The sequence below is a fragment of the Sphingomonas immobilis genome (assembly GCF_030580995.1).
Lineage (GTDB): Bacteria > Pseudomonadota > Alphaproteobacteria > Sphingomonadales > Sphingomonadaceae > Sphingomonas > Sphingomonas immobilis.
This window is the reverse complement of sequence record NZ_JAUQSZ010000011.1, coordinates 111,294-168,964: the sequence shown is the minus strand read 5'-3', so window position 1 is coordinate 168,964 and position 57,671 is coordinate 111,294. Positions and strand designations below refer to the sequence as shown.

General features: G+C 65.2%; 41 protein-coding genes, 1 pseudogene and 1 riboswitch (2 of these 43 cut by a window edge). Of the genes and pseudogenes, 13 read left to right on the top strand and 29 right to left on the bottom strand.

From position 1 onward, the window contains the following. From Q5H94_RS15870 to Q5H94_RS15835, 8 genes are all read right to left on the bottom strand, one after another. Window positions 1-254 carry the 5' end (the start) of an alpha/beta hydrolase family protein gene (locus Q5H94_RS15870; RefSeq protein WP_304562273.1) on the bottom strand. 1,744 nt of this gene lie to the left of the window's left edge, so the window shows 254 of its 1,998 coding nt (coding positions 1-254); the start codon lies at window positions 252-254; the stop codon falls past the left edge of the window. 396 nt (window positions 255-650) lie between these two features. Further along, window positions 651-1,547 carry a CPBP family intramembrane glutamic endopeptidase gene (locus Q5H94_RS15865; RefSeq protein WP_304562272.1) on the bottom strand — a complete coding sequence of 299 codons (897 nt, stop codon included), beginning with the start codon at window positions 1,545-1,547 and terminating at the stop codon, window positions 651-653. Beyond that, window positions 1,544-2,023: a DUF4123 domain-containing protein gene (locus tag Q5H94_RS15860; protein WP_304562271.1), complete on the bottom strand. Its 480-nt coding sequence runs from the start codon at window positions 2,021-2,023 to the stop codon at window positions 1,544-1,546. Before Q5H94_RS15860 ends, Q5H94_RS15865 begins: the two co-directional genes overlap by 4 nt. Then, window positions 2,020-2,451 carry a PAAR domain-containing protein gene (locus tag Q5H94_RS15855; protein WP_304562270.1) on the bottom strand — a complete coding sequence of 144 codons (432 nt, stop codon included), beginning with the start codon at window positions 2,449-2,451 and terminating at the stop codon, window positions 2,020-2,022. The genes Q5H94_RS15860 and Q5H94_RS15855 overlap by 4 nt, the downstream gene beginning before the upstream one ends. Before the next feature lie 69 nt (window positions 2,452-2,520). Next, complete coding sequence (locus Q5H94_RS15850; RefSeq protein ID WP_304562269.1) at window positions 2,521-5,646, bottom strand: CHAT domain-containing protein; 3,126 nt, start codon at window positions 5,644-5,646, stop codon at window positions 2,521-2,523. Continuing rightward, a complete protein-coding gene (locus Q5H94_RS15845) occupies window positions 5,643-16,778 on the bottom strand; it encodes a beta strand repeat-containing protein (RefSeq protein ID WP_304562268.1) in 11,136 nt (3,711 codons plus the stop codon). Before Q5H94_RS15845 ends, Q5H94_RS15850 begins: the two co-directional genes overlap by 4 nt. Before the next feature lie 31 nt (window positions 16,779-16,809). After that, window positions 16,810-18,576, bottom strand: a complete 1,767-nt coding sequence (locus Q5H94_RS15840) for a ShlB/FhaC/HecB family hemolysin secretion/activation protein (RefSeq protein WP_304562267.1) — start codon at window positions 18,574-18,576, stop codon at window positions 16,810-16,812. Window positions 18,577-18,859: 283 nt separating this feature from the next. Continuing rightward, the gene (locus Q5H94_RS15835) at window positions 18,860-19,798 is read right to left on the bottom strand and encodes a glutaminase (protein ID WP_304562266.1); all 939 of its coding nucleotides are present in this window, start codon (window positions 19,796-19,798) and stop codon (window positions 18,860-18,862) included. A 91-nt stretch (window positions 19,799-19,889) separates the two neighbouring features. Here Q5H94_RS15835 and Q5H94_RS15830 point away from each other — a divergent pair, with 91 nt between their 5' ends. Together Q5H94_RS15830 and Q5H94_RS15825 are read left to right on the top strand one after the other, a co-directional pair. Beyond that, on the top strand, window positions 19,890-22,208 hold the full coding sequence (locus tag Q5H94_RS15830; RefSeq protein WP_304562265.1) for a GH92 family glycosyl hydrolase: 2,319 nt from the start codon (window positions 19,890-19,892) through the stop codon (window positions 22,206-22,208). Beyond that, on the top strand, window positions 22,090-23,406 hold the full coding sequence (locus Q5H94_RS15825; RefSeq protein WP_341850116.1) for a DUF2252 family protein: 1,317 nt from the start codon (window positions 22,090-22,092) through the stop codon (window positions 23,404-23,406). The genes Q5H94_RS15830 and Q5H94_RS15825 overlap by 119 nt, the downstream gene beginning before the upstream one ends. On the opposite strand, the gene Q5H94_RS15820 is transcribed toward Q5H94_RS15825, so the two are convergent. The 3 genes from Q5H94_RS15820 to Q5H94_RS15810 are packed head-to-tail and all read right to left on the bottom strand — an operon-like array spanning window position 23,407 to window position 27,116. Beyond that, window positions 23,407-25,779 carry a TonB-dependent receptor gene (locus Q5H94_RS15820; RefSeq protein ID WP_304562263.1) on the bottom strand — a complete coding sequence of 791 codons (2,373 nt, stop codon included), beginning with the start codon at window positions 25,777-25,779 and terminating at the stop codon, window positions 23,407-23,409. Further along, the gene (locus Q5H94_RS15815; RefSeq protein ID WP_304562262.1) at window positions 25,733-26,665 is read right to left on the bottom strand and encodes a FecR family protein; all 933 of its coding nucleotides are present in this window, start codon (window positions 26,663-26,665) and stop codon (window positions 25,733-25,735) included. Before Q5H94_RS15815 ends, Q5H94_RS15820 begins: the two co-directional genes overlap by 47 nt. Further along, window positions 26,652-27,116, bottom strand: coding sequence for an RNA polymerase sigma factor (locus tag Q5H94_RS15810; RefSeq protein WP_304562261.1), 465 nt, complete (start codon window positions 27,114-27,116; stop codon window positions 26,652-26,654). Before Q5H94_RS15810 ends, Q5H94_RS15815 begins: the two co-directional genes overlap by 14 nt. A gap of 408 nt (window positions 27,117-27,524) precedes the next feature. Between Q5H94_RS15810 and Q5H94_RS15805 the strand changes: the two genes are divergently transcribed. Then, a complete protein-coding gene (locus Q5H94_RS15805; protein ID WP_304562260.1) occupies window positions 27,525-27,962 on the top strand; it encodes a YbaN family protein in 438 nt (145 codons plus the stop codon). Here Q5H94_RS15805 and Q5H94_RS15800 read toward each other — a convergent pair. From Q5H94_RS15800 to Q5H94_RS15785, 4 genes are read right to left on the bottom strand one after another with little or no spacing between them, the layout of a single operon-like run. Beyond that, window positions 27,959-28,387 carry a PaaI family thioesterase gene (locus tag Q5H94_RS15800; protein WP_304562259.1) on the bottom strand — a complete coding sequence of 143 codons (429 nt, stop codon included), beginning with the start codon at window positions 28,385-28,387 and terminating at the stop codon, window positions 27,959-27,961. The two genes, Q5H94_RS15805 and Q5H94_RS15800, sit on opposite strands and share 4 nt — an antisense overlap. A 10-nt stretch (window positions 28,388-28,397) precedes the next feature. Beyond that, window positions 28,398-30,188 carry an acyl-CoA dehydrogenase C-terminal domain-containing protein gene (locus Q5H94_RS15795; RefSeq protein ID WP_304562258.1) on the bottom strand — a complete coding sequence of 597 codons (1,791 nt, stop codon included), beginning with the start codon at window positions 30,186-30,188 and terminating at the stop codon, window positions 28,398-28,400. Between the two features lie 13 nt (window positions 30,189-30,201). Continuing rightward, window positions 30,202-32,511, bottom strand: a complete 2,310-nt coding sequence (locus tag Q5H94_RS15790) for a 3-hydroxyacyl-CoA dehydrogenase/enoyl-CoA hydratase family protein (RefSeq protein WP_304562257.1) — start codon at window positions 32,509-32,511, stop codon at window positions 30,202-30,204. Next, window positions 32,508-33,644, bottom strand: a complete 1,137-nt coding sequence (locus Q5H94_RS15785) for a thiolase family protein (protein WP_304562256.1) — start codon at window positions 33,642-33,644, stop codon at window positions 32,508-32,510. The genes Q5H94_RS15790 and Q5H94_RS15785 overlap by 4 nt, the downstream gene beginning before the upstream one ends. Before the next feature lie 189 nt (window positions 33,645-33,833). On the opposite strand from Q5H94_RS15785, the gene Q5H94_RS15780 reads away from it, so the two are divergent. The 4 genes from Q5H94_RS15780 (at window position 33,834) to Q5H94_RS15765 (ending at window position 37,692) form a co-directional block, all read left to right on the top strand. Further along, window positions 33,834-34,235 (top strand): DUF2147 domain-containing protein, encoded by a 402-nt coding sequence (locus Q5H94_RS15780; protein WP_304562255.1) that lies wholly within the window; start codon window positions 33,834-33,836, stop codon window positions 34,233-34,235. 39 nt (window positions 34,236-34,274) lie between these two features. Then, window positions 34,275-35,567 carry an OmpP1/FadL family transporter gene (locus Q5H94_RS15775; RefSeq protein WP_304562254.1) on the top strand — a complete coding sequence of 431 codons (1,293 nt, stop codon included), beginning with the start codon at window positions 34,275-34,277 and terminating at the stop codon, window positions 35,565-35,567. Between the two features lie 14 nt (window positions 35,568-35,581). Then, window positions 35,582-37,246 carry a long-chain-fatty-acid--CoA ligase gene (locus Q5H94_RS15770; protein ID WP_304562253.1) on the top strand — a complete coding sequence of 555 codons (1,665 nt, stop codon included), beginning with the start codon at window positions 35,582-35,584 and terminating at the stop codon, window positions 37,244-37,246. Window positions 37,247-37,326: 80 nt separating this feature from the next. Continuing rightward, window positions 37,327-37,692: a MerR family transcriptional regulator gene (locus Q5H94_RS15765; RefSeq protein WP_304562284.1), complete on the top strand. Its 366-nt coding sequence runs from the start codon at window positions 37,327-37,329 to the stop codon at window positions 37,690-37,692. On the opposite strand, the gene Q5H94_RS15760 is transcribed toward Q5H94_RS15765, so the two are convergent. From Q5H94_RS15760 to Q5H94_RS15745, 4 genes are read right to left on the bottom strand one after another with little or no spacing between them, the layout of a single operon-like run. Continuing rightward, on the bottom strand, window positions 37,689-38,456 hold the full coding sequence (locus Q5H94_RS15760) for an ABC transporter ATP-binding protein (RefSeq protein ID WP_304562252.1): 768 nt from the start codon (window positions 38,454-38,456) through the stop codon (window positions 37,689-37,691). The two genes, Q5H94_RS15765 and Q5H94_RS15760, sit on opposite strands and share 4 nt — an antisense overlap. Continuing rightward, window positions 38,453-39,436, bottom strand: coding sequence for a FecCD family ABC transporter permease (locus Q5H94_RS15755; protein WP_304562251.1), 984 nt, complete (start codon window positions 39,434-39,436; stop codon window positions 38,453-38,455). Before Q5H94_RS15755 ends, Q5H94_RS15760 begins: the two co-directional genes overlap by 4 nt. Beyond that, entirely contained in the window at window positions 39,433-40,260 is an 828-nt protein-coding gene (locus Q5H94_RS15750; RefSeq protein ID WP_304562250.1) for an ABC transporter substrate-binding protein, read from the bottom strand. The genes Q5H94_RS15755 and Q5H94_RS15750 overlap by 4 nt, the downstream gene beginning before the upstream one ends. 2 nt (window positions 40,261-40,262) lie before the next feature. Next, on the bottom strand, window positions 40,263-42,269 hold the full coding sequence (locus tag Q5H94_RS15745; protein ID WP_304562249.1) for a TonB-dependent receptor plug domain-containing protein: 2,007 nt from the start codon (window positions 42,267-42,269) through the stop codon (window positions 40,263-40,265). A gap of 220 nt (window positions 42,270-42,489) precedes the next feature. Further along, a riboswitch (cobalamin riboswitch) is annotated at window positions 42,490-42,719 on the bottom strand. A 297-nt stretch (window positions 42,720-43,016) separates the two neighbouring features. On the opposite strand from Q5H94_RS15745, the gene Q5H94_RS15740 reads away from it, so the two are divergent. After that, window positions 43,017-43,721 carry a spermidine synthase family protein gene (locus Q5H94_RS15740; protein ID WP_304562248.1) on the top strand — a complete coding sequence of 235 codons (705 nt, stop codon included), beginning with the start codon at window positions 43,017-43,019 and terminating at the stop codon, window positions 43,719-43,721. A gap of 158 nt (window positions 43,722-43,879) precedes the next feature. Here the strand turns inward: Q5H94_RS15740 and Q5H94_RS15735 are convergent, their stop codons facing one another. From Q5H94_RS15735 to Q5H94_RS15720, 5 genes and pseudogenes are all read right to left on the bottom strand, one after another. Next, on the bottom strand, window positions 43,880-44,089 hold the full coding sequence (locus Q5H94_RS15735) for a hypothetical protein (protein ID WP_304562247.1): 210 nt from the start codon (window positions 44,087-44,089) through the stop codon (window positions 43,880-43,882). A 1,291-nt stretch (window positions 44,090-45,380) separates the two neighbouring features. Continuing rightward, complete coding sequence (locus Q5H94_RS15730) at window positions 45,381-45,698, bottom strand: tyrosine-type recombinase/integrase (RefSeq protein WP_304562246.1); 318 nt, start codon at window positions 45,696-45,698, stop codon at window positions 45,381-45,383. Next, a pseudogene (locus Q5H94_RS20535) lies at window positions 45,685-45,936 on the bottom strand (site-specific integrase); the annotation flags it as partial. The pseudogene Q5H94_RS20535 and the gene Q5H94_RS15730, both read right to left, overlap by 14 nt. Window positions 45,937-46,391: 455 nt before the next feature. Beyond that, window positions 46,392-48,020 carry a recombinase family protein gene (locus Q5H94_RS15725; protein ID WP_304562245.1) on the bottom strand — a complete coding sequence of 543 codons (1,629 nt, stop codon included), beginning with the start codon at window positions 48,018-48,020 and terminating at the stop codon, window positions 46,392-46,394. A 504-nt stretch (window positions 48,021-48,524) separates the two neighbouring features. After that, a complete protein-coding gene (locus Q5H94_RS15720; RefSeq protein WP_304562244.1) occupies window positions 48,525-49,121 on the bottom strand; it encodes a TetR/AcrR family transcriptional regulator in 597 nt (198 codons plus the stop codon). A gap of 61 nt (window positions 49,122-49,182) precedes the next feature. Here Q5H94_RS15720 and Q5H94_RS15715 point away from each other — a divergent pair, with 61 nt between their 5' ends. The 4 genes from Q5H94_RS15715 (at window position 49,183) to Q5H94_RS15700 (ending at window position 51,814) form a co-directional block, all read left to right on the top strand. After that, entirely contained in the window at window positions 49,183-49,614 is a 432-nt protein-coding gene (locus tag Q5H94_RS15715) for a VOC family protein (RefSeq protein ID WP_304562243.1), read from the top strand. After that, window positions 49,611-49,961, top strand: coding sequence for a hypothetical protein (locus tag Q5H94_RS15710; protein ID WP_304562242.1), 351 nt, complete (start codon window positions 49,611-49,613; stop codon window positions 49,959-49,961). The genes Q5H94_RS15715 and Q5H94_RS15710 overlap by 4 nt, the downstream gene beginning before the upstream one ends. Before the next feature lie 41 nt (window positions 49,962-50,002). After that, window positions 50,003-50,515 carry a nuclear transport factor 2 family protein gene (locus tag Q5H94_RS15705; protein ID WP_304562241.1) on the top strand — a complete coding sequence of 171 codons (513 nt, stop codon included), beginning with the start codon at window positions 50,003-50,005 and terminating at the stop codon, window positions 50,513-50,515. Between the two features lie 87 nt (window positions 50,516-50,602). After that, window positions 50,603-51,814 (top strand): cytochrome P450, encoded by a 1,212-nt coding sequence (locus Q5H94_RS15700; protein WP_304562240.1) that lies wholly within the window; start codon window positions 50,603-50,605, stop codon window positions 51,812-51,814. Between the two features lie 129 nt (window positions 51,815-51,943). On the opposite strand, the gene Q5H94_RS15695 is transcribed toward Q5H94_RS15700, so the two are convergent. Next, the gene (locus tag Q5H94_RS15695; RefSeq protein WP_304562239.1) at window positions 51,944-52,408 is read right to left on the bottom strand and encodes a hypothetical protein; all 465 of its coding nucleotides are present in this window, start codon (window positions 52,406-52,408) and stop codon (window positions 51,944-51,946) included. Window positions 52,409-52,748: 340 nt separating this feature from the next. Between Q5H94_RS15695 and Q5H94_RS15690 the strand changes: the two genes are divergently transcribed. Continuing rightward, window positions 52,749-53,324 (top strand): recombinase family protein, encoded by a 576-nt coding sequence (locus tag Q5H94_RS15690; protein WP_304562238.1) that lies wholly within the window; start codon window positions 52,749-52,751, stop codon window positions 53,322-53,324. A gap of 175 nt (window positions 53,325-53,499) precedes the next feature. On the opposite strand, the gene Q5H94_RS15685 is transcribed toward Q5H94_RS15690, so the two are convergent. The 4 genes from Q5H94_RS15685 to Q5H94_RS15670 form a co-directional block, all read right to left on the bottom strand. Continuing rightward, entirely contained in the window at window positions 53,500-54,054 is a 555-nt protein-coding gene (locus tag Q5H94_RS15685; protein WP_304562237.1) for a hypothetical protein, read from the bottom strand. A 560-nt stretch (window positions 54,055-54,614) separates the two neighbouring features. Beyond that, the gene (locus Q5H94_RS15680) at window positions 54,615-55,451 is read right to left on the bottom strand and encodes a hypothetical protein (protein ID WP_304562236.1); all 837 of its coding nucleotides are present in this window, start codon (window positions 55,449-55,451) and stop codon (window positions 54,615-54,617) included. A gap of 154 nt (window positions 55,452-55,605) precedes the next feature. Next, entirely contained in the window at window positions 55,606-56,472 is an 867-nt protein-coding gene (locus Q5H94_RS15675) for a site-specific DNA-methyltransferase (RefSeq protein ID WP_304562235.1), read from the bottom strand. Further along, a protein-coding gene (locus Q5H94_RS15670) for an N-6 DNA methylase (RefSeq protein WP_304562234.1) crosses the window boundary here: on the bottom strand, window positions 56,469-57,671 show its 3' portion. The gene runs 309 nt beyond the window's last position; the window shows 1,203 of its 1,512 coding nt (coding positions 310-1,512); the start codon falls outside the window, past its right edge — the gene reads right to left on this strand; the stop codon is at window positions 56,469-56,471. The genes Q5H94_RS15675 and Q5H94_RS15670 overlap by 4 nt, the downstream gene beginning before the upstream one ends.

The following is a 57,671-nucleotide window of genomic DNA, read 5'->3' as shown; positions in this document are numbered from 1 at the left end:
TCTCGGATCTTCACTTGCCCCAGAGGAAGCGTAAAGATCGCCTCGGCGTTTTTGCCAGTCACCACCAGACGGCGCTGATCTCCAATCGTTCCGATGATCGCGACCAGATCGCCGGATGGAGAGATCGCTGCCCGTTCGAAGCCCGGCATTTGGCCATACACCGAAAGAGGCGTGACTGCCGCACTTGCTTGCGCAGCAGCAAGGTCGAACAGGCAGAGTAGCGCAAACGATAGTATCGCCAGAAAACGCTTCACGGCATCTCCCCCTCTTTTTCGCGCAGCTTAAGATCGCTTCAGGGCGCTTACAATTTATTTGCTGCGGCTTTTCCGTCGAAGGCAGCAGGTCGCCGCCCCATCAGCCCTGTTCCCGGCGCGGGCTCCAAAGTCCGCTTTCCATCCAAAGCAGACTCCGCTGTCCTACAGGCACCCGCCCGCGCTATCGTCGCCATCGCTCTTTCTCACCGTCGACTCGCCCGTCCCGCCTACCGCTCCCGAACGTGTCGAAGGGGTGCGGATCGGTGTCACCTTCGTGTGACTTCCTGCGCTCGATTGGTGCAAAATCGGAAACGATCGCGCCTTACAGTTTCGATTCAGGCGTCAATCTGTCAAGCGAGCTATCGCTCTGGGCGTCGTTGCCGCCTCGTTGCCGCGCTACTCGGCGCGCTCCAGCCGGTTCCGCACCAGCAGCACCAGCGGCACGACCAGCGCCACCAGCGTCAGCGTCATCGCGATGCTGGCATTGAGGCCTTCGGTCGATCCGCCCCAGCTTTTCGGGCCGAACAGCTCGAAGTTGAAAAGCGATCCGAACGTGCCGACGCCGGGGTTCGGGTCGAGCCCGAGGATCATCTGCTCCGCGCCGTTCCACGCGAAATGCGCCGCCACTGCGCCGAGGATGCCGCGCCCGTACGCCGCGAGGATGCCGAACAGCAGCCCGCCGAGGAACAGGTTGGCGAAGGTGATGATCGCGCGCTCCTCGCCCAGACTGTGCAGCACGGAGAAAGCGAGCGCCGCCACGAAGATCGCGACCGGCGGCCCCCACGCCTTCGCAAACGTGCGCTGCAGCCAGCCGCGGAAATAGACTTCCTCCGCCGCGCTCTGCAACAGGATCAGCGCCGCGCCCCAGGCCAGCATCGCCGCCGAATTGGCATGTGGCGGGCCGAGCTTCAGCGATCCGACGATGCCGGCATAGCCCGCCGTCACCGTCACGCCGAACAGGCCGACGAACAGGCCGAGGCCGAGCATCGCCAGCGGCCGCCGCCCCGGCTTCAGCGCGTTGACGCCGCACAGCGCACCGCCGATCACGCCGACGATCAGCAGCGCGCCGTAGATCGCGGCGGTGAACACCGTCTCGACGATCGCCGGCGTCGCCGCACTGTCGAGCTTGACCAGCACCGGCTCGATCGCGGTCGGCCCGTAGAGGATCACCCCCGATGCGATCGCCAGCCCCGCGATCAGCGCAACGCCCGCGCGGACGTGCTTCGCCACCCCGGTCGTCGCTGCGGCCTTGTCGGCCGTGACCGGCGGCACCGCCGCCGCAGTCGCGTTCATTCGAATTCCCCTATCGGCGTATCGCCGTCGAACAGATGCCCGCCGCGCAGCCGGAACACATGGTCCTTGCCCTCGACCTCGATCGCATATTGCCGCACGCCGTCGAACCATTCCTCGATCTGCTCGGGCGGCGCGCTCGTCAGATAGGTCTTGAACACGCGCGGATCGTAGAAGCGGAACATCACCGTGGACGCATCGGGCATCCGCACCTGCATGAACTTGCGGAAGTGGCGGCGCAGATCGGCAAGTTGCAGGTCCGATTCGACCAGGATGCCCCAATTCTTGCCGGCGCCGTGGTGCCGCCAGATATTCAGCAGCGGCTCCTGCTCGTCGATGCGCACGATATGCGGCGACGCCACCACCAGCGCGGGGTCGACATTGCCCGCGAACAGGCACTCGCGGTCGCGGCATTGCAGGATCAGGCCGTAGAGGCGCGAATCCTGGGCCGTGTCGATCAGCGCAAACCAGTCGCTCAATTGCAGATCTCGTTGAAGGGCTTGCCGTCCTTGGCCGATGCGACCAGCGCCTTGGCCTGCGCTTGCGGGTTGGTCGGCGTCGCCATGCCGTCCGCGCTCATGCCCGCGCCGCCGCCGCCGCCTGCGCCCCCGTTGCCGCTCTCGCCGATCAGCACCGTGAAGAAGCCGAGGATGATCTTGCCACCATGCACGGTCGGGTCGCCCATCCGCGCGGCCATCTTGAAATTGGCGAGCACCGTCGGCGATCCCATCGCGATCGCATCGGGCGGGCCGACGCAGGTACACATATCGAACTGCCCGGCCTGCGGCAGGAAGCCGGTGAGGATCGTCGGCGCGCATGGCGGCAGGATCGGGCCGCCGACATGCGGCACCACGCCCGTCACCATCGGGCAGACATGCATGTCGGTAACGCGGGCTGCGGGCGGCATCAGATCACTCCCGAAAAGCGTTGGGTGTGGGCCAAGTCTACGCCTCCGCCATCTTCGAGCGCAACCGACTCAGCGCGCCGCCACCGCGGGCGCCTTGCCCGGCGGGGAGAGCATCGCCTTGGTGCTGTCGCCGACCACGAAATACGGCGCCCAGTAGAAGGGGTGCGAATACGCCGGCTTGTGCATCAGGTCGCGCTGCGCGGCCTGCAGCGCGGTGCCGATCGAGGTGGTGCGTGCCGAGGTGTAGAAGATCTTGATGAAATCGAGCGACTCCTGCTCGGCCGACACCTGCCAGTAGGTGGCGAGCACGGCGCGGGCGTTGGCGGTCAGGAAGGCACGAACGAGGCCTTCCAGCGTCGAACCCGATTCCTCCTGGCCCGACGCGCGCGCCAGCGATTCGTCCTTCACGCCGCTGGCCGTGTCGCATGCCGACAGCACGACGAGGTTGGCGTCGAGCCGCAGGCGCGCAATTTCGGAGAAGCTCAGCAGCCCGTCCGAATCCGCATCGCCGAACGACGTGACGAGCGCGGGCGGCGACTTGGAACAGCCCCACTGCCCTTCCTCAAGGCCGTGCGTCGCAAAGTGCAGCACCTGGAAGTCCGCCAGGTCGCTGCGCGCCTCGAGCGCGGTGTCGCTGAACGCGGCGTCGATGATCATCGGCGCATTGGTCTGGCCGAGCGCATCGGCGGCGACGACCAGTTCCTGCTTGTTGATCGGCTTGAAATCGCGCGAGAGTGCCGCGAGCAACTCATACGGCACCGAACAGCCGAACCCGACGCTGACCATGTGCGACACGCCCGATCCCGCCGCCGGCGCCTGATGCTCGCCGAGCCCGAGGAACGGGTTCTTCGCGATCGACGGCGGCAGCGCGCGCGCCACCAGGAACGATCGCGGCGAGATCGCGGTCGAGATCGTGATCTTGTCGGCAAGGAACGCCGTCTTCGAGAAGTCGAACGGATCGGCCGGCTTCACCTTGGGATCGAACGCCGTCACCAGCGTGCCGAGCGGCAGATTGGCGAGCGGCCCCGACGGATCGACCACGACGGCAGCCGATTTCATCAGCGCTTCGCGCGCCGGGCCGGTCAGCTTGAGGAACAGCACATAGGCCTTGCCCGTCGCGAACGGCACCAGCTTGCCCGAATCGAGCTGCCCGTCGATCGATGCGCGCACGTCGGCACCGATCTGGTCCATCGTCTTGCGCTCGGCTTCATTGGCGGCGACGCGGTAGATGTAAGTCTGGTCGGCGCTGATGAACACGCCGTATGCGCGGCGGCTTAGCGAGGAGACCTTGAGATAGGCTTCACCCGGACGCAGCGCCTTGCGGAGCTCGTCGATGGTCGCGGGACGGTCGTCGACGCTGCGGAAGCGGCTGTCGGTCGCAAGGCTTGCGTCGATATCGAGCAGCTTGGCCTCCGCCGTGCGACGCTGCGCTTCCAGCCCATCGGCCGATCCATCCTTCGCGGTGGTCGCGGCGGCGATGGCATAGCGCAGACGCGTCACCTCGCGCTCGACTTCGGCACGGTCGCGCACCTTGGCACCGAGCGTGGGATCGGCGGTGACGATGTTCTGCAGCTGGCTGAGCTGGCGCGCGACAGCGGGCTCGCCGGACGACTGGATCGCACGGAAGAAGCGCTCGTAGGTGTCGGGCCGGACACCGTCGGCAGCCTCGGCGACGAGCAGGTCGAGATAGCCCTCCATCCCGTTCTGCATGGTCGTGCCCGACGTATTCGACGCGATCATCGCATCGACTGCGGTCGCATATTGGTCGCGGATCGCATTCTTGTCCGCGCCCGTTTGCGCGAAGATGCTGGCGCGTTCGAGAGAGGCCTCGGCAATGGCCGGCTCGTTGCCCGTTCCCGCCGACGCGATCGCGCCGCGCCGCAGATCGTCGAGCGCCGCGTCGAAATGCGCGAGCGCCTCCGGCCAGTTCTTTTTGTACGCGGCGAGGCGACCCTTCTGGCGTTCGATGCGCGCGCCCAGCCACAGCACCTGACCCTGGTCGATCCGCTCGTTCTGCAGCAGACGATAGGATCGATCGGCGAGCTCCACCGCCCGCGCCGCGCCGGCTTCGTCGGCGATCGCGAACAGCGCAACGCTGCGCGCCCAGTTCGCCTGCGCGTCGAGCACGACCTGCGACAGTTCCGCAGAATCCGGGATCGCGATCGCGGTGGCGACGTCGCTCTTGCCGCCGCCCGACTGGTTGAGCCGGCGAATGATCGACGGGTCCATCAGCGGCTGGTCGGCCGACACCTGCCCGGAGACGAGCTTGTCGAGCGAGGCCAGCGACTCCCGGAACTGGCGGCGATTCAACAGATCGAGCGCATGATAGGCGTCACGCTTGCGCTGCAGGAAGGTCGTCCGCGCGCTGGCGTTTTCCGCCATCAGCTGGTCGGCCTCGGCGAAGTGATCCTTGGCGCTGTCGGCGAAGGAGATGTTCGAGTCCGCAAGGCCCGCTTCGAGTGAGAGTTCGGCGCGCGTCGCCGGCTCGGCATCGCCCGGCAGGCGGCTGAGCGCGTCGTTCAGCACGCGCGACGCCTCGACGTGCAGGCCCTTGTGATTGAGGCTGATGCCCTGCGCGAGCGCGACGGACGGATCGAACGCGCGCGCCGCCGCGGCGGCCTCGGCCGATGCCGCGGGTGCTGCGGGCAGCGACGCCACCTCGATCGTGCTCTTGGTCTCGCGGCCGGCATCGCCGCCGCCCGACTTGCGCCCGGCGATGATCGCGATGCCTTCCTCGAGCGGCCCGAGCAGCGGCAGCGCCGCATCGGCGACAAGCCGCGACTTGCCGACGACGAGATCGACCCGCACCGTCTCGGCGGTCAGCAGCTTGTCCTGGCAACGCCGCGCAGTGCCCTTGATCCCGGCGATCGTGATCGGCGCGGCCTCGCCGCAATCGAGCGTCGCGTCGATCGGCTTCAGCGCCTCTTCCGAGGCATCGACGATGCGCATCACGCCAAGCGGACGGCTGGCGGTCACGTTGCGGCAGGTAATGAAATACGACACCGCGAAGCGATCCGATGCCGCGGGATCCTTCCAGGCGCGCGTCGCGACGCACGGTTCCTGGTTGGCGTTGCGGCCGAGCGAGATCACGTCCTGCTTCGCCGAAAGCCGCGCGCCCGCTCCCTGCGGCAGCGCCATCGCGGTCGCCGCACCCAGCAGCACGATCGTACGGATCGGAGAGATCGGACGGCTCACTTGGCGTTCTCCTCAGGCTTCGTGCAGCCGCCCGGCTTATTGGGGTCGCAATCCTCCGGCGGCAGGTACGGCGCATCGATCGCCGCGACGCCGGTGAACAGCGCCTCGTTGTTGCCGCCGATCACGGGATCGAACGGCACCGAGAAATTGTCCGCCGATTTGAAGATGTCGAGCCGGCTGGCGTCGAACACGTTCAACGAGGGCTGGATCACGGTGGTGTTGATGCAGCCCGCGCCGCTGCCGATGATGCAACCGTTGAGGCGCGAATTCGGCACGTTGATGCCGCTCGCGACGATCACTGTCGATCCCAGCACCGCCGTCGCCGTGCCGGTGATCTGATTGATCGATCCGAACAGGCCGAAGCTGTTGGGGATCGCCGCGCCCGGGCCCTGCAGCGTCAGCGCGCCCGAAACCGGCGTGGCCGATGCGCTGCCCAGCACCGCGCCGGTGTTGAAGCCGATCAGGCCGGTATTCTGGAACACCGCGTAGCCGCCATATTGCACCGTCAGCTTGTTGGCGCTGAGCGTGACCGGCACGGTCTGGTCGTAGATCGCGTCGACCAGCCCGGCGTTGTAGAGCGACGAGTTGCCGCGATTGATGAATTGCGCCGCGACCGCGTCCGCCGACAGGCCGTTCAGCGATGTCAGGAATTTGGTCTGGCCCATCGCGATGGTGGTGCCGCGCAGCTCGACGTCCGCCGCGCCCGCCGGGTTGGAGGCGCCCGTGGTCGCGCCGAACAGCAGCCGGCCGCCGCCGTTGCTGGTCGACGTGATCACGATCGAGGAGGCGAGGTCGGTCGCCGCCGCCGACGATCCGCCGAAGCGGAAGAGACGGCCCGAGCCGCTGCCCGATACGGTGCCGATCACGGTCAGCGCGCCCTTGGTCCACAGGCTGACGTTCTTGCTGCCGGCCGCGCCGTTGAACGCGAGCTTGCCGACTTCCAGCGCGCCCGAACCCGCATCGACTTCCAGCGTATCGGCGGTGACCTTGTTGATCTCGGCTTCGGAGAGGCTGAAGCCGCCCGCCGTCGTGCCCTCGCCGACATGCGTCGCGCTGGTGGCGCTTGCGTTGTTGAGGAAGCGGACCGTCGGCGCGGTCTGCGTGCCGTTGACGTCGACGTCGGTCGCCTTGACCGAGATCAGCGTACCCGCCTTGAGGTTGCCCAGCACCGCACGCTTCGACGCTTCGATCGAGACCGTCGAGGGCGAGCCGGTCGCCGTCAGCGCGGTCGTGATCTTCACGTCGCCGCCGACCGCCTTGAGCGTCGCATCCTTCCCCGAGGTGCCGGTCGCAACGACCAGATCGCCCGCCGTCGTGGTAAGCCCGAGCGTCGTCCCGGACGTCAGCGTGGTCGCATCGATCGACTTGGCGTTGACCGAGATCGCGCCGGCGGTGGCGGTCAGTTCGCCGATCTTGGCGGCGTCGGTCGCGGTCAGCGTGGCATCGGTGGCGGCGACGAGCTTGGTCGAGATCGTCAGCGTCCCAGTCGCATCGAGCTTTGCGGTAGACCCCGCGTTGCCGGTGCCGAGCTTGAGCACACCACCAGTGCTCTTGAGCACCAGCGTCGTGCCCGCGCTCGCCGTTGTGACGTCGACGCTCGCGCCGGTCACATCGACCGTACCACCGGTCGCCGAACCGATCGTCGTCGCGGCGGTAGAGGTCGTGGTAAGCGCGCCGCCCGCCTTCAGCGACGTCGCGTTGATCGTGTCCGCTTTGAGCGTGACGACCCCGGTCGTGCCCTCGAGCTGATTGATCGTCGCCAGCCCCGTCGAGGTCACGGTGGCGTCGCTGCCCGCGATCAGCTTGGTCGTGACCGTCAGCGGACCCGCCGCGTCGAGCTTCGACGTCGTGCCGGACGTGCCGGTATCGAGCTTCAGCAGGCCTCCGGTGCTCTTTATCGCCAGCGTCGAACCCGCCGCCGCCGTTGTGACGTCGACGCTCGCGCCTGTGACGTCGACCGTGCCGCCGACCGCAGAACCGATCGTGGTCGCCGCCGTCGAACTCGTGGTCAGCGCCGTGCCGGCCTTCAACGAAGTCGCCGCGATCGTGTCCGCCTTTACGCTCACGAGCCCCGCAGTGCCCTCGAGCTTGTTGATCGTAGCGAGGCCGGTCGCCGTGGCGGCGGCGTCGGTGCCGGCCACGAGCTGGTTGACGATCGTCAGCGGTCCGGTCGCATCGAGCTTGGATGTCGTGCCCGAGCTGCCGGTGGTGAGTTTCAGCAAGCCGCCGGTGCTGGTGATTGCCAGCGTTGATCCTGCAGTCGCCGTGGTGACATCGACGGTGCCACCCGTCACCGAGACCGTACCACCAATAGCCGAGCCGATCGTGGTCGCCGCCGCCGAGGTCGTGGTCAGCGCGGTGCCTGCCTTTAGCGACGCGGCGCTGATCGTGTCCGCCTTGACGGTGACGAAGCCCGCCGTGCCTTCCACCTTGTTGATCGTCGCGAGGCCGGTCGAGGTGATGGTGGCGTCGGTGCCCGCGATCAGCTTCGTCGTGATCGTGAGCGGACCCGTCGCGTCGAGCTTGGCGGCCGTGCCGGACGTGCCGCTGTCGAGCTGGAGCAGACCGCCCGTCGAGATCAGCGTCAGCGCCGTGTTGGCGGCCACTGTCGTCGCGTCGATCGACTTGGCGGTGACCGACACCGCGCCGCCGGTCGACGTGAGCGTCTTGATCGTCGCAGCATCGGCGGCGGTCAGCGTCGCGTCGCCGGTCGCGATGAGCGACGTGGTGACGTCGAGCGCATTCGCGGAACTAACGGTCGCCGTGCCCGCCGCGCTGCCCGTGCCGAGCTTGACGTTGCCCTTGGTCGAAACGAGCTTCAGTGCCGCCGTCGATGTCGTGTCGGTGATGTCGACGCTGTCGCCCGTCACGTCGACACCGCCGCCGAGCGCGGTGGCGATCGTCGTCGCGCCGCTGGTCGACACCGATTTGAGCAGGGTTTTCGCATCGAGCTTGGTCGCATCGACGGTCGTCGCCGCGGCCAGGTCGATCCCGCCGCCGCTGCTGGTCAGCGTGCCGAGCTTGATCGCACCCGTCGTCGCCTTCAGCGTCGCGTCGCCCACGGCGCTGCCGGTGGTGATGTCGATGCCGCCCGCGCCGGACGCCGTGACCTTCAGCGTGGAGCCCGCGCTGGCCTTGCCGAACGTGACGTCCGCGCCGCTCGATTCGAGCGACGTTCCGGCGCCGATCGTGCCGACGTTGGTAGAGCCGACCGACTGGCTGACGAGCGAGCCCGTCGCGGTAACGGTCGTCCCGCTCAGCGTGGTCGCGGCGTTCAGGCCGACATTGACGCCGCCTAGCGATGTGAGGTCGACTCCTCCGCCGACCGAGGTCAGCGTCGCGTCGCCGGCCGAGGTGCCGGTGGTGAGCTTGATCCCGCCCGCCGTCGTCGTCAGCTTAAGCAGCCCGACCTTGGTCGTCGCGTCGCCGATCTTGATGCTGCCGCCGGTGATGTCGATCGTACCGCCCGCGACGGTCGTGATGTCGGTCACGCCGTTCGAGGTGGAGACCAATGCGCCCACCGCGGAGATATCGGGCGAGGTGATCGAGGTTGCCGAGGTCAGCTTCGCATCCGCCTTGCTGGCGAGCGATCCGGTAACGGCGATGCTGCCGCCGACCGAGGTGAGCGTGGCATTGCCCGTCGACGTGCCGGTCGCGAGCGCAAGATCGCCGTTCGTCGTGGCAAGACCGAGCGTGGTCGCCGCACCCGCCTTGGTCACGTCCATCGACTTCGCCGTCACCGACACCAGGCCGGCGCTCGACGTCACCTCGGCAATCGTCGCCACGTCGGACGAGGTCAGCTTGGCATCGCCCGTCGCCAGCAGCGAGGTCGTGATCGTCAGCGGGCCCGTCGCATCAAGCGTCGACGTCGTACCCGAACTGCCCTTGTCGAGCTTCAGCAACCCGCCTGTCGTGGTGAGGGCGAGCGCCGTCGCCGCACCAACCTTGGTCGCGTCGATCGACAGCGCCTTGACCGACACCGCGCCGCCGCTCGACGTCGCTTCCGCGATCGTCGCCGCACCGGTCGAGGTCAGCTTGGCATCGCCGGTCGACAGCAGCGCCGTCGTGATCGTCAGCGCACCCGTCGCATCGAGCGTCGATGTCGTGCCGGACTTGCCGGTGTCGAGCTTCAGCAGGCCGCCGGTCGTGGTGATGCCGAGTGCCTGGTTCGCATCGGCGCTGAGCACGTCGATCGACTTGCCCGAAAGCGTGACGTTGCCGGCGCTCGACGTGGCGCTGTCGATCAACTGGCTACCGCCCGAGGTGACGGTCACGCCCTTGGTGCCCGCGAAGACGGCGCGCGTTGCCGGCAGGAGGCCACGGATATCGCCGACCGCCTTCACGTCGAGCTTGGACGTCGCCAGCGCGCCGGTCGATTTCGCCTCGTTGACGAAGAGGTTGGCCGCCGAATCGAGCGTCAGGCCGCCCGCGTTCGAGACTTTGTTGAGAACGAGATCGCCGACCGTCGTCTTGTACGTCAGCGAGCCGTTCGAGTTAGAATTGGTGATGTTCACCGTCGCGCCGCTGACCGAGAGGCTGTTCGTGCCCGTCGCGGTATCGCCGGTGACCGGGCCGAGCGACGAGGTGATCGTCGTGTCCTTGCCTTCGATCGTCTTGTTGGTGAAATCGACGCCGGTATCGCCGCTGACGATCACGGTGCCGGGCAGGCCAGATACATTGCCGCCGAGCTTGATCGCACCGCCGGTCGCGCCGAGCGTGATGTTCTGGCCGGCGATGTCGCCGTCGGCCGTCAGGCCGCCCGCGCCCGACACGAATTTGACGAGGCCGGTGCCGCCGGTCGCGGTGCCGAGCGCAATCTTGGTCGCGGCGACGTCGATTGCATCGCCCTTCACGGTCCCGAGCAGCGCGCTCGCCGCGCCGGTGATCGTCACCGATTTGCCCGCCGTCGTTGCCGTCAGGTCGATCTTGGTGCCGCCGCCGGCCGAGATTACCCCGGCCGCACCAATCTTGATGCCGCCACCGGTGCTGGTGACTGACGGCGCGGTGAAGTCGCCCGTGGAGGTGACCGTAACGTCGCCGCTGCCGCTCAGCACGTCGCTCAGCGTGATGTTCTTGGCGACGCCCGTCGTCTTGAGGTTGGTCGTGCCGCCGCTGACGGTAACCTTGCCGAGCGAAATCGCATCGAGCGAGGTCACATCGAGCCCGCTGCCTGTGGTCGAGATCGGGCCGGTGACCGTGACGCCGCCGGTGCCCGCCGTCGCGGTGAGGCTGACTGGGCCGGTCGAGGTGATGCTCGTACCGTTGATCCCGGTGCCGCCGCCGGGCTGCAGGAAGATGCTCGCGCCCGCCGCATTGATGGTGGTGAAGTCGAATTGCTTGCCGGTGCCCTGAAAGGTCAGGAAGGCGCTGACCGCGCCGATCGAAACCGGCCCGGTCGACGCGGCAAGGACGTTGCCGCCCGTCGATGTCAGGCTGCCCGTCGACAGCGACACGAACGACTGCAGATTGATCTGGCCGACGGTGTTGACGTCCCCGGTCGTGATCGCGCCCGTGTAGACGACCGGCACGCTCAATACGTTGGCATTCACATTGCCGAGGTTGAGCGCACTTCCCGAATCGGTCGCGATGACGACGTTCGAGGTACGCGTCGCGCCGCCGTTCAGCGTGCTCGCCTTGTCGAGGTTGACGACGCCATTGAAGGTCAGCGCCTCGGCGCCGGCATCGTCGCTGTTGGATGTCAGCACCAGCGACGATGTGCCGGTGGTCGCGCCGGTGGTCGCCGTGACGTCGACCGCGCCGCTCGCCGACTGCGTGCCCGACAGATCGACGCCCGCCGCGCCGGTAACGGAATATCCGCCGCCGGTGACGGAAACCGGCCCGGTCACGCTCGCCTTGCCGATCGTCGCGGTCACGCCCGCGCCGGTGACGGCGGTGATCTTGTTGACGCCGATCGTCGCGCCCTGCAGCGTGACCGAGGCCTTGCCCGAGGTCGCGCTGTCGATCAGCGCTGCGCCGGTCGCGGTGACCTTCAGCGTCTGGTCGGCGGAGAAGGTCGATCGCGTCGTGCCACCGGCAGTCCCGCCGATCGTCCCGCCCGCCTTGGCATCGACGGTGGACAGGTTCGAGGTCGCGCTATCGACCAGCAGGTCGGTTTTCGCGTCGAGGATGACCGCGCCGTCGTTAGTGACGGTGCCCGCGTTGAGCGCGCCGGTCGTCGTCGTAAGCGACAGCGTGCCGCTCTTCGTGCTGACGGTGGGAACGTTGAGCGTGCCGCCCTTCAGCGTCAGGCCGGTGAAGCCCTTCGCCGAGGTCGCCTTGAGCGCGCCGCCCGCCGTGACGTCCAGGATGCCGCCGGTGCTTTCCAGCGTCGTGCCGGTCACCTTGCCGGTCGCGTTGATGGTCACGTTGCCGCTGCCCGACAACGCGTCGCCGAACCCAATGTCCTTGGCGACACCGCTCGTCGACACGTTGGTCGTACCGCCGGAGACCGTGACCTTGCCCAGCGAGACCGCATCGAGCGAGGTGACCTTGAGCCCGCCGCCTGTCACCGAGATCGGCCCGGTGATCGTCACGCCGCCCAGATCAGCGGATGCGTTCAGCACGACGCCCGCCGCCTTGGTCGTCGTGATGTCGCCGCCCTGAATGCCCGTTCCGCCGCCTGCGATCAGCGCGAGGTTCACGCTTCCTGCGGTCGCGGTTGTGTAGGTGATGGCCTTGCCCGCCGAGACGAACTGGTCGTTGGCGTTGACGGCGCCGCCGATCGTCACCGTGCTGGCGTTCGATCCGATGCCGACATCGTCGCCCGACGTCAGCGCGCCGGTGTTCACCGCGAGATCGGAGATCAGCAGGATCGTCTGCGTCGTGTTGATGTCGCCGGTGGTGATCGCGCCATTGAGGATCAGGTTGGTCAGCGACGCGCCGTTGACGTTGCCGAGGCTGACCGCGTTGGTGGCGGCAGTGCTGATCACGACGGCCGAAGACTTGGCGCTGCCGCCGTTGAGCGTGCTCGTCTTGCTGAGGTTCACCAGGCCGGTGAGTGTCAGCGCCTCGGCACCGGCATCGTCGCTGTTGGAGGTCAGGGTGCCCGTGCCGGTAATCTGGCCGCTCGTCGCGGTCAGGTCGAGCGCGCCGGTCGCCGATTGCGCTCCGGCGAACGAAACATTCTTGCCGCTCGCCTTGTAATCGCCGCCGACGGTGAGGCCGGTGCCCGCGATGCTGACGTCGCCCGCCGATGCGGTGACGGTCGCATTGCCCGTCGTGGTCTTGATGCCGGCGACGGCGGCATTGCCGGTCGAAGCGGTGACATCGACGCTTGTGCTCGCCGCGAAGGCCGCGCCGCCGCCTGCGCTCTTCACGCCGGTGCCGCCGGTCGCCTTGACGAACGACTTGTTCGAGGTCGCGCTGGTAACGATCAGATCGGTCTTGGCATCCAGCGTGATCGAGCCGTCGTTGGTGATCGTCCCGGCATTGAGGGCGCCGATCGTCGTGGTGAGCGTGATCGGAGCCGCCGCGCCGGTTGTGCCAACCGTCCCGATGTTGATCGTGCCGCCCTTCACGTCGAGCGCGGTGAAGCCGGTTGCCTTGCCCGCGACGACCGCACCGGTCGGGGCCGAAATTTTCAGCGCACCCGCGCTGCTCGTCAGCGTCTGGGCGGTCGCGGTCACATCCCTGCCCGAGGTCAGCGTGACGTCGCCTGTACCTGATACACCGCCCGTGAGGATCAGGTCGGACGCGGCGCCGGTCGTCGTCAGCGTCGTCGTGCTGCCGGTGCCGCCGGTCGTGATCGCGCCCATCTTGACCGTGTCGATCGCCTGAACGTCGACAAAACCGCCGTTCGCCGTCGTCTTGGTGGCGCCACTGACGAGGATGCCGCCCGAACCGGCCAGTGCCTGCAGCGACACGCTGTCGGTCGCGGTGATGCTCGTGCCGGTGATGCCGGTGCCGCCGCCCGCGCCGACCGTCGCGATCTTGGCAGCGCCCGCGTCGATCGTCGTGAAGGCGACCTCGCTGCCGCTTAGGGCCACGCCGCCCGCCGCGTCGATCGCGCCGACCGAAACCTTCGCGCTGTCGGACGTCGCGAAAACGTCGCTGGAGGTCGATTTCAGGCTTCCGGTCGTGACGTCGATCTTCGACGCCAGCGTCAGCTTGTTGACGGTATTGACGTCGCCCGCCGTGATCGCGCCGTCCATCGTGCCCGGCATGATGAGCGTCGCCGCGCTGACATTGCCGATCGCGATCGCGTTGGCGGTGCTGGTGGAGAACTCGACATCAGAGGTGCGCGTCGTGCCGCCGCGCAGCGTGCTGGTCTTGGAGAGATTGATGTCCTTGCCGGAGACGGTCAGCGCGTTGCCGGTCGCGTTGCCGTTGTCCGATGTCAGCGACAGCGTGCCGGTGTTACTGACCGAGCCGCTGAGCGCGGTGATTTCGACAGTGCCGGTGGCGGTCTGCGTGCCCGCGAGCGTAACGCTCTTGCCCGCGACCTTGTAGTTGCCGCCGACGCCAACCGTGCCGGACACGCCGGCGGTGCCCGTCAGCGCCTGAACCGTGCCGTCGGTCTTGCTGGTGACGTCGAGCACCGCCGCGTCGCCCGCCGTCGCGGAAATATCGACCGAGGAATTGGCGGCCGAGAAGGACGCGGCCGCGACCGTGCGGCCCTGCACGCCGGTACCGCCCGTCGCGGTGATCGCGCCGTTGGTCGAGGTCGCGCTGTCGATGACGAGCTTGCCGGCCGCATTGAGCGTAAGGGCGCCGTCGGTCGTCACGCTGCCGGCGGTGAGATCGGCGCCCGTCGCCTTGATCGTCAGCGCGCCGGAGCCGGTGACGGGCCCGTTCAGCGTCGTCGCACCGGCCGACACCGTGGTCGTGCCCGCGTCGGTGAACTTGACGGCATCGGTGCCGCTGATGGTGATGGCGGCACCGGCAGTGACGTCGCCGCCGAACGACGCCGTCTTGGTCGAACTCGCCTTGACGTTCAGGCCGTCGAGAGTCTTGTCGACCGTCAGGTCGCCGTTGCTCGCGACGAGGCTGATATCCCCGCTCGTCCCTTCAGCGCTGGTGATGCCGATCGACGCCGCGCCGACGTCGACCGACGTGCCCTTCAAGACCCCTCCGGTCGCGGCACCCGCCGCGACGATCTTCAGGCCCGCGCTGCTGGTCAAGTCGCCGGTGCTGACGTCGCGCGTCGATGTCAGCGTCGTCGCGCCCACGCTGGTGAGCGCGCCCGAAAGGACGATGTCTGCCTTGTTGGTCTGCGTCGTCAGCACCGTGGTGCCGCTGTTGACGTCGATCTGGCCCATCTTGATGTCGCCGATCGAGACGACCTTGAGACCGCCGATACCCGTCTTGGTCAGCCCACTGATCGAAACCCCGCCGGTGCCGGCGGTCGCATCGATCTTCGCTTCGCCGCCAGCATTGATGCTGGTGCCGGTGATTCCCGTGCCGCCGCCGGCGACCAGCGCGAGATCGGTGAAGGTGCCTGACGAAATCGTCGTGAAATCGACTTGCGAACCCTTGAGCGTGACGTCGGTAACCGCATCGACCGCGCCGACCGACACCGCTTTCGTCGCGGTCGCCTGGATGAAGCCACCCGATTTCAGGCTGCCGGTGGAAAGCGTACTGTTGGAGCCGATAACCAGAATATCGGCCGTATCGATATCGCCGGCGATGACCGCGCCTGTGGTCGGCGTCGTAAGGGTCAGCCTGTCGGCGTTGACATTACCGAGCTTGATGTCGCTCGCCGCGGCGGCGGCGGTGAGGATCACCTTCGACGCTTGTGTGGTGCCGCCGTTGAGCGTGCTGTTCGCCTTGCCGAGATCGACAATGCCGTCGAGCGTCAAGTCGTTGCCGAGCCCGACGTTGCCGCTATCGGACGTCAACGTCAGTAAGCCGGAGTTGCTGATCGTGCCGGTCGTCGCCTTGACATTGACCGTGCCGGCCGCGCTCTGCGTGCCTGCCAGCACCACGCCGGTGCCGCCTGTCACTGCATAGTTCGTGCCGGCGGTCACGCCGCCACCCACCGTCGCAACCTTGCCGGAATCGACCACGACGGTCGCACCAGAGGTCAGCGCGCTCGTGCCGGTCGCGGCGACGTTGCCGGTCGCGGCGGCGGAGATCGTCGCATCGGCGGTTTCCGCCTTGAGCACGCCCGTGATATTGACACCGGCCTTGCCCGACGTGGCCGCCACAGCGGTGACGGCAATCGGGCCGACGGTCTTTTGACCGGCGAGGATCAGGATCCCGCCGTTCGCGCCGGCGGCGGCCGTCACATTGGCATCGATCTGCAGCAGCGTGTCGGTGACGCTCGCCTGCGAGGCCGCGGCGAAATAGACGCTGTCGCCGTTTACCGTGCCGCCGATCAGTTGCGATGTGGCGGTGACGTCGGTGCCACGCGCGATCGTGACCGACATCGGCCCGCCGACACCGCCATAAGTGTACGTCGCGTCATAGGCCGTGACGAAGGCGACGCTTTGCTTGCCGCCATCCACGACGGATGCCGCGCCGGTCGTGATCTGCGGCGCGACGAGCACCAGGCCGGTGCCGGTGCCGGCGATCGCGTTGGTCGCGGTGATCTTGCCGTTGACCGTGATCCCGGCGCTGACGTCCGTCACCAGCTTATTGACGAAGTGATAGGTGCCGGCGAGGAAATCCGCGTTGCTGAGCGCGACCGTGCTGCCGGTGAAAGAACCCGTATTCACTGCGCCCGTCGCGCTGACCATGATCCCGTTCGGGTTGACCAGAAACAGCGAGATGTTCGACGAACCGTTGAGCTTGCCGGAAATGTCCGACGCGGTGACGCCGGTGACACGGTTCAGGATGGCGACGGGATCGGTCGTGCCGGTCGACAGGAAGCTGGTCGATTTGCCCGCAGCGACGTTGAACGAGAGCCAGTTGATGATCGAGGCCGGATTGTTGTCATGCACATCGACCGTCAGCGTGTTCGTGCCGACGCCGAGGGTGAGCACGCCCGTCTGTCCGGTGCTCAACGTTTCCGTGGTCGGCGTGGGCAGCGGGAAGGTCTGGTTGAAATCGATGTTCGTGCCCTGCACGACCGTCGGCGTGCCCGGCGTGTTCTGCGCATGGGCGGCGGTGGCGAAACCGGCGAGGCTGCCGACGAGCGCGCTGCCGACGGCGAGGCGGCGGATCGTGGTCTTGCGGGTGCTGACGTTCGACATGGTATTCCCCTAATCCGCTTTTTTCCGCCTCTCAGCGCGCGCCGTCCCTGAACCGGAACGACAATGACACCAGCACCCGGTTGGGCGGCGGTGCCTTGTCGATCGTCAGCGCCTTGTCGATCGGGTGGGCATAAGCGATTTCGAGCAGGACCTTGCCCGGCAGCGCGAGCCGCAGGCCACCGCCGACGCTTCGGAACTGGCGGTTCGCCTCGATCGATCCGGGATCGAGATTCACCAGCTTCACGTAATCATAGAAGCCGAACACCTGCGTGTTGACCCTGGACGAGATCGGCAAATTGGCCTGCACCTCGCCGCGCAAGCCCACCGCGCGGTCGCCGCTGTTTGCGCCGGGATCGTACCCGCGTCCGATCGTCAGGTTGCCGAGCGAGAATTCCTCGTAGTTGAGGAGCGGCGCATTCGCCCACTGCCCCTGCATCTCGCCGACGAGATTTATGAAACGCCCAAGGCCGACCGTCGCCTGCAGGTTGGCGCGTGCGACGAAGGCGTCCGCTTCGCCATCGACGCGCGACTGGATCTGCCCGCCCGCAAAACCGGGGCGCGTCGCGCCGAGGATGTTGAAGCCCTTGCGGATCTCGACCCCACCGCGCAGCGACCAGGCGACCGACCCGTCGAGCCGCGTCGCACGCTTGTCGCCCGACAGGCCCAGATACAGGATGCGCAGCTTGTCGGTGGTCAGCGGCAGCAGGCCCGTGCCGGTGCCGATCTCGGTATATTGATCGACATAATCGAAGCCGCCAGTGGCGCGCAGGTTGAAATTGACCGATCGCTTGATCGGCTGGATCAGATCGAGGCCGCCGATGATCGTGTCGGTACGGTAATCGAGCGGATCGAGATCGGGCCGCGACCAGGCGTAGCTGAAGCGCGCGCCGAGCGTCGTTCCGCTCTGGTCGAGCTGGGCGATATGGCCGACCTGCAGGATCTTCTGTTCGTGGAAATCGGCCGTCGTCGACGCGCCGATATAGGTCGTGTCGCCCATGCCGGTCAGGCCGTAGAATTCGGCGCGCAGATAGCCGGTCTCGCGGCCGAGCAGCTTCGAATTGTAGTTCTGCGCGTTGCCGAGGATCGCGAAGCGGCGATAGTTGATCGTCAGTTCGCCGATCACCTGGCCGGGCCCGGTGCCGGCGGGACGCAGCGACAGCTGGATGTCGAGACCGGGGATGTCGCCCGCCAGCAGCAGGATGCGCTCGGCGGTGCGCTCGTTGAGCGGATCGAGCGCCTCGAGCTCGGCGATGCGCGCGCGCATGACGCCTTCATACGGCCCGGCATTGCCGCGCACGCGCGTCTCTACGATATGCGCGGTGACGACGTTCAGGCGCAGCGTGCCGGTGTTGATCTCCTGCGGCGGCACCTGCACCGATGCGATCCAGCCCTGGCGGCGCAGTGCCTCGTTGGCAGCGTCGCGGACTTCGCAGATCGAGCGGACCGACTGGTCGCCCTTGGGGATGGCAAGGCCGGACAGCGCCTGCGCGATTTCGGGCGGCAGCGGGCTGCCGTCGATGCGCGTGAACTGGACCTCGTTCAGCGTCAGGCGCAGGTCCGATCCGTCGAACGGACACGGCCGCTGCTCCAGCGCGGCGCGCGAATCGACGCTGACCCGCGACGGCTGCGTCGTGCCGTCGGGGGTCGCCGGCGTGGTCGTCTCGGGCGGGGGCAATTGCCCGGGAAGCGGATCGGGCCGCGGCGCTACCTGCGCGAACGCGGCCGGAGAAAGGCTGACGGACAGCGCGAAGGCACCAGTGCCCGCCAGGATATGCACAGGAATCCGGCGTCGGATCACGATAGTCCCCCCGTTAGTATCTCTCGACAAGACGATAGGACCGGAGGCGGAGCCTCCGGCGCATCTGTCTTTCGTACGCGAACTATTTTTTTAGCGACCCCGCTCGGCAGATAGCGTCGCCGTTAAGACCGAGTCAATCTGTTTGGCGTCGGCCAAGTTGTCCGCTCCCTCGCAACTGATTGCTTTTGTTGCATGTCAGTAATGAGACAGCCCTGATCCTTACCGCCACTTGCGCTGGACTCTGAAGGCGGGGCGCAACAATGCCGCTCCAGCGCCCACGCTCCTATCTGCCCAAGGGCTCGAACACCGACCAGCCCGTGCGCTGGACCAATCGTTCCAGCGCCAAAGTCCCCAGTTGCGAATTGCCGCGCTCGTTGAGACCCGGCGACCAGACCGCGATGCTCGCCTTGCCGGGCGCCACCGCGAGGATGCCGCCACCGACGCCGGATTTACCGGGCAGGCCGACGCGAAAGGCGAACTCCCCCGATCCGTCGTAGTGGCCACACGTCATCATCAGTGCGTTGATGCGCCGCGCGCGATTGGCGGAGACGATCGAGTGCCCCGTCTCCGGGTTGCGTCCGCCGCTCATCAGGTATCGCCCGGTCAGCGCGAGCTGGCGGCAGCTCATCGCCAGCGCGCATTGGTGGAAATAGACGCCGAGCACCTGATCGACGTCGTGAACGATATTGTCGAAGGCGCGCATGTAGTTGGCGAGCGCCTTGTTGCGGAAGCCGGTGCGTTGCTCGTCCGCCGCGACGCCATCGTCGATATAGATGCCGTCCTCGCCCGCGAGCGCACGCACGAAACGCAGCGTCTCGGCAATCGCCTCGCTCGGCTGGCGGCGGCCGAGCAGGATATCGGCGATGACGATCGCCCCAGCGTTGATGAAGGGATTGCGTGGAATCCCGCGCTCGGTCTCCAGCTGGACGATGGAGTTGAAGGCGGTGCCCGACGGCTCGCGGCCCACCCGCTTCCACACCTGATCGCCGACGCTGCCAAGCGCGAGCGTCAGGCCGAACACCTTGGCGACGCTCTGGATCGAGAAAGGTTCGTCCGCATCGCCGGCAAGGTGGCAGGTGCCGTCCGCCTCGATCACCGCGATCCCGAACTTCATCGGATCGACCGTCGCGAGTGGCGGGATATAGTCGGCGACCTTGCCGCGCTCGGGCGCGTCCGCCATTTCGGCGACGATATCGGCGATGATGGCGGAAAGGTCGGTCATCGCGCACCAGCCTAGCCGAGTTGCGCGCCCGTGCGAATCGCCCATTTGCGCCGCGATGGACTTTGCCGCCCGCGCCCTGCTTAATGCCGTGATGCGCCGCCTCTTCCCCCTGCTCGCCCTCCTGCCCACCGCGCTTCTGGCGCAAACCGCGCCTGCCCCGGTCGATACGGTCGATCCGATGATCGGCACCGGGGGCGAGGGGCATACCTTCCCCGGCGCGACGGCCCCGTTCGGGATGGTGCAATTGTCGCCCGATACCGACACGAGCTGCGAGATCCGCGCCTGCTACAGCCATGCGGCGGGCTACCGCTACGACGATCCGACGATCCAGGGGTTCAGCCACACGCATTTCTCGGGCGCGGGGCACAGCGATCTCGGCGACGTGCTGGTGATGCCGGTCGCGGGCGACACGGTATCGCTCGATCCGGGCGACGCGAAGAAGCCGGGCAGCGGCTATCGCTCGCGCTTCGATCACAAGACCGAGGTGGCAAACCCCGGCTATTATTCCGTGAAGCTCGACGACGCGAACGTGCTGGCCGAGCTGACGGCGGGGACGCGCGTGGGGGTGCATCGCTACACCTTCCCGGCAGGCAAGGCGGCGCATCTGGTGCTCGACCTGCGCTCGTCGCTCTACACTTATCCCGGCAAGATCCTGTGGTCGGGGCTGCACCTGCGGCCGGACGGCACGCTGACGGGCTTTCGCGAGACGCGAGGCTGGGCACCGGGGCGCAAGCTGTTCTTCGCGATGCGCTTCTCCGCACCTCTCACCGGACACGCCTTCGTCGATCGCGAGGAGAAGGTCGTCTACAAGGGCTTCCAGGGGCCGGGGCGCGGCAGCGACGCGCTCGACGAAAAGCTCGGGCGGCTGCTCGAGGCGCGGCTCGATTTCGGCGCGCTGGCGGCCCCGCTCGAGGTGAAGGTCGCGCTGTCGGGCGTGGACGAGAACGCCGCCGTCGCCAACCTCGCCGCCGAGCCGGGCGATTTCGACGCGGTCCGCAAGCGCACACGCGCCGCCTGGGCCGAGGCGCTGGGCGCGGTCGAGATCGCTGCGCCCGCTGCCACGCGCACCAACGTCTATACGGCGCTCTACCACAGCCTGCTCGCGCCGAGCGTGTGGAGCGACGCCGACGGGCGCTACCGGGGGCCCGACGATCAGGTGCATGAGGCGAAGGGCTACACCTTCCGTTCGACCTTCTCGCTGTGGGATACGTTTCGCGCCGAGCATCCGCTGCTCACGCTCGTCCAGCCCGAGCGGACGACGACCGACGTGGTCAAGTCGCTCGTCGCCAGCCAGCAGGCGAGCCCGGACGGCATCCTCCCCGTCTGGCAGTTCGCGGGGCGCGAGACGTGGACGATGATCGGCTATCATGCGGTGCCCGTCATCGCCGACGCCTATCTGAAGGGTATTCGCGGCTTCGACGCCGACGCCGCGCTGGCGGCGATGGTGGCGAGCGCAGACCACCGATCCTACGGCGGCCTCGGCGACTATATCGATCGCGGTTACGTGCCGATCGACAAGGAGCCCGAGGCCGCCTCCAAGACGGTCGAATATGCCTATGACGACTGGACGATCGCGCGGATGGCGCGGGCGATGGACAAGATCGACATCGCCGCGCGGTTCGAGAAGCGCGCCGGCAATTGGCGCAACAGCTTCGACGTAAAGTCGGGCTGGTTGCGCGCGCGGAAATCGGACGGTGCCTTTCGCGTGCCGTTCGATCCGACCGCGATCAACTACGGCTCCGACTATACGGAAGGCAATGCGTGGCAATATAGCTGGTTCGTGCCGCAGGATCAGGCGGCGCTGACGGCGGTGCTGGGCGGCGACGCCAGGACAATCGCCAAGCTCGACGCGATGTTCGATTTCGACAACAGCAAGGTCGATTACAGCCACGCCGAAGATATCGCCGGACTGATCGGGCAATATATCCACGGCAACGAGCCGAGCCACCACGTCGCCTATCTCTACAACTACGCCGGCGCGCCGTGGCGGACGCAGGCGCGGCTCAAGCAGATCGTCGATAGCCAGTACAAGCCGACGCCGGATGGCCTCGCGGGCAACGACGATCTCGGCCAGATGTCTGCGTGGTACGTTTTTACCGCGCTCGGTTTCTACCCGGTCACGCCGGGGTCGAACCAATATGTGCTCGGGCGGCCGTTCGTGGACAAGGCGGTACTGAATCTGCCGAACGGCAAGCACTTCACGGTCGAGGCGATCGGGCTGTCGGACGCCAACCGCTATGTCGCCGGCGTCACGCTCGACGGCAAGCCGCTCGCGCGCGGCTATATCACTGATGCCGAGGTGCGCGGCGGCGGGACGCTGCGGTTCACGATGGCGGCGGTGCCCAACAAGGCCTGGGCAACCAATCCGGCGGCTCGCCCGTTCTCAATATCGAACAACGGGAAACATTAAGACACATATGTCCACCACCAAGCCTGCCGAGCGGCAACCCGTCCTCGAAGAAAACCGCAGGCTGAAGATGGCGAAATCCGCGCACGCCTATGTGCGCGGCAACACCGTGAAATTCTACGAATGGCTGGCGGATTCGCATGCCTCGCGACACGTGCCGGAGGGCCCCGCGATCTGGATCTGCGGGGATTGCCACCTCGGCAATCTCGGTCCGCTGTCGGACGGCGACCGCGGTGTGGAGATCCAGATCCGCGACCTCGACCAGACGGTGATCGGCAATCCCGCGCACGACCTTATCCGCCTCGGCCTGTCGCTCGCCACCGCCGCGCGCGGGTCCGATCTGCCTGGCGTCACGACGATGCGGATGATCGAGGAGATGGTCGACGGCTACACCGCCGCCATCGCCGATCCCGAGGGCAAGGACAGCGGGCCCGAACCGCAGGCCGTGCGCAGCGTGCGCAGGCGCGCGCTCGGCCGGCGCTGGCGCGATCTCGCGTCGGAACGGCTAGACGATCCCGATCCCAGCATCCCGCTCGGCAAGCATTTCTGGCCGATCGACAAGAAGGAACGTGCGGCGCTGGAAAGCCTGTTCGACGACGCGGATATCGCGCGGTCGATCCTGTCGCTCGAGGGCAAGGACGCCGGCCGCGACGTCCGGCTGGTCGATGCCGCCTATTGGATGAAGGGGTGCAGTTCGCTGGGGCTATTACGCTATGCCGCCATCGTCGGAGTGAAGAACGCAGACGGGCGACCCGACTACGGGCTGATCGACGTGAAGCAGGCGGTCGCGCCGATCGCCCCCGCAGCACCCGGCGCGGTGATGCCCACCGACAATGCGCAGCGCGTCGCGGCGGGCGCGCGGGCGCTGTCGCCCTATCTCGGCGCGCGGCTGATCCCCGTGCGGCTACTCGGCCGCTCGCTCTTCATCCGCGAGCTCGCGCCGCAGGATCTGAAGCTGGAGGTCGACCAGTTCAGCAAGCGCCAGGCGGTGAAGGCCGCGCGCTACCTCGCCTTTGTCGTCGGCAAGGCGCACGCGCGACAGATGGGCGCCGCGACCCGGAAAGGCTGGCTCGGAGAACTCGCCAAGCGGCGCGGGTCGCTCGATGCGCCGTCGTGGCTGTGGGAAAGCGTGGTGGCGCTCGCCGGGCGGCACGAGGCGGGCTATCTCGATCATTGCCGCCGCTACGCGCTGGCGGCGTGATCAGAAGCCGAAGCTCGTCCCGAGCCGCACCGTCAGCGGGCGCAGCGGCGTGATCTGCGTGCGCTGGCCGAGCGCGAAGGGGTTGCCGAAAGGGAATCGATCGGCGCGGCTATCGAGCAGGTTGTCGGCGGCGAGCGTGGTGACGAAGGGCCCGCGCGTCCAGCGGACATGCGCGCCGACGATAGCATACGCGGGGTGACTGACGTCGAGGTAGTCGCCCGTGCCGAGCACCGCGCGCCCGACGAAATCGACCGAGCTGGCGATCTCGAACCCGTTCCCCGGCCCCGCCGCCCACGCATAGCTCAGCGAGCCGCTGCCCGCGATCGACGGCACCTGCGCCAGCCGCCGGTTGTTGCGAACCGACGTATCGGCGAGCGGCCCGCTCACCTCGTTCGCGGTATAGAGCGCGGAGAGCTGCGCGCGCAGGCCCCTGACCGGCTGCCAGTCCACATTCCCCTCGACCGAAAGGAGGCGCGCATCGCCGAGGTTGATGGTGAAGGGCCGGCCCTGACGGTCGAACAGATCGGCCTGGATATTCTTCCAATGCGCGTAGGCGACCGCGCCACCCAGCGCGATGCGGCCAGCGCCCGGCGTGCCGAGACGGAAACCGAGCTCGCCCATGACGATCTCGTCGCGGTTGAATTCCGCCGTCCGCCCTGCGAGGCGCGACACCGCGAGTCCGCCGGTGCGATAGCCCGTCTGGAAGCGCGCGTAGGTGGAGAGATTGTCGCTGAGCCGGTAATTGACCGCGATTGTCGGATCGACGCGCATCGTCTGGCGGCCCGGGAAGAAAGGGCTGCGCGTACGAAAGGTCGGCGTCGCCTCGTTGCGGCCGATCGTACCGCGCAGCCCCATCGTCGCGCGCAGGCGGTGGCCGATGGGAAGCGTTATTTCGCCGAACGCCGAGGCGCTCTTTGCGACGTTGGTTACGCCGACGATCTCGCCCGATCCGTCGAGCGGACCGACCTGCCGGTTTTGCTCGTTCTTGTCATAGAGCAGCGCGAGACCAAGCACCCAGCTGCTGCCATTGGCCGTAGAGCGCGATAGCCGCGCCTCGTGCGTCAGCAACCAGTTGCCGACTTGATTGTCGTAGCGCTGCGGCGGGCCACCGGGCAAAGTCGCGTCGAAATCCTCGACCAGATCATAAGTCGCAAGGCCTGTCGCAAGCGAGAGCTCGAGGCCGCTGCCCCACGTCTTGTTCACGATGACCCGGCCGAGCAGCATCTCGCTGGCGAACGGCTGGGCGATGGTCGAGGCGCGTGTCAGCCGGTTGCCGGTCACCGCGGCATATTGCGTGTCCGGCGTATCGATCGACTGCCACAGCACTCCGCCCTCGACCGACCAGCCGCCCCCCGCATCGAAGCGCCCCTCGGCCCGCACGCCGCTGGTGTCGGTGCTGTTGATATCGGTCAGCCCGCGCTTCGTATCGTCGATATAGCCGCCGTCGCGCATCCGGTATCCGACGAGCCGCACGCCGGCCACGTTTTTCACGATCGGCAGATTGAGGACGGCGCTGGCATCGTATCCCGGCGTACCGTGCAGCGTCGCCACCCCGCCGAGGCCGATCGCGCCACCGACCTTCGTCAGATCGACCGGATTGGGCGTTATGCGCACGATGCCGCCGATCGAGCCCGCGCCGTAGAGCGTGCCCTGCGGCCCTTCGAGAATCTCCAGCCGCGATACGTCGACCAGCTTGATATCGGGATCGGCACCCGAATAGCTCAGCTGCACGTCGCCGAAATAGACCGAGGCGGTCGATTGGGTCGCGCCGTTGAAGCTGCTGTCGGCGATGCCGCGCACGAACAGCTTGTTGCGCCCCGGCCCGAGTTGCGTCGCCTCGACGACGGGCAGTGCGCGCGCGATGGCGTCGCTGTCGCCGGGCTGCCCGGTGAGGCCGTGCAGCGCGTTCGCATCGATGATCATCAGCGAGCCGGGATAGCGGCGCAAACCGACGTGCTGCTTGCTGGCGGTGACGACGACATCATCGGCGGGCGCGGCCGGAGCAGGCGGGCGCGGCGGTTTCGGCGCGGGCGGCCGGGGCGCGGGGCGGGCGTCGCTTCCGGCGACAATCCGGTATCCGGCCGCCATCGCCTGCGCATGGTAGCCGCTCCCGTCGAGCAGACGGCGCAGCGCCTCGGACACGGTCATGCGCCCGCGCAGGCGCATGACGAAGCGCGATTTCAGCCCGCCTTCGGTGCTGACGATATCGACACCGCTTTGGCTGGAAAGCGCGAGAAGCGCGCGGTCGAGCGTACCGGCGGGAATATCGATCGCGGCGCTTCGTGCGTAGCAGGGTGTTGCCGCACAGAGCGCGGCAGCGGCGAGACTAGTCCCCGGTGCTCGCCACGGGCGCGATAACCCAGTGATCGCCATCCCGCTTGCTCGTCAGCCCCGTCAACGCCGCAAAGTGCGCAACATCGCGCCCCGCATCCCCCGAAAGATGCACCATGCCCGTGAATCGGCGGCCCGACAATCCATGCCCGAGCGTCACCTGTGTCCCAGTTGCGAGCGATAGAGCATCGACGACCCGGCCGAGCGGTTCGTCGGCGAAGCGCAGCCTGCCCCCGCGCCACTCGCCGACGCTGTCGGCGGCGACGGGAACGACGATCGTCTTGCCGGACGCCTGGTCGAACGACAGGCGCTCGCCCGGAGCGATGTGCGTGGCGCTGGTCGCGGGATCGAACTCGACCTCGCCCGAGGCCACGCTGACGCGAATCTCGTCGGGCGTCTTCACCACTTCGAACACTGTGCCGAGATCGCGCGCAACATGGTCGCCGACCAGCACTTCGAAAGGACGGGTGGCATCGTGCTTCACCGTGAACACCGCCATGCCAGAGGCGAGCGAGGCGAAGCGCGCGTTGTGCTTGTCGAGCGTCACGCGCGCGCCGGGCGCGAGATCGATCCGCGTGCCGTCGCCAAGCGCCACCGAGCGCCGCGCGGCACCCGCCTCGATATCATAGCGCGACGATTGCGGCGTGGAGAAGTGCGGCATCACCAGCAGCAGGCTCGCCGCGATGGCGGCAGTACCGCCGGCGATCGCGCCGCCCTTCCACCAGCGGACGTTGTCGTTGCTCGCTTTCGGAAGGCGCAGCGCGGCGCGCTCCGCGTCATAGAGGCTGACGCGATCGTAGATGTCGGCATGGGCCGGATCGGCTTCCAGCCACAGGGTGAAGCGATCCCAGCCGTCGCCATCCAGCTCGGGCAGGCGTACGTGCCAGGCGATGGCCTCGCGCAGGATCGCCGCGTTAATCTTCGGCATCACTCTCGTCCTCGAGCCGGTGCAGACGCGCATAGGCCCGCTGCAGCAATTTCTCCACTGCGCTCAGGCTGACGCACAGCCGGCCGGCGATCTCGCGCTGGCTTAGCGCTTCCATCCGAAACAAAGTGTAAGCGGTGCGCATGCGCTCCGGCATGGCTGCGATCACCGCCTGCGCATCCGCCAGTCGTTCTCGCGCCAGCAGCGCGCGCTCGGCATCGGGATGCTCCGCCGCTTCGGGCTGAGTCTCGATCCAGGCGGTGTCCAGCGTCTCGCGCCGCGACTTGGACAGTCGCCGGTCGCTCGCCAAATTCGACGCGATACGAAAGAGATAGGCCTTGGCGTCGGCTACAGGCCGCGTCTCCGTCCGCTCGATGCGAAACCACATTTCCTGCAACGCGTCCTCGGCGTCCGCCTCGCAGCCCAACCGCGCGCGAAGCAGGCGCAGCAGCATTGCCCGCTCCGCCAGAAACACCGCGCGCAAACCGCAGGTCACGCGGGTTGCCCCCGCCCAAGACGCTCACACCTATGATCCAGCCAGCCGCGCCGCATAGCGAAATCTCATGTCCGCCCCGAGCCCCGCGCGCAAGGCCGACCAGCGCCCGAATCGGGCGCGGCGCAGGCAGGCCATGCGATTGCGGGACAGTCTTCACGTCGTCGAACACCTTTTTTGCGCGTCTGCAGGCGGGAATAGGGCCCGATCGCCAGAGTCACCACTTCCGTTCACCCTGACAGACGACACAGCGCGATCGAATCCACACGCTGCACTTGCGAATTATTTTTTACCGACGTTTCGGAGACGAAACCAGTATCCGCTTCGGCATCGTTGCGAGCGGTTCGCAAATGCTCTAACCCGCAGTTCATGGCGAATGCCGCCGCCGACCCCGAGCCAGATCGCCACACCGGCACGAACGCACCCGCACGCCGCTGGCGTCTCGGGCGGCCGTTCTGGCTTGTACTCGGCTGGGTGATGGTGGCGATCGCCATCATCGGGCTGTTCGTGCCGCTGCTACCGACCACCGATTTCCTGCTGCTAGCGCTGCCGTGTTTCGCGCGCTCGTCGCCCCGGCTGGAGGCGTGGCTGCTCGATCACCCGCGCTTCGGCCCGCCTTTGCAGGCATGGCGGCGCGAACGCGCGATCCCAACACATGCGAAGCTCGCCGCATGCGGAGGGATGGCGCTGGGCTACGCGCTGTTCTGGTGGCTGGCGCGACCCGGCTGGATCGCGGCGATCGCGATCGCGGCGGTGATGCTGCTGGCGGCGGCGTGGATCCTGTCGCGCCCGGTCCCGCGCGGCTAGGTTCGGCGGCGTTCCGTCACCAGCAGGGTCGATGTCGCGCTGGCATAGAGCTTGTCGTTCGCGCCGATCAGCTTTGCCTCGGTGAAGGCAACCCGGCGCCCAAGCGACACCAATGTGCCGATCGCACGCACCAGCCCGGTCTGCGCGGTCAGCGCGGCGTGATACGCGATCTTGATCTCCAGCGTCGGGCAGTCGGACGGCTGCTCGGTCGCGCTGTTCGCCGCGACCCCGCAGGCCGAATCGAGCATCGCCGCCGCGAAGCCGCCGTGGACGGTCCCCATCGGATTGAAATGCGCCGCGCCGGGCGTCGCCTCGAACACGACATGGCCACGCTCGACCTCGACGAGGTGAATGTCGAGCAGCTCCATCATCGGGGGCCGCCGGCCGCGCGCGATCATCGCGCGGATTTCGTCGAGCCCGGTCACGCTGCGGCGCTCAAAACTGGTCCTGATCGAGCGCCATCATCGATTTCTTGCCCGCCTTGATGCTGAGGAAGCGCGCGGTCGCATCGGGCAGGATGCGCTCGAAAAAGTACGTCGCGGTCTTGATCTTGGCGTCGTAGAAGGACTTCTCCTCGGTGCCGAACAGCAGCTTCATGCCCGCGATCTTCGTCGCCTTGGCATAGAGATACGCCATAGCCACCAGCCCCAGCAGGCGCAGGTAATCCGCCGATGCCGCGCCCGCCTCCTCGGGATCGCGCAGGCCGCGCTCGGCGATCGTCGCGGTCGAGAGTTGCAGCGCGCCGAACGCCCGCTCCAGCCCGTCGATCATCGGCTTCATCGGCCCCTCGCCCTTGTTCTCCTCGATGAAGTTCGAGACGGGGTGGAAGAAGCTGCGCAGATAGCGCCCGGTATGCGCGGGCAGCTTCCGCCCGACGAGATCGAGCGCCTGGATGCCGTTGGTGCCCTCGTAGATCATCGCGATCCGCGCATCGCGGGCATATTGCTCGACACCGCTCTCGCGGATGTAGCCGTGGCCGCCATAGCACTGGATGGCGAGATTGGCGCTCTCGAAGCCGAGATCGGTGAACATCGCCTTCACCACCGGCGTCATCAGCGCGGTAAAATCCTCGGCGCGCTGTTTCACTGCAGGATCAGTCGCATGCTTCTCGGCATCGAGAGCGCGGGCGACCCAGCCGGACAGTGCGCGGCAACCCTCGTTATAGGCGCGCATCGTCATCAGCATACGACGCACGTCGGGATGGACGATGATCGGATCGGCGGGACCATCGGGGTTCTTGACGCCCGACAGCGCGCGGCCCTGCAGCCGGTCCTTGGCGTACCACACCGCCGACTGATAGGCGGCCTCGCCGACGCCGAGGCCCTGGATGCCCACCGAGACGCGTTCGGTGTTCATCATCGTGAACATCGCATTCATGCCCTTGTTGGGCTCACCGACCAGCCAGCCGGTCGCGTCGTCGAAGTTCATCTGGCAGGTGGCCGACGCCTTGAGCCCCATCTTGTGCTCGATCGCCCCGCAGGCGACGCCGTTCGACGGGCCCGGCGTGCCGTCATCCTTGGGCAAATACTTCGGGACGAGGAACAGGCTGATCCCCTTCACACCCTTGGGCGCATCGGGCAGCCGCGCGAGAACGAGGTGGATGATGTTGTCGGTCAGGTCATGCTCGCCCGCCGAGATGAAGATCTTCGCGCCGGTGATCTTGTAGCTGCCGTCGTCCTGCGGCACCGCCTTGGTGCGCAAGAGGCCGAGGTCGGTGCCGCAATGCGCCTCGGTCAGGCACATCGTCCCCGACCATTCGCCGCTGACCAGCTTGGGCATGTAGAAGCGTTTGAGATCCTCGGTGCCATGCCCTTCCAGCGCGGTCGTCGCGCCGTGCGACAGGCCGGGGTAGAGGCCGAACGAGAGGTTGGCCGAACAGCTCATCTCCTCGACCAGCTTGCTCACCGTTTCGGGCAGGCCCTGCCCGCCCCACTGCGGATCGGAGGCGAGCGCGGTCCAGCCACCTTCCTGGAACTGCTTATAGGCTTCCTTGAAGCCCTCCGGCGTACGGACGACGCCGTTCTCGAAATGACAGCCCTCCTCGTCGCCGTTGCGGTTGAGCGGCGCGAGCACTTCCTCGCTGAAGCGCGCGGCCTCTTCCAGCACGGCGCTGGTCAGGTCGGGCGTGAATTCGGCGAGCGCGGGAATGTCGCCGAAACCGTCGTCGGTGTGCAGCTCGTCGAGGACGAAGCGCATGTCGCGCAGTGGGGCTTTGTAGACTTGCATCGGTATCAGTCCCTTAGTTGCGCAGTGGCTTGCCGGTTTCGAGAATGGTCTCGACGCGCGCCTGCGTGCGCGGATCACGCACCAGTTTCATAAACGCCTTGCGCTCGAGCGCGAGCAGGTCGTCCTCGGTGACGGTATCGACCAGATCGGCCTCGCCGCCGGTCAGAATATCGGCGAGAAAGCCCGAGACGACGCCATCATAGCTGGTCGCGAGGCCGCGTGCCTGGAAGCCCTTCACCGCCACGTCGAGCGCGCTGCGCCCGCCCGCGCCTGGCAGGCGGAACACCGGCGGCTCAGGCGGCTGATAGCCTTCGGCCAGCGCGAGCGCCTTCGCCTTGGCGTCGGCGAGCAAGCGGTCGCGGTTCATGGTGATGCCGTCCGACGGACGCAGGAACCCAAGCTCCTTCGCCTCCGCCGCCGATTTGGAGACGGTCGCGGTCGAGACGGTCTCGAACACCTTGGCCACGGCGGGCATCGGTCCTTTGGGCAGCGCCGGATTGTGCCGCCAGCGATCCAGCAACTCGCCGTTACCGCCCCAGCCGGGGACGAGGCCGACACCGCATTCGACCAGACCCGTATAGGTTTCGGCATGCGCCTGCACCGCGTCTGCATTGAGCAGGATTTCGCACCCGCCGCCGAGCGCCGTGCCGAACGGCGCGCTGACGACCGGGAACGGCGCGTATTTCAGCGCCTTGTAGGCGACCTGCCCGCCCGCGACGAGCTTCTCGATCTCGCTCCACGCCGCGATATTCATCGCGAAGATGGCGAGGCCGAGGTTCGCGCCCGCCGAGAAATTGGCACCTTCGTTATAAACGACCATCGCCTTGAACTTCTCGGTGACGATCGGGATCGATTGCTCGATCGCCTTCATCGCCTCGCCGTCGAGCGCGTTCATCTTGCCGGTGAATTCGAGGCAGGCGACACCGTCGCCGACGTCCCACAACGACGCCGACGCCGTTTTGACGAGCGGCTTGGCGCCCAGCTTGATGTCGGAAAGCAGCAGCACACCCTCGGGGCGAACGATATCGTGGTATTCGCCGTCACGGCCGAGATACTGGCGCTGGCCGTTCTCGATCCGGTAGAAGCTGCGATCACCCGCGAGGCTCAGGATTTCCGGCACCGGCCTGCCCTCGTCGGCGAGCCGCTTGGCAAGCGTCGCCGCGCCGATCTTGTCGATCAGCTCGAACGGGCCGAAGCTCCAGTTGTAGCCGAGCTTCATCGCGTCATCGATACCGAGGATGCTGTCGGCAGCGGACGGCACGAGCCCGGCCGCATAGGAAAGCGTCTGGCCGAGGACAGCCCAGGCGTATTCGCCGGTCTTGCCGGGTGCGGCGATCAGCGCACCCACGTCACGCGCGGTGACCGGCGGCGCAGCGATCGCCGGCCGGTATTCGCCGGTCTTGAGATCGATCGTTTCCTTGCGCTTCCCGGCCTCGCGGTTGATCCGGTAGAAGCCGCCCTTGCCTTTGCGGCCGGTGTAACCGCCCTCGATCATCTTGCCGATCAGAGGCGGCAGTTCTGCGATCGCCTGATAGGGATCGTCCTGGGGCAAGGTGCTGGTGAGGCTCTGCTGGAGATGCGGCATCAGATCGATGCCGACGAGATCGACCAGCCCGAACACGCCGGTCTTGGGCACGCCCATCGGCTTTCCGGCGATGGCATCGGCCTCCTCGACCGTCAGGCCAAGCTCGAACGCCGCGTTGAGCGCGGCCTGAATCCAGAAAGTGCCGACGCGGTTGGCGATGAAGCCGGGCGTGTCCTTCGCATTGACGATGGTCTTGCCCATCTGCCGATCGGCGAAATCGGACACGCGCTTGACGAGGGCCGCGTCGCTCTCCGGCCCGGCGACGATCTCCAGCAGCCGCATGTAGCGCGGCGGGTTGAAGAAGTGCGTGATGAGGAAGTCGCTCTTGAAGGCGTCCGAGCGCCCCTCGATCAGATGGCCGAGCGGGATCGTCGAGGTGTTCGACGACACCGCCGTGCCGGGCTTCCGCACCGCTTCGAGCTTTTCGTACAGGCTCTGCTTGAGATCGAGCCGCTCGATGATCGCCTCGACGATCCAGTCGCAATCGGCGACCTTGGCGAGATCGTCCTCGATATTGCCGACTTCGACCAGCTTCGCGGCGGCCTTCGACATGAAGGGCGCGGGCTCCGTCTTGAGCATCTTGGCGACCGCGCCCGTCGCGACGGCATTGCGGTCGTTCTGGTCGCGGACGATGTCGAGCAGCAGCACCGGCACGCCGGCGTTGGCGACCTGCGCGGCGATGCCGGCGCCCATCGTGCCCGCGCCGATCACGCAGACCTTCTTGATGGCGTCGCTCATTCGACCGACTCCAGGATCGTCGCGATGCCCTGGCCACCGCCGATGCACTGCGTCGCGAGCGCGTATTTGCCGCCCTCGCGCTTGAGCAGCGCCGCCGCCTTGCCGACGATGCGCGCGCCCGTGGCTCCCAGCGGGTGCCCAATGGCGAGCGCGCCGCCGTCGAGGTTCACCTTGGCGACGTCGAGCCCGAGGTCGTGGATGCACGCCAGCGACTGGCTGGCGAAGGCCTCGTTGAGCTCGATCACGTCGAGCTGGCCGATCTCGATCCCGGCGCGCTTCAGCGCCTTGCGCGTCGCCTCGACCGGGCCGATGCCCATGATCTCGGGCGCGCAGCCGGAGATGCCGACCGACTTGATGCGCGCGAGGATCGGCAGATTGTTGGCGCGCGCATATTCCTCGCTCGTCACCAGCACCGCGCTGGCGCCGTCGGTGATCGGCGAGGAGGTGCCCGCCGTCACGGTGCCGTCGGCGCTGAACGCGGGCTTGAGCGCGGCGAGCGCTTCCATCGTCGTGCCGCTGCGCGGCGTGCCGTCGGTATCGACCGTGCCGGCCTTGGTCGCGATCGGAACGATCTCGTCTGTCAGCTTCCCGGCGGCGATGGCGGCGGCGGTCTTTTCCTGACTCTTCACCGCGAAGGCTTCCTGCTGCTCGCGGGTGATCTGATACTTCTTCGCGACGTTCTCGGCGGTGTCGCCCATGCCGATGTACGCGGCGCTCTTCTTGGCGAGGGCGGGGTTGGGGAGCGGGTTGAAGCCCATCATCGGCACGCGGCTCATCGATTCGACGCCCGCGCAAACGAACGCTTCGCCGGCATTGAGCTGGATCTGGCCGGCGGCATAGTGGATCGAGCTCATCGACGAGCCGCAGAAGCGATTCATCGTGATCCCGCCGACCGACAGCGGCAGGTCCGCCAGCAGCCCGATCAGCCGCGCGACGTTGAGACCCTGCTCACCTTCGGGAAAGGCGCAGCCGAGCACGATGTCCTCGATATCCTCGGGCTTCACGCCGCTGCGATCGATCAGGCCGCGAATCACCGTCGCGGTCAGATCGTCGGGGCGCACGCGGGCGAGCGCGCCCTTGCCGGCCAGGTGGAAGGGGGACCGGGCATAGCCCGCGATAACCACGTCACGCATCGATGAAACCTCTCCGTACAGGTGTTGCCGGGAATCACCACCCGATCGCATTCCCTTAAGGTGCGATAATTGACCTATACGTCAACTGATTTTTGTAGCAGGATGTGATTCGCGCATTCCGGGAGACACGGAAACGCCAAGACCAGCACGTCGGATCCACTGGCGATGCGAAAATGGTTTGGAGAGAGCATGTTTGAACTTCTGGCACTGGCGGCAGCAGGCGCCGCCTCCCCCGAAATCGTCGTCGGCCGCTGGCAGACGCCCACCAAACACGGCGTCGTGGAAATCGCGAAATGCGGTGCGTCGATCTGCGGCACGCTCGTCGATTCGGACGGCATCCGCGCCAATTCGAACCTGAAGGACGCCAACAACAAGGATGCCGCACAGCGCGGGCGCGCGCTGAAGGGCCTCGTGATCCTGAAAGGCTTCACCTGGAAATCGGGCGCGTGGGGCGGCGGCACCATCTATAACGGCGACGACGGCGGCACCTACAGCGCCACCCTCACCCCCGCCAGCGCCGACCAGCTCAAGCTGAAGGGCTGCATCGTCTGGCCGCTCTGCAAGACGCAGACCTGGACCCGCATCCGCTGACACCAACGACAAACAAAAATTACGCATGGAGAGTAGAGTATGAAGAAGATTATCGCAGCCGGCGCCCTGCCGCTGATGGCGCTCGGCCTTGCCGGGACGGCGCACGCCAGCGGTTTCTACCTGCAGGAGCAGTCGGTGCGCGGCAACGGACGCGCCTTCTCGGGTGAGACGGCGGACCAGGGTGCGGCATCGATGTGGTGGAACCCGGCGGCGATCGGCGGGATCAGGGGCTGCGACGGCGCGCTCGGCGTCAGCGCGATCCTGCCGCGCGGCAACGTCAACAACCTCGGCACCGTCATCGTGCGGCCGGGCCAGGCACCGGCGGCGGTCGGTGGCGACGCGGTCAGCCGCAACCCGATCACCAACGGCGTGCTGCCGTCGGGCGGTTTCGCCTGTGCGATCACGCCGCGCCTGTCGGTGGGCATGAACATCGGCGCACCCTATGCCTTCGAGACGAAATATCCGACGACGAGCTGGGCGCGCTACACCGCGCTGCAGACCAAGCTGCGCCTCTATGATCTCCAGCCGACGATCGCCTTCGCGGTGACGCCGGAGATCAGCATCGGCGCGGGCCTCAACGTCCATTATGCCGAGGCGACCCTGTCGAACGCGCTGCCGCAGATCTCTCCGCTGCTGCCCGGCGACGGTTTCCAGGAGCTGAAAGGCAATGGCTGGGACGTCGGCTACAGCGTGGGTGCGCAATATCACAAGGGTCCGCTGCAGCTCGGCGTCGGCTACAAGTCGGCGGTGAAGCATACGCTGACCGGCACCGTGACCACCTCCGGCCTGCTCGGCCCGCTCGCCGCGCAGAATTCGACCATCTCCACCACCGCGAACTTCAGCACGCCGTGGCAGGTGAATTTCGGCGCGCGCTACCGGGTGTCGCCGCAGGTGACGCTCAACGCGCAGGCGGTGCGGATGGGCTGGTCGGAGTTTGACGCGATCCGCCTCGGCGCACCGCTCAACGCCGCCATCCCCGAGAATTACCGCGATACCTGGAGCTTCGCGGGCGGCGTCGATTACGACATTTCGCCTAAGCTGACGCTGCGCGCCGGCGTGCAGCACGACCAGACGCCGACCAGCAACGGCAACCGCGACGCGCGCGTGCCCGACAACAACCGCTGGAACTTCTCGGGCGGCGCCAGCTACAACCTGTCGGAGCGCTTCACGATCGACGCGGCGGCGACCTACATCGCCATCGACGACGCCGTCATCAACCGCACCACCGCCGCCTATGCGGGAACGGCCGCCCAGACGCCGATCCTCGTCAACGGCAGCCTGACCGATGCCCATGCGGTCGTGCTGTCGATCGGCGGGCGGGTACACTTCTGACCGTGGATACCGCGATGCCGCCTCTCGACGCCTCCCCCGTCGCCGACCTCCAGTCGGCGGCGGGGATCACGCCCCGCCTGCTGACCGATCTGCTCGACCACGCCGTCGCAACCTGGCCCGAACGGATCGCGGTCGATTTCATGGGGCGGACGTGGACGTACAAGGCGCTCGGCACTCTGGTCGAGCATGCGGCGCGCGGCCTGCAGGACAAGGGGCTGAAGCCGGGCGACCGCTTCGGCCTCTGCCTGCCCAACTGCCCCTATTTCCCGGTGCTGTATTTCGCCGCTCTCCGCGTCGGCGCGATCGTCGTGCAGTTCAACCCGCTCTATACCGAACACGAGCTCGATCATCAGATCCGCGATTCCGGCACGCGCTTCATCGCCGTGCCCGATCTCGCGATGATCCATGACAAGGTGGAGAAGATCGCGAAGGCGGCGGGCGTCGAGCGCATCGTCGTGTGCGGCATGGCCGACATGCTGCCGATGGTGCAGGCGCTCGGCTTCACCTTCCTCAAGCGCAAGGAACATGCGCATATCGAGGATCCGGCGCGGACCATTCCGCTGCGCGAACTGCTCGCCAATCATGCCGCGCCCGATCCGGTCGCGCAGCACCCCGATGACGTCGCCGTCCTCCAATATACCGGCGGCACGACCGGCACGCCCAAGGGCGCGATGCTGACCCACGCCAACCTCACCGGCAACAGCGCGCAGATGCTGATTCATGTCGGGGGCTTGCGTTCGCAGCAGGAGCGGACCCTCGGCGTGCTGCCGATGTTCCACGTCTTCGCGCTCACCACCGTGCTCAATTTCTCGATCGAGATCGGCGCGGAGATGGTGCTGCTGCCGCGCTTCAACATGGCGCAGGTGCTGCGCACGATGAAGCGCAAGCCCCCGACGCAATTCTTCGGCGTGCCGACGATCTACGCCGCGATGAACGACCTGCCCGACGCGCAGATTCCCGATCTGTCGAACGTGCGCGCCTGCATTTCCGGCGGAGCGCCGCTGCCGCTCGAAATCCGCGAGGCGTTCGAACGCCGCACCGGCGCGCGCGTGGTCGAGGGCTACGGCCTGTCCGAAGCCTCGCCGATCATCGCCTGCAATCCGATCGATGGGCTGATCAAGACCAACAGTTGCGGCCCGCGCTTCCCCGCCACGACGCTGGAGATCCGCGACCCCGCCAACCCGCACGTGCTGCTCCCCACCGGCGAGCGCGGCGAGGTCTGCGCGCGCGGGGTGCAGGTGATGAAAGGCTATTGGGGCAAGCCCGCCGAGACCGAGGCGGTGTTCGTCGACGGCGCGCTCAGGACGGGCGATATCGGCTATCTCGACGAGGACGGCTATCTCTTCCTGGTCGACCGCATCAAGGACGTGATCCTGGCGGGCGGCTACAACGTCTATCCGCGCGTGATCGAGGATGCGGCGTACCAGCATCCGGCCGTCAAGGAAGCGATCGCGATCGCCATCCCCGATCCCTATCGCGGCCAGTCGCCGAAATTGTTCGTCGCGCTCAACGAGGGACAGACTTTGAGCATCGCGGACCTCGACAAATTCCTCGAGGAGCGGCTCAATAAGATCGAGATCCCGAAGGAGTATGAGATTCGCGACACCCTGCCCAAGACGCTGATCGGCAAGCTCTCCAAAAAGGAGCTGGTCGCCGAGGAAAAGGCCAAGCGCGCTTGAACACGGGCGAGGCCGATCTTCGCGCCGCTGATCTTCGCGCCGTCGTTAAGGGCGAACGGCAGGATCGTACGCGCCAGGGGATACAGGAGGTGGCGCGGCAGCTCGGCGTCACGCACCGCGCGCTGCGTTTCTATGAGGACAAGGGCCTGATCGAGCCCGAGCGCGTCGGCAGCATGCGCATCTATTCGCGGCGCGACGTGGGCCGGATGCAATTGATCCTGCGCGGCAAGCGGCTCGGGTTTTCACTCCGCGAAATTCAGGAGTTCCTCGACCTCTACGATGCCGATCCCGAGCATGTGGAGCAGATGATCCGCCTTGCGGGGCGGGTGCGCGAGCGGCTGCTCGACCTCGAGAAGCAGCAGGTCGCGCTGGAGGAGACGATCCGCGAGCTGCGCCAGATCGAACACGATGCGATGGCGCGCGTGAAGACGGCGCGCGGGCGCTAGTCGAGGAAGCGGATCGACGCGCCGTCGGCGTCGCGCGTCACGCGCACCGCCACGTCGTAGAGCGCGCCCAGCATCTCCCCGGTGAAGATCGTCTCGGCATCGCCCTGCACCGCGATGCGGCCGTTCCGCACGGCGACGACATCGTCGGCGATGCGCAGCGCGAGATCGAGATCGTGGAGCGCGACGATCACGGTATGGCCGGCGTCGGCCAGCGCGCGCAGCCGCTTGGCCGCATCGAGCGCGTGACGCGGATCGAGCCCGGCGGTGGGCTCGTCGACGATCAGCAGCTCGGGTTCGCCGACCGTCGCGCGCGCCAGCATCACGCGGGCGAGCTCGCCGCCCGACAGCCGCGTCGCGGGCCGGTCGCGCAGGGCGAGCAGATCGTAGCGGTCGAGCGCGGCGTCGATCCTCGGCTGCCAGATCGCGGGCAGGCCGCCGAACGCGGGCAGATGCGCGCTGAGGCCGAGCGCAACGACGCGCTCGACGCTGATCGCCCAGTCCACGCGCGGGCTCTGCGGCAGATAGGCGCGGCGGCGCGCGAGGCCCTGGCGGCCGATCGCCGCGAGCGGAGCGCCGCCCAGCGTCACCTGCCCGCGGCCCGGCGGGAGCAGCCCGGCGGCGACTTCGAGGAGAGTGCTCTTGCCCGCGCCGTTCGCGCCGATCACCACGGTCAGGCGGCCGGCGGCGAAATGCACGTCCGCCCAGTCGAGGACGAGGCGGCCGCGCCGCACGACGCTGACGCCCTCGAGGACGAGATCGCTCATGGCGCGGTGTTCCGCACGTGCAGCACCAGCCACAGGAAGAACGGTGCGCCGACGACGCTGACGAACACGCCGAGGCGGATTTCCGGGCCGAAATGGACGAGGCGCGTAGCGATGTCCGCCGCCGTGACGATCACCGCGCCCGCGATCGCCGCCGGGACCAGCGTCGCGCCGGGCCGGTGGCCGACGAGCGGGCGGACGATGTGCGGCGCGATCAGCCCGACGAAACCGATCGCGCCCGTCACCGCCGTCGCCGCGCCAACGCCGAGCGCGGTGCCGAACAAAGCGAGCAGGCGGATGCGCTTCAGGTTGACGCCGAGGCTCTCCGCCTGCGCCTCGCCCAGCGTCAGCGCATCGATGGCGCGCGCGGTCGCCAGCAGCAGCGCCGCGCCGATCAGGATGAAGGGCCCGGCGAGGACGACATGATCCCAGCTCCGGTCGGCGAGCGAGCCCATCAGCCAGGTCATGATCTCATAGGCGGCGTAGGGATTGGGCGCGAGGTTGAGCGCAAGGCTGACACCCGCGCCGGCGATGCTCGACACCGCGGCCCCTGCGAGGATCAGCGCCAGCGTGCCGCCGCTGCGCGCCAGCGTCAGCGCGAGCCCGGCGGTGACGAGCCCGCCCACCAGCCCGAACAACGGCGTCGCGAGCGCGAAATGCGCCGCCAGCCCGAAATAGATCGCGATCACCGCGCCGAGCGACGCACCCGCCGACACGCCGAGCAGCCCCGGCTCGGCGAGCGGATTGCGCAACAGGCCCTGCAGCACCGCCCCCGACAGGCCGAGGATCGCGCCGACGAGGATGCCGAGCACGAGGCGCGGCAGGCGGATCTCGGTGATGATGAGGCCCGCCAGCGTCGGGTGCTGCGCGCGCGCCGCCTCGGCCAGCGCCGCGGGCGAGAGCCAGATCGTGCCCGAGAGCAGGGATGCGACGCTCAGCGCGGCCAGCGCCAGCAGCAGAAGCGGGATCAGCCAGCGGTTCATAGCGCCGCCCGCACCTGCGCCCGGAGCGCGATCGCGGCATCGGCGATGGCGGGCGCGCCGCAGATCGTGTCGCGCGGCGAGATGTGGAGGATGCGGCTGCGCGGCCAACGCTTGCGCACGATCGCGGTGTCGCGGCGCGCGTCGCCGAGCGAGGCGCCGCCGTCCGCGCCGTCGCCCTCGATCAGGAAATCGGGCGCGGCTTGCAGCAGCGCCTCGGTATCGGTCGGGCCGGTCTCTGGCGTCACGTCGGTGAGGCCGGCGGCGGCGATCACGGCGGCGACGAGCGGGCCCTCGCGCATGCCGTCGCGGCCCCAGACGGCGACGCGCACGCCGCGCACCGGCGGCGACGCGACCAGCCGCGCATCCATCTTCGCGACCAGCGCCGCGCCGCGTTCGGGCACGCCCAAGGCGGTAGCAAGGTCGCTTATGTTGCGGCGGATGGCGGGTACGTCCATCGCATCCTCGATCGCGACGACCGGCACGCCGAGCCGCGCCAGCAGCGCGCGGCCGCCGGGATTGGAGAAGGTATCGGTAACGATCAGATCAGGCCGGGTCGTCACCACCTCCTCCACGCTGCCGCGATTGGCGGCGACGCGCGCGGCTTCCACGACCATCGCCGAATAGCGTGGATCGCGCGACAGCCACGTCACCGACGCGATGCGTTCCGGCGGGAGCAGCGCCAGCACGAGCTGGTCGGTGCATTGGTTCATCGACATGACGCGCACCGGCTTTGCGGGGCGCGTGGAAACAGGGGGCGCCGCCGCGCTGCACCCGGCGACGAGCGCCGGGCACAGGACGGCGGCAAGGGCGAGGCCCCCGCGCACGATCAGAACTTCACGCGCACCCCGCCGGTGGCCGAACGGCCCGGCGAATTGTACCCGAACACCTCCTGATAGCGCTCGCCAGCCAGATTCTCGACGCGGCCGAACACCTGGAAGTGCGGGCCGAAGTCGTACGAGGCGTTGAGGTTCACGATCGTATAGGACGGCAGGTTGACCATCACGCGCTGGAAGCTGCCGGTGAAGGCACTGTCGCGCTGCCCGCCGTTGTAGCGCACCGTCAGCGTCGCGCTGATCGGGAACGCCTTGGGCGCATAGGTGACGTTGAGCGAGGCGATGTCGCGCGCACGCCGTACCGCCTGCCCCGTCACCGGCACCGCCGCCTGGAAGCCGCCACCCGCCGGTGCATTGCCGACGAGCGCGCTGAGCGTCTGCGGTGCATCGAGATAGGTGTAGTTCGCATCGACCCGGAAATCCGCGAGCTTCACCGCCGCCACGACCTCGACACCCTGCTGGTGCGAGACCACGGCATTGTTGAAGCTCGACGAGACGAAGGTGCCGCTGATGGGATCGAACACCGAGGTCGAGGTGATCTGATTGTCGAAACGGCTGCGGAAATAGGTCGCCCCCAAAGTCACCTTGCGGTCGAGAAAGCCCTGTTCGATGCCCGCTTCCCAGCCCTTCGATTCCTCGGGCTTCAGGTTCGGGTTGCCGATGTAGACGCCGCTCGAATAGCCGAACAGCTCGCTCGGCGTCGGTGCCTTGATGCCGGTGCCGTAGGCGGCGTGGACGCGCGTGCCGGTCGGGAACAGATAGCTGCCCGTCACGCGGTAGGTCGCGGCGCTGCGGAACAGGCTGTAGTCGTCGATCCGCGCCGATGCGCCGAACGCGAGCCGGTCGTCGATCGTCAGATCGTAGCTGGCGACATAGCCGAGCGTGTCGAGCGTATGCTGGCTGTTGTCGGCGAACGCCGCGTTGTTGCGGAACTGCTGCCGTTCCCAGTCCATGCCGAGCGTGAAGCGGTTCTTCACCCGCTCGCTGCCGAAGCGCACGGTCGAGTTGAAGGTGGTGCGGTAACGCCGCCCGAAGCTGCCCGAGGGACCGAACGGGCCGTCATATTCGCGCGCGGAATCGGTGATCGCGGCGGTGGCGGCATTGGTCCACGCGCCGTCGAACAGATCCCAGTTCGCACCGACCAGCCCGTACCACGCGCGGTTGCGCGTCAAATTGCCGGGGCTGTCGACCGCGATGGTGATCGGATAGCCCTGGATGATCGGCGAACCGGCCGCGATGTCCTGATCGACGAGATCGGCACGCAGCCGCGTATAGCGGCCGACCGCGGTCAGCTTGAAGTTGGAAGCCGGGGTCCAGTTGGCCTTGCCGGTCACGCTGAGGTTCTCCGAGCCGGTCGCGAGCTTGCCGCCCGGCGCGACGACGAAGCCGTCCGTGCGGTAATAGCTGCCCGACAGCGCGTAATCGAGCGTGTCGCCGATGACGCCGCCGGCGCGTGCGCCGCCCGCGATCGTGCCCTGCGTGCCGCCCTCGACGCGCGCCGAATAGCCGGGAGCCTCGCGGCCCGACAGCGTGGTGTAGCTGATCACGCCGCCGATCGCGTCCGATCCGTAGAGCGAGCTCTGCTGGCCGCGCAGCACCTCGACGCGCGAGGCCTCGTCGTTGATCAGGCCGCCGAAATCATACTGCGCGTTATAGGGATCGTCGGCCTTGATGCCGTCGATGAACACCAGAGTGTGATTGCCTTCGGTGCCGCGGATGCGCACCTCGGTCAGGCCGCCGACGCCGCGAACGACGGCGACGCCCGGCACGTCGCGCAGCACGTCGACGATGAAGCGCGTCTGGCGTGCCTGCAGATCCTTGTCGTCGATCACCGTGACCGACGAGCCGAGCAGCGCGGCCGGGATGGCGTCGCCCGATCGGGTCGCGGTAACGACCACGTCGTCGGTATCGGTATTGGTCACCGGGCTGGCCGGTTCGCTCTGCGCGAGAGCGGGTGTCGCGGCGACGAGCGCCAGCAATGAAACGAAAGTCTTCTTCATGTTTAGTCCCCCCGCGCCGTCTGGACGAAGCGGAAGGGGCTGTTCTCGCCTGCGCGAACACGAACGCGAAACCAGCCTGGCGGACGCGGTGCCCGGCTGCCTTCACGCCGCTGCGGCCCCGGCCGCACGGTTCGGGCGCCCGGCAAAGCAAGCCTCTGCCGAAAACCCGATCGTCGCTCGAACGGACTAATCCGTGCCCCGGCCATCCCCTGGACCACGAGCATGAGCGACAGCGCCGGCAGGTCTCCTGGCTCGCGGGTCAAGGCTCGACGCACGCCTTCCCAGATCATCGATCCAGTGGCCGCCCGGTTCTGGGACCGGGCCCGTGCATCTCGCTCACCGCTTACAGTTGCAGGGACAGCCGCGGATTGGGAAAAAGGGGAAACCCGTTCTTCCGCACCGCATTCCCTTTGAAGCCCCTCGCGGGGCACCGGCGCGATCAACAGGCAAGGCTGACGCCCTGCCTGGCGGGCCCCTTAGCTCAAAGGTCGCGCGAAGCAAATCACATTCGCGTCGGAAGCTCTTGCCAGGCCGGGCAGTGTATGACCAAGGCTTTGCCGGTCTTCCGCGACGGTCGCCGATCTGGCCAAACCGCGCCTCCTTGCCATTCGACGGGAATTGTATGGGCCAGCTTCGGACCGCCAACACGCGGCGCAAACGCGCGCTTCTTCTCCCGCTTGCGCGCAAGGAATCGCTGGTAACCAACCGAAGGGATGCCAGCGTGACCGACAAGGCGCTGGCCGAACGTTGAGCGCAACGCAAGCGAGGGCGCGCTCCCGCCCGCCGATCGAGCTTATCGATACGGCCGAAATCCCGAACGGCGGACAATTGCGTCTGCTGCGCTGCGGCCCGGATTTCTCGATCCAGTTCGGCGAGGACGAACTGATGGGCAGTCAGGCGTTCGAGTCCGAACAGGCGCTGGCCGAGCTGGCGATCGGGCGGATGAGCGGTTCGCCGAGCCATGTGCTGATCGGCGGCCTCGGGATGGGCTTCACCCTCGGGGCGGCGCTGGCAGCCTTGCCGCCCTCCGCCACGGTCGTGGTGGCGGAGCTCGTGCCCAAGATCCTCACCTGGGCCAATGGCCCGCTCGCGCATCTGTTCGGGGATGCGTTGGCCGATCCGCGCACGTCGGTGGAAATTCGCGACGTCCACGACGTGATCGAGTCTGCACGCGATGCGTTCGACGCGATATTGCTCGACGTCGACAATGGCCCGGACGGCTTCATCCAGCTCGCCAACGAACGTCTGTATTGTGACTGGGGATTGCGCACCGCCTATCGCGCGCTGCGCCCGGGCGGCGTGCTGGCGATCTGGTCGGCCTATGAGGACGCCGCTTTCGGCGATCGTCTCGAAAAGGCGGGCTTCGCCGTGGATGAGGTCAAGATCGACGACAGCCAGGGCCGCGAGCGCGCGCCCTACACGATCTGGCTTGCGTCCAGGCCGATGTCCTGATCGCGCAGCCGCGCCCGGCCATTGAAACGCGCGTCGCTACGGCAAAATACGGTCTCAAGATCGACAAGCGTGGCAAGGCCCCGGCGGTCAATCTCGCTAACACCTGATCCGTGTAGCGCCAAGGATGCGGCAACCCGCATCCCTGGCGTCATTGTCGGCTATTTGATCGCGATGTCGCTCGCTTCGGCGCGATATTGCTCACGGACGAAAGCCTTGGCGGCGCTCTGCGTCTTGAAGGCATCGTCCAGGACTTCGCTGGAGACCAGCGGATAGCCCTGCGAATTATACCGCGTCGACCGGACGGTCACGCGGTAGACGCCGTCCTCGTCCTTGAGCACCAGATACGGGCGGACGGCTACTCGCGACATATGTGTTTCCTTCATTGGTGACGGCTCAAGTGGCGGAACGCAGAAGACTTTCCCGCGCGCCGGCGAAGCTGCCACGCTTCATGTTCATCAAAGCGCCGCCGTTCCTTGCCGGTCGCGTTCACCCAGAGACCGCAACGGGCGGCGGGTCGGAGCGGCTGCGTCAGTGACTGGACTGCGGTGACTGGGCTGCGGTGACTGGGCTGCGACGAAATGTCGCTCTCATCACTGGCAGCCAGCGCCGCCAATGCGAATTGGCGCTCCGTGCTCGGAGATGCCAGCGATCTGCATGTGGCTCCAAAAGCCGGGCCGCACAAGGGCGGACCCGCGACCTGGCGCCGCCGGGGCATCACTCGGTCGTGGAAGACGACAAGATTCGGTTCGAGCCCGGTTCGCGACAGCGACATCGCGCCTTCGGCCGAACGCGACTCGTTCCCTTCGCAGCACAGATCAAATGCGATGCGCGCACCTGGCGGAGACGGAGGATACCACTATTCTTTGATCTAAAAGGATAATTTTACTCAGAATACGCCTACCATACTTTAAGCCATAAATTTCGTGATTGATCGGCAGCGAGCGATGCCGAACCAGAACGAACGCTTCGTGGCAGTGTAAATGCGCTACCGACCCAAAGCGGACGGCCGGCATCACCCGATTGCGGCCCTCTCGCCGGAGTGTAAATTGCTCGGATGCCTCCAAGCTCACGCATCGTTTCGATGCTGCTTCTGACCATTTCGCTTGGGTGCAGTCGGGAGGCTACGCCACCGCACACGAACCTTCGATCTTGCGTGCTCGACCAAGCGCGCACTCTGGCAAAGGATCAGCACCGCCGACCTTCGTTCGATGAGGCGAAGAGGTTTATGAACAATTGCAAGGAAAAGGGCCGAGAGATCAAGGAAGCCCCAAACACCCTCGCTTGTGCACTGAGCGATCAGTGGGAAAGATGTGGTAGGCTTCCACCGACAGATTGAACGTCCGTTCCCGACCCATAGCGGACATTCAGTGAGGCTTCGGCAAGGACCGCTTCCGCCCAGTTGTGGCGTTCAGGAATTCGGGCCAAACGTCGGAATGACCAATGTCGCGCCCTTCGTTGTCGGTCTTCTCGTTCTGGGGCGAACCGTTTTCGCGCTTTTTAGCGGGTCGGCAGCGGCGAACAATAAGGGTTTATGGAGAGAGGACGAGCCGATGGTCTACTGGACCGTCATAGTGGCTGGATTTGCCGTGTCGGCCTTCCTCTTTTACGAAGCTTTCAGACCAAACGGCAGCTAACCACCCATAGCGGACTCTCGACGCGCTAAATATCGGCCGCTTCCGCAAGGGCCAAGGCGTCCTCAATATCGACGCCCAGGTATCGAACGGTGCTGTCCAGCTTGGTATGACCGAGCAAAATCTGGATTGCCCGCAAATTGCCGGTCTGCCGGTAGATCAATGCCACTTTGGTTCGGCGGAGCGAATGCGTTCCGTAGGGCGTAGGTTCGATACCAACCTGCTGGAGCCAGCCTTTCAGCAGCCGCGCATATTGCCGTCGATAGACAGGGCCGATCGCGCCGCCGGGAGGGGAACAGGTAGTCGCCGGGCTTCGCTGCCCGAGCTCGTATCCACGCCAGCACACTTTCGCGCGTGCCCTGTGTCACTTCGAACTGAACGGGTGTGCCGGTCTTAAGCTGCACCACCAGCGCCCGACTGCGTACAACACCGCCCGCCAATAGATCGCCAACCTTGAGACGAACAAGATCGCAGCCGCGCAGCTTGCTGTCGATTGCAAGATCGAAAAGGGCAAGGTCGCGAACACGACGTTCCCGCTTGAGATGAAAGCGGATCGACCAAACCTGCCTTGGCTTCAGCGCCATTTTTGGGCCGATTAGCGCGCCACGGTTCCAAGGGCGGTTAGGATACGTGTGTGATTGCGTTGCCGGTTGCATGAGCTGTCTCCCGCCCGCGTCGGGTGACGGCGGGTCTGTGGCAACAGTGATGCGGTAAGATTGAATGTCCGCTACGGGTGGACAGCGGACATTGTCATCGCGAACCAAAATGGGCGCGGCATTCCTTCAGCGCCGCCGCATCGCAGGCAGAGTGCCAGTCGCTTTTTGCGATTTCGTCTTACCAAAGTCCTTTCACTAGGAAGCCGCCCATACGGCCAGGCGAGGCGCATTGCGATGCGCTAAAGATTTCTCTATCGGACGTGAACATCACTCGCAGGACAGTCGCGGCATCTCTAGTGCAATGACTAAGCGCGGCGAGGTCACCTGCCGACGACGCCTAGCTTCCAGTTCGACCCGGTTGCCTAGGCAATGATGCCGCCGAGCTATTGCCTGCTACCACGACGACGCCGAAAGCCCGCCTCAACAATATCGCCACGCGCGCTCGCGAAACCAACCTTATCGTACGCGGCCATCAGACTGCCAAATCGTTCCCGATAATGTTTGGCGTTCGGAAGGTGGATATCGCTCTCGATCACAGCCTCGGACAGATAGCCGTGCTCTCGAATTAGACGGCGCAGGCCATCGAGAAGCTGAGTATCGTCAAGCTGCCTCCCCACCCGATAGCGCCTTTTGGACGGGCGGGCAGTCGCCGTACCGGCGATGGTAGCGAAAGATTCCTTAAGATCACCGGTCGGGACCGGAGGTAAGCCCGCCTGCCTGTAAGCCGCTGGCAGACTTCCGAACCGATCCGCAAAATGTCGCGCGTTCGGAAGGGCCGTGTTTAGGTTGATTAGCCGCTGTGAAATCGCGCCGTTTTCCCGGTAAACTTGGCGAAGTTGATCGAGCGCTTCCTCGTCCGTGTAGAGGGCTCTGAACGACAGATACTGACGCCTCGCAGGTCTTTTGTAACCGATCAGGGCATAGACGTTGTCGAGACCGCCATATCGCACCGCAAGCCGCCCGTCTGACGGTAGGTAGGGGCATTCGCGAACAATCTTTGCAGTCAGCGCCCCCTTCTCATCCAACAGCCTTGCTAAACCCGCAGTGATCTGTTCGTCAGAATATGGCCGCCGAGTTATATTCTGGAGCCGGGCGACCGACGCCGCGAACAATGCGGGCTCGAGGATAGGCTCCATCACTCGGGCCTTAATCCACTCTTCGGATGGCGAGGCGGTCGGTTGGCCGAGATTGCTACGTCGGCGACCAAAGACATAGGTTCCGATGTAGATTTCGTTGCTGAGCATATGCCGGACGGTATCGTACGTCCAAAATCGGCGTCCCCGCTCGTCCTTACAGTGGCCGTTCAGTTCGTGCGCGATCGCAGTGATCCGCATCTCGTCGTGAACAAACATCCGGAAAGCGCGCCGCACCATATCCACCTCCTCGGGCGGTCCGGCGATCCACGCGACGCGCTCGGCAGCGAGTGCTTTGCGCTCGCCCGCCTTCAACAATTTGCGTGGTCTGCCATGTCGATCGACAAGCTGGCGGCGAACCCCGACGACGGTCGTTCCGCCCTGCTTGTAACCAAGGCCAGCTTGTTGCCGTTGCGCGCGCGACACTTTTGTAGACAGCTCCCGGCTGTACTCAGCCGCCATGACCCGCTTCATCTGTTTGACGATCGAGGCCATTCCCCCACCATCGTTGTCGAACGCCTCGCTGCAATATCGAACCGGCACCCCAGCCTCACGGCACATGTATTCGTAGTGCGCCGCCTGATCCGCATCTTGGAACCGCCCCCACCGGCTAACGTCCAAGACGAGGATCGCGCGGAACGGCGCGTCCCCGGCCAGCACATCCCCCAAAAGCTTTTTAAGGCCCGGCCGCTTTTTAAGTGTCAGGCCGCTCTTGGCCGGATCCTCATACGTCGCAACGACTTCGTAGCCATCTGCTAGGGCGTAGGCGCTGATCGCGGCTCGCTGGTTGTCGAACGAGAAGCGCTGATGCTCGGTGGACATCCTAAGATACTGGGCTGCGGGGACCAGCCCTTGCGCTTGGCTCGATCGTTTTTTCACACCGGCTCCAAACTGACTTACATTCGGGCTCGGTATACAGAAGAGCTTAACGGCCGACCTTTGCGATCGCGGTCGAGTGGGCACTTCGCAGGCATTCACCTCGACAGTGATCTCATCGACCAACCTCCGCCGAAAGAGCGCCCGTCAAAAATCCGATGAGGGTCGCATGCTCAATAGGGTCAGGGTGCATCGCTGAACGAAGGTCCGCAATCAGGAACGGTGGAATTGGCTCTCGTAGGCCAACAGTGGGCGATAGCCGTCGTTCGGACACGTCGCGCGAATGTCCGCTAAGGGTCGAGAACGGACGTCGGCGAAGGCCCATGAACCAAACGGCTCGATGGTCGTTAATTGAGTCGTCACGTGGAAAACACGGGTCGCAAACGAGCCTCGCAGTCGCCCCCCGACTGCGGGGCTTTTTTATGGATCGTCACTTGGCGAACGTCCGGTTTGAGTGGGAAGCGGACGTTCGCAAAATTCCACCGAGCAACTTCACGCAAGCTATCGTCACTTCAAGGATGCAAGCAGGGTCTGAAGAGCGACGCTCGCGTCCTGTCTTGCTTTCTCCGGCTCTTCCGCGTTCGCCACCAAAAGGGCAGCTTCGTCGATAATAGAGAGGATCAAGTGTGCCAATGAGCGTGATGGCTGGTCGCGGATCTGCCCCGCACCGATGCCATCGATGACGGCACGCTCGATGATGCCAAGGCCGTAAAACGCCTCGAGCCGACGCCATTCTGTCCAGCCCAGGACTGCCGGGCCGTCGATCAGGATAATGCGCTGAACCTCGGGCGTCGAGGCCGCGTCGAGGAATTTGGCGACGTTCGTCTTGAAGCGCAACCACTCCGCGCCCGGTTCTGTCGGCTGCGGCGACCCGGCGCTTTCGGTCATGTCGCGCTCGACCTCATCGAACACGGCGAGAAACAAGTCCTCCTTACGTGGGAAATGATGCTGAAGTGCCCCACGTGTGACGCCGGCGTGCGCCACGATCTCCGGCGTTCCCGTCGCGTGAAAGCCTTTTTGCGCGAACAATCTGCGCGCCGCACCGACCAGCGCAGCGCGCGTCTCGCCCGCCCTTGTTTTTTTAATTCCCGTGCCCTTGGGCATGCCTACTCCGATTGACAGTCACGCCTTATACATGCAGTCTGCATGATAAAGGAGAGATTGCGTGGACCCACGTATCAACATGATCATGGTTGGCGCCAGCGACATCGCTGCTCTGCGGCAATTCTACGAGCAGGGCCTAGGCTGGACGCCGTGGATGCCGGCCTCGGAGGGATCGGCCGCGTATAAGATCGGCACGTCGATCCTGATTTTCGTCAACGCCGCTTATCTCGCCAAAGAGAGCGGCATCCCGGCGGTGGCGACACCCAAGTCGCTCTTCGCCATCTTTGTGGCCTCCAAAGAGGAAGTTCATACCGCATTCGATCGAGCTGTGGCGGCCGGCGCCACCGTCACCAGCGCCATTCGGGACCGCGACCAAGGCCTTTATTCAGGCTATTTTGGCGACCCGGAGGGCAACAGTTGGGAGATAGTGTGGAGCCCGCACATGCCGCTTGGACCGGACGGCGCGCTCACCTTGCCCGGACAAGCGCAATGAAAATCGGGTTCGTAGCCTTTTCAATCGCCGCCGCCGTCGCATGGATAGTCCTGTTCTACTTCAGCGCACAGGCCGTGGCGGCAATGGGTCTGAACGCCGCAGGCCCAACATTCTTCGCGCAATTTGGCCATCCTTGGCGCGCGCAGTTCGGCGCTGACTTTACCATCCACCTTCTGTTTGCGGCCGCCTGGATGATCTGGCGTTCGCCATCGTGGATTCTCGGCATCGTCTTCGCCGTTCTGGCGATCAACTTCGGCGCCCTCTTCACGTTGCCGTACATCTTGATCGCCGCATGGCGGGGCGGCGGCATCGAATCTCTGTTCGTTCGCCCCGCTCGCGGACGCTGAAAGTGTTCATCGAGAACCAATAAAATCGGAGAGGAAAGATCTTGGACCAGCATCGCGACCCAGAAGTGCAGCGTCTAATTGACGAATCCGCAATCCGCCATCTGCTCGCGCTCTATCCGCGCGCGCTCGATCGCCAGGATAGCGCATTACTGGCCTCGCTCTTCCATCCTGACGCCGTGGACGATCATGGCCATTACAACGGACCGGCGAGCGGTTTTGTCGAGTGGATGAAAAGTGGTTCCAGGCCCGGCGTTCACTGGACGCATCACAACGGTACGCAAATCATCGAAATCGAGGGCGATGTCGCGCAAACCGAGACGTATTGCATAGCGCTGTGCCGCCACGGGGCGCGCGGCGAAGCAGGCTTCGAAAAGGAAACGTTCCTCCGCGTTCGCTACCTCGACCGTGTCGAAAAGCGGGAGGGTAAATGGAAGATCGCGCATCGCCGCGTGATCTTCTCGCCCTGTCACATCGCCGATGCTTCGCACGACTTCGACGCGTCCATGTGCCTGCAGGAAGGCGGGTTTCCGGCAGACGAAGTCTACCGGTGGTAGCTTCGGTGCGACCGCGTTCGCGCCTCGATCGATATGCCTGTGCGACGCGAAATTATGCGACCACCTGATCCTTCTCGGAGATTGTCGATGGCCTCTGTAGAGATGCTGGACGTGCCGGCCCACGTTCCGCCCGAACGCGTTTGGAATCATGAACCGGCTGCCTTTGCCGCGCAATTCGACGATCCTTTCGTCGGGATCGCTCAGCTGCACGATGGCCCGGATATTGTTTATGCCAAACATCCGCAGATCAAGCCGGGAGTCTGGCTTCCGACGCGCTTCGCCGTCATCAACGACATATTCTTGGATGCCGCGCGCTTCTCTAGCGTCAACAATATAGCGATCGGGCCGTTGCTGGGTGTCGATTGGCGGCTGAACCCGGTGGATTTCGACCCGCCCGAGCACATGCGATATCGGCAGATACTTCAGCCTTTTTTCCAGCCGAGCGCGATCAACCGTTACGACGAGCATCTTCGCGACGTCTCGCGCGAGTTGATCGATCGCTTCGAGCAACGCGGAAGCTGCGAGTTCGTCAGCGAGTTCTCGAATCTCTTTCCGACATATTTCTTCCTCGATCTGCTGGGCATGCCGAGGGAGATGCTTCCGCAATTCCTCGAGTGGAGCGAAGCTTACGTTCGAGGCGAAACGATCGAGGCGAAGGTTGTCGGCGCCCGCTCGATCCTCAAATATATCGAAGGCTATGTGGAAGACCGCCGTAACGATCAGCGCGACGACCTCGTGTCCGGCATTCTCAATGCTGAGATCAACGGTCGACCGCTCGATCATGGGGAGGTGATCGGTATGATCATGCTTGTCTATTTCGGAGGTCTGGAAACGGTCGTTTCCAGCCTTGGCTGGTATTTTCAGCACCTCGCCACGCATCCCGAACTGCAAGCGCGTCTCCGCGATAATCCCGCGGACATTCCTGGCGCCGTCAACGACTATATCAGGGCGTACGGTGTGGTCGGCACACGCCGGCTTGTCACCGAGGACGTGCGGTTTCACGGTGTCGAGCTGAAAAAGGGTGACATGATCATGGTGCCTGGCTTCCTCGCTTCCCGCGACGACCGTCAGTTCGCCGACCCACACGTCATTGATCCTGATCGCAAGGCGCGCCACCTGAGCTTCGCGACGGGGGTGCACAACTGCCTTGGTGCACATTTGGCGCGGCGCGAAATCACCATCGCTTTCGAAGAATTTCTGAGCCGTTTCGCCAATATTCGCGTAGCCGAAAGCGGTGCGTTCGACTGGACCACGGCCGGTGTGTGGGCAGTAACTCGGCTCGATCTGACTTGGGGTTGAATCCGATGAGGTCGCACCGAACGTCCACTATGGGTCGAGAGCGGAAGTCCGGTTTGGGTGGTTAGCGGACAGACCGCTTTCGTCGGATAAGCCGATCCCGTTGAACCTGAAAATACGAGCATGGCTGTGTTAGCGGCCTTTGCTAGTGCTCTTCGAGCCCTTGGTGGACCCATTTGCATCCGGTTCGCGGAAGAAGTTGTAACTAGCGAGTTCACTCACTCCCGATAGCTGGACCGATTTCGGCACGGGGTTGCCCTCAAAAGGCAGATACATTCCGTAGCTCGTTGGATCGTAGATTACACGGCATCCGGTGCGGTCTTCTTCGACGGCGACTAGATGAAGCGTGACTGCCGAAATGTCAGTTTTTCGGCGTTCGAGCGTGTAGGATATTTCATTCGAACCGAATGACATCGTGCCGTTGCGAAAAGTAATCGCCCCGCAGTCTCTGTTTCGGTAAGTGCCGTCTCCAAAATTGCGAGGGGGCGGCTTAGGCGGAAACAGCGCGGAATGAACTATAGCGATGCCCATTCCGACAAAGGCCAAGAGCGCAGCGAGGCCGCCCGTTTTTCGGCGAAAATACACCGTATTGTCCACGCAGCCACTTTGCGCTTTCCGATGAGGCGGTCAATGTCCGCTATGGGTCGAGAACGGACGTCCGGCCTCGGTCGAGAGCGACGTTTCGGCGCTGGGGCGATTCCGGGCGTCCGGGTTCGATCGCCGGCGACTATCGCCGTGGCGATCATCGCTGGTAAGTATGAATATCCCCACAGGCGAAGCCGTACGCAGCAAGAAAGAAATTATACGAAAACTAGTCTGCGCATCGAAAACGACCGGTTTAATTACATTGGACAATATTGTAACGAATATATGACTCGACTCAATTTGAATACGAAAGTATTTACTTTGCACGTATTCGATACAAGAGTCATGTTATATGGGTAGAGCATTTGCTTATTGTCGAGTTAGTACCGCAGATCAGACAAACGACAATCAAGTTCGGGAGATTGAGGCAGCCGGCTTCATCATCGAGCCAAGGCGGATTGTCGTAGAAACCGTCTCCGGTGCGGTGGCCGCAATGGAACGTGCCGGATTTGCCAAGCTCGTGGATCGACTCGAGGCGGACGACATCTTAGTGGTCACGAAGCTCGACCGGCTAGGACGTAACGCGATGGACGTCAGGGCGACGGTCGAAAAACTTGCCGACGAATGGGTGCGTGTACATTGTCTAGCCCTGGGCGGCGTCGATCTCACCAGCGCCGCCGGTAAGATGGTGATGGCCGTGATCAGCGCGATGGCGGAGTTCGAGCGCGATCTTCTGGTTGAGCGCACGCAAGCCGGTCTCGCTCGTGCTAAGGCTCAAGGAAAGAAGCTCGGACGCCCCCCCGTGCTAACCGACGATCAGCAGCGCGCCGTGATAAACAGTCGTCGCGCGGGTGTGTCGCTCGGCACATTGGCGAAGCAGTATGGCGTGAGCCGTGCAGCTATCCAGCGAGTAGAGAAAAGGGGTTAGAAACCCTATAAAGTGACGACTGGAATTTGGCCACTAGCAGAATTTCTGTTTTCGGCGCTTGAATTATGAAAGACGGACAGGCGACTTGGGACTCCTCGCAGAAGTTGTGCTTCTCCGCCAGATCCGTCATCTGCTGATATCCTGTAAGTATGACAAGGTGAGCCTGTACAATAGATCACGATTGGGGGCGATTAGAGAGAAGGCGCCACCACGTCGCGCCACGCTGTGTTTTATAGGTACTGCCGTCCCGAACACCCTCGTTTAATAGATCAGCGATCTTGCGCCCCTCAGACGAGGTCGAGTCGTAAACTTCGAAGATGACCCCATCGTCACGGCGTTCAAAGCGCGCAACTGGGTCGGTCATTTCTGCGATCTCAGGAAGCTGCAGCTTCATGGTGTTTCGTGCCTCGCCGGACTTGGACAGCGTCATCGTTCTTGACTGTCCAGTCCTTGCATCTTGCAAAGCTCGGCTGCCCGCGAAGAAGCTATCGACCACGCGCAAGGGGATCTGTGTTTGCGTTCTTCCTCGACCGTGCCGAAGTCGCATAACCATTGCTTGCGGGATCGATGAAGCGGCGCTCGCAGTCGGAAGCTCGTCGATATCTTCGAGCACAATCTCTAGCCGCCATCCCAAGGCGTCTGCGGCAAAGGCAAGGTCAGGAAGATCGAACGCCTTAAAGTCCAGCAAACGAGGCGATCGGAGTTCAAGCACCGCGTCATGTTGCGTCAAGCGCATCACCTCTATGAGTTTTACTGCCTTAGGGTGCAAGGGACCGGTGCTATAACGCCTCATCAAGTCCCGCCGTGCAAGTCGAGTAAGATAGCTGCCCACCCTCCATCGGTCGGCTCTGCTGCACCCCCAATCTCGTGTCAGCCAGTCATAGGCTATTGCCGAACAACGTGCGGCCTCTCCACGTTCGCTGCCTTCAGCCAAAGCAAGCAACGAGAGGGGAGACGACCGCTCCATCGCCTCATGGTACGACCGCGTGCTTTCCCAAAGCTGTGCTCGAGTGCCGACGTGGACTGAATCAAGCCAGATGAACACATCGATCCAGATTCCGCCTAGGACGACCGTTTGGAACTGGGACGGATTAAGGGCGCTAGCGTCGGTCGAAGAGTACAGCTCGAACGATTTTACTTGAGCCGCTGGGTCGCCTGGCTGGGAAGGGACCGCAATATGAAGAGCGTTAGCCCCGGATGAGGACGCAAAAAGCGGTAAGGCGAGGCCGTGGTCGGTGAGGCGCTCGTATGCGACGAGCATCATTCCCACGGCACTGCTGCCACGGTCAGTCATGATGCGGCGCTTCCCAGTCGGCGCCGCATGATTTGGGCGATCACATCAGCAAAAGAATCCGGCGTTTCGTTCGGACGCCAGTCGTATGTTTCGAAGTCAACGTTCAGGTCACGAATGGCCGTCAACAGCGCGCTGTTTGATCCATTTGGATCCTCGAGCAGTTGCTCTGGAAAGATCAACAGCCGGGCGTGTCCCTGCCGAAGGTCGACTGATTGTGCGTAGGCCAGTTCTACGGCAGAAGCACGACGATCCGGTTTTTCGCGTCCCGTAGCCGCGAGAGAGGCGATGCGAATCCAATTCTGCGCTACAGAGCGCCAATGTGGGATCGAATTGGCCAGCCCCGATCGCACCTTTGCATCGAAGTATTCTTCTACCCCGCCGAACGCCCATTCGATGTGCCGAACGGCTGAGGCCAGCGTCGGCTCAAGCTCGTAATCGTCAATATATATCGATGGGTCTACAGCTTCATCGTAAAAACCCGCCATATAGGCGCCGGTGTCAAATGGGTACACATGATACGGTGCAGGTAACGCACTAGGAGACAGGGCGATAGCGAATGGAAAGAAGTTAAGCTGGTCATTCTTTTCATTGCCTCGCCCAAAGCGGTACGCAGGACGGGCTAGGAAGAAGTAGAGAAGATCCTTACCGAAGACGTTGCACTGACGTCGTTCCAGCACGCCTCCATTAATGACGCGTCGTCCCCAACCGACTGAAGTGACGTGCACTAGTTCAGGAGGAGAAATTGACACCGTGGTACACGCTGCTTTGGCGAGCTCAACAAGTTCGCGATTAGCGACGACGCCACGAGGCTTCCTCCTGGTATCTGTCGTCATACGAAGAATCACTCCGGTTTGAGCAGTCGGCGATCTTTATCGCACGTCATAAGGCTAGCGTCTTCGAGTCAACGTTACCAGAACGACTGGCACCGCTGTGCCGCCCGTTTGAAGGAACAGCCGTATGCGCCCCCCCCCCGCGCTTCGCCTGCGTTCACTCGGCTGCAAGCACTGAAGGCGGCACACCCATGACATCATTGTACAGACGAACCTTCGCGCCTTTTGATCGCGTCAAACTGGGCTTGGCAAATATAATCACGTATTCGTGTACATTCTTGAAGAGAAAGTTTGGCGGATAAGGATAGCTGCCAAATATTGGTCTTTGGCCGTTTGCTGATCCCCACCGACCTCCGGTCCCGTCTTTCGACCAAATAATCTCGTTGATCATCACTAAACCGATATCGCGAAGCATCACACCGATGTCGGTACTAAGCGGGAACGTCAGCAGGCCGTGGTCCGTCATCTGATTGACGTTCGCGGTAACGACACAAAGTTTCCGCCCCGGACGAAGCACTCGATAGCACTCCTGAAAAACCCGGCGGAGTTCATCAAGAAATTCCACATAGCTGCCCGCCGTGCCGATATCGGAGTTCCGACCACCGTAGTTTGCCTTGTCCCAATAAGGAGGGCTGGTGACGATCAAGTCGATGCTGCCGTCTTTGATCCCGGATAGATCACGCGCGTCGCCTTGGCGCCCCTCAAACGCATCCAGGTTTAATTGTTCACTCTTGATCCTAGACTTCATCTCTTTGACGAATGTCGGGTTCTGGTCGATGCAGATGGAGCGGCGGCCCTCGCGAATTGCCGCGACCGCCGTTGTGCCGACCCCGCCGAATGGGTCGAGCACTGTCTCACCCCAGAAGCTAAACAGCTTGGTAAGGCGCTTGGGGATCTCAGTTGGGAAGGTTGCGGGGTGAAGTGCATGACTAACATTGGCAATGCTCCACACCGTCTTAGTGTATTCGCGCCATTCGTCCTTAGTCAGCACGCTGAGCGCTTTCACTTCTGCGCTGGGCTTCATTCCTCGACTCCCTTATCTCTACTATTTCTTGTGAGTCGGACCGAGCCGTCGATCGATACCACTCGTCGTTCGAAATCTCGCAGCATTGCTGCTGTGTCAGGATCTGCACCGATTAGGTCGGCGAGCAACATGTCGATTGCGCTTCGAACGTCGCCGATCTCTGTCGGTCGGAACGCGAACGTCAGGCGGTCGCGATTGGTGCTGCAGATCATATCTCGCTGCAAGCCCGCCCAAGCTAATCTCCCGAGATCCGCGAGCTGGTTCGCCAAATTCTCTGGAACCCGTATGTTCAGCAACGGAAGTTCTGAAAGGAACCAAGCCGGGACGTGAAAGCCGTCGCACTCGACGTGCCAGAGCCAATAGGCCATTCGCGACGACAGTATCGCTGTGACGACGTCAGCCTCATTCGCTGATGAACAACGAAGCCGGTTTATACCGCTGGCACTTAGCGTTCCGCGCCAGCTCAGCTGGGCAGGATAGTTTCGGAACACGTTCAGAAAGTTGTAGGCTGTGCCGGCGACAAACACGTCTGCGCTCAACGCAGTTCCCACGATCTCTGACGCTGCGGCCTTGCTCGGCTCAGGGCGGGCTCCCGATCGGAGGCGGTGAGTTTCCAGCGCGCCGTAAAGTACGACTTCCGCCGCCGATCCAAGCTTTGGCACAAGGCGCGCGATAGGTGCCTGACCCATTTCCGCAGCCCGTGACTCTGAGAAAATCGTGGTGCGCTGCCGGCTCGTCCACTTCAGGAGACGGCTTGTGCGAATAGAGGAAGGCGTGGGCCCTGGTCGCCTTATCGCGATCGTCGCCCGAGTCTTAGCTTCTTCCCCGAAAAGAGCGTGAGGTTGTCGATCGAAGAACAGGAGGGTCCATTCGCCACCGCGGGTGGACATGGCAGAGCGGCAGCGCCGGTGGTCGGCGGAGCGGTTTGCGCCCAGTGCGAGTGGCACGACCATAGCGGCAGCGTCATCTGAGGAATTCGCAACCGTCCAACTCATCTCAAGGAAAGGTAGATACAGCGAAGTAGTCGGCCGACCATCGGCCATGGGCACTACGCCGCCGGTCGCATAAGGCGGGTTGCAAATCAAACGAAGGGGGCCCGTTCCGGGGGCCAGTCGCGCGCGGAGGTCGCCGGCGCGGGCAGAAGAGGGCGTGTCAACTGCCAGCAAGTTCCCTCGAATGGCTGCCCAAGTACCCAACGG

Excerpts from the sequence above, each read along its gene's own strand:
- Q5H94_RS15790 (WP_304562257.1), bottom strand. The coding sequence starts at position 32,511 with ATGAGCGACGCCATCAAGAAGGTCTGCGTGATCGGCGCGGGCACGATG.
- Q5H94_RS15780 (WP_304562255.1), top strand. The coding sequence starts at position 33,834 with ATGTTTGAACTTCTGGCACTGGCGGCAGCAGGCGCCGCCTCCCCCGAA.
- Q5H94_RS15845 (WP_304562268.1), bottom strand. The coding sequence starts at position 16,778 with ATGTCGAACGTCAGCACCCGCAAGACCACGATCCGCCGCCTCGCCGTC.
- Q5H94_RS15815 (WP_304562262.1), bottom strand. The coding sequence starts at position 26,665 with ATGCCGAAGATTAACGCGGCGATCCTGCGCGAGGCCATCGCCTGGCAC.
- Q5H94_RS15820 (WP_304562263.1), bottom strand. The coding sequence starts at position 25,779 with ATGGCGATCACTGGGTTATCGCGCCCGTGGCGAGCACCGGGGACTAGT.
- Q5H94_RS15700 (WP_304562240.1), top strand. The coding sequence starts at position 50,603 with ATGGCCTCTGTAGAGATGCTGGACGTGCCGGCCCACGTTCCGCCCGAA.
- Q5H94_RS15690 (WP_304562238.1), top strand. The coding sequence starts at position 52,749 with ATGGGTAGAGCATTTGCTTATTGTCGAGTTAGTACCGCAGATCAGACA.
- Q5H94_RS15785 (WP_304562256.1), bottom strand. The coding sequence starts at position 33,644 with ATGCGTGACGTGGTTATCGCGGGCTATGCCCGGTCCCCCTTCCACCTG.
- Q5H94_RS15760 (WP_304562252.1), bottom strand. The coding sequence starts at position 38,456 with ATGAGCGATCTCGTCCTCGAGGGCGTCAGCGTCGTGCGGCGCGGCCGC.
- Q5H94_RS15830 (WP_304562265.1), top strand. The coding sequence starts at position 19,890 with ATGCGCCGCCTCTTCCCCCTGCTCGCCCTCCTGCCCACCGCGCTTCTG.
- Q5H94_RS15865 (WP_304562272.1), bottom strand. The coding sequence starts at position 1,547 with ATGAACGCGACTGCGGCGGCGGTGCCGCCGGTCACGGCCGACAAGGCC.
- Q5H94_RS15805 (WP_304562260.1), top strand. The coding sequence starts at position 27,525 with ATGGCGAATGCCGCCGCCGACCCCGAGCCAGATCGCCACACCGGCACG.
- Q5H94_RS15835 (WP_304562266.1), bottom strand. The coding sequence starts at position 19,798 with ATGACCGACCTTTCCGCCATCATCGCCGATATCGTCGCCGAAATGGCG.
- Q5H94_RS15775 (WP_304562254.1), top strand. The coding sequence starts at position 34,275 with ATGAAGAAGATTATCGCAGCCGGCGCCCTGCCGCTGATGGCGCTCGGC.
- Q5H94_RS15810 (WP_304562261.1), bottom strand. The coding sequence starts at position 27,116 with ATGCTGCTGCGCCTGCTTCGCGCGCGGTTGGGCTGCGAGGCGGACGCC.
- Q5H94_RS15675 (WP_304562235.1), bottom strand. The coding sequence starts at position 56,472 with ATGAAGCCCAGCGCAGAAGTGAAAGCGCTCAGCGTGCTGACTAAGGAC.
- Q5H94_RS15825 (WP_341850116.1), top strand. The coding sequence starts at position 22,090 with ATGCCGAGGTGCGCGGCGGCGGGACGCTGCGGTTCACGATGGCGGCGG.
- Q5H94_RS15680 (WP_304562236.1), bottom strand. The coding sequence starts at position 55,451 with ATGACGACAGATACCAGGAGGAAGCCTCGTGGCGTCGTCGCTAATCGC.
- Q5H94_RS15745 (WP_304562249.1), bottom strand. The coding sequence starts at position 42,269 with ATGAAGAAGACTTTCGTTTCATTGCTGGCGCTCGTCGCCGCGACACCC.
- Q5H94_RS15855 (WP_304562270.1), bottom strand. The coding sequence starts at position 2,451 with ATGCCGCCCGCAGCCCGCGTTACCGACATGCATGTCTGCCCGATGGTG.
- Q5H94_RS15795 (WP_304562258.1), bottom strand. The coding sequence starts at position 30,188 with ATGCAAGTCTACAAAGCCCCACTGCGCGACATGCGCTTCGTCCTCGAC.
- Q5H94_RS15710 (WP_304562242.1), top strand. The coding sequence starts at position 49,611 with ATGAAAATCGGGTTCGTAGCCTTTTCAATCGCCGCCGCCGTCGCATGG.
- Q5H94_RS15720 (WP_304562244.1), bottom strand. The coding sequence starts at position 49,121 with ATGCCCAAGGGCACGGGAATTAAAAAAACAAGGGCGGGCGAGACGCGC.
- Q5H94_RS15735 (WP_304562247.1), bottom strand. The coding sequence starts at position 44,089 with ATGTCGCGAGTAGCCGTCCGCCCGTATCTGGTGCTCAAGGACGAGGAC.
- Q5H94_RS15755 (WP_304562251.1), bottom strand. The coding sequence starts at position 39,436 with ATGAACCGCTGGCTGATCCCGCTTCTGCTGCTGGCGCTGGCCGCGCTG.
- Q5H94_RS15770 (WP_304562253.1), top strand. The coding sequence starts at position 35,582 with ATGCCGCCTCTCGACGCCTCCCCCGTCGCCGACCTCCAGTCGGCGGCG.